The sequence below is a fragment of the Janthinobacterium sp. C22 genome, assembly GCF_057919405.1.
In genome coordinates, this window is the sequence record NZ_CP193659.1 from 6050127 (window position 1) to 6107797 (window position 57671).

Here is a 57671-nt window from a genome sequence, read left to right on the forward strand (position 1 = left end):
GTAAAATGTCGGGCATACCAAAAATTGGTATTTACTCCCCCAGGAAACCCCACATGATCGACCACCTACCACCGTCATCCAAACATACCAAGCTGCACCCGCTGTCCTCCTTCATCTTCATGTCGCGCTGGCTGCAGTTGCCGCTATACCTGGGCCTGATCCTCGCACAATGCGTGTATGTCTTCCATTTCTGGGTGGAATTGTCCGACCTGATCGGTGCCGTGTTCGGCAATGACGCGGCCCTGCAGCACGTGCTGACGGCCGTCGCCGTACCGGGTAGCGCCCTGCCGACCAAGCTCAATGAAGCCACCATCATGCTGGTGGTATTAGGCCTGATCGACGTGGTCATGATTTCGAACCTGCTGATCATGGTCATTATTGGCGGCTACGAAACCTTCGTTTCGCGCATGCACCTCGATGACCACCCAGACCAGCCGGAATGGTTGTCGCATGTGAATGCTTCCGTGCTGAAGACGAAATTGGCGATGGCCATCATCGGCATCTCGTCGATCCACCTGTTGAAGACGTTTATCAATGCCAATTCCTACAAGATGGAAGTGATCATTGCGCAAACGGTGATCCACATGGTCTTCATCATTTCGGCCATGGCCATTGCGTACACCGACCGCATCATGACCGTGACCCAGAATCAAGCAAGAGCGCCACACTAAAGAAAGAAGCCCATGACTGCCAGCGGCGGCCATGGGCTTTGTCATTTTCGATGCCGCAACCAGTAACTATTAATTAGTAAAAGTCTTACCCTTCTTATCCACCGCGAGAACACCATGACTGTCATAAAGCAAGAAGACCTGATCGAATCCGTCGCCGCAGCGTTGCAGTACATTAGCTACTACCACCCTGCTGATTACATCGAGCACCTGGCGCGCGCCTACGCGGCCGAGCAAAGCCCGGCGGCAAAAGATGCGATCGCGCAAATCCTGACCAACTCGCGCATGTGCGCGGAAGGCAAGCGTCCTATCTGCCAGGACACGGGTATCGTCAACGTCTTCCTGAAAATCGGCATGGGCGTGCGCTTCGAAGGTTTCAGCGGCACCGTCACCGACGCCGTCAATGAAGGCGTGCGCCGCGCCTACAACTTCGACGACAACAAGCTGCGCGCCTCCATCGTGGCCGATCCGCATTTCGACCGCAAGAACACCAAGGACAACACGCCAGCCGTGGTGCACATGGAACTGGTCGAAGGCAATACCGTCGACGTGAAAGTGGCAGCCAAGGGCGGCGGCTCGGAAAACAAATCGAAGATGATCATGATGAACCCGTCCGATTCGCTGGTGGACTGGGTCATGAAGACGGTGCCGACCATGGGCGCCGGCTGGTGCCCGCCTGGCATGCTGGGCATCGGCATCGGCGGCACGGCCGAAAAAGCCATGCTGATGGCCAAGGAAGTGTTGATGGAAGACATCGACATGTTTGAGCTGAAACAACGCGGCCCGCAAAATAAACTGGAAGAATTGCGCATCGAGCTGTGCGACAAGATCAACTCGCTGGGTATCGGCGCGCAAGGCCTGGGTGGCCTGACGACCGTGCTCGACGTGAAAATCATGATGCACCCGACGCACGCCGCGTCGAAGCCGGTCGCCATGATCCCGAACTGCGCCGCCACGCGCCACGGCCACTTCGTGCTGGATGGCTCCGGCCCGGCCTACATGACGCCGCCATCGCTGTCGTCGTGGCCGGAAGTGCACTGGACGCCGGACACGGAAAAATCCAAGCGCGTCGACCTGAACACCCTGACGAAGGAAGAAGTCGCTTCGTGGACGCCGGGCCAGACCTTGCTGTTGAATGGCAAGATGCTGACGGGCCGCGACGCCGCGCACAAGCGCATCCAGGACATGCTGGCCAAGGGCGAAGAATTGCCGGTCGATTTCAAGAACCGCGTGATCTACTATGTGGGTCCCGTCGACCCGGTGCGCGACGAAGCCGTCGGCCCGGCCGGTCCGACGACCGCCACGCGCATGGACAAGTTCACCGACATGATGCTGGAAAAGACGGGCCTGATCGCCATGATCGGCAAGGCCGAACGTGGCCCGGTCGCCATCGAATCGATCCAGAAGCACCAGTCGGCCTATTTGATGGCCGTGGGCGGCGCCGCCTACCTGGTGTCGAAAGCCATCAAGCACGCCAAGGTGCTGGGCTTTGCCGACATGGGCATGGAAGCGATCTACGAATTCGACGTGGTCGACATGCCGGTGACGGTGGCCGTCGATGCGAAGGGTACATCGGTGCACAACACGGGCCCGAAAGAATGGCAGGCGAAGATCGAGCAACTCAATAGCGTCAGCAAGATTCCCGTGACGGTTGCTTAAACAAGCTCTACCATAGACGCCGCGCGGCAACACCAGCGCGGCGTTTTTTTATCTTCTTCGGCTTTATATGACTTCTATTGCAAGCACTGCCCGTCCAGACGCGCCCATCGGCATTTTTGACTCCGGCGTGGGCGGCCTGTCGGTGCTGCGCCATATCCGCGCGCAGCTGCCGCAGGAAGATTTGATTTACTTTGCCGATTCCGCCTACGCCCCGTATGGCGACAAGACGGAACAGCAGGTGGTCGACCGTTCGCTGGCGATCACCGCCTTTCTATTGCAGCAAGGCGCCAAGGCACTGGTGGTGGCGTGCAACACGGCCACCATCGCCGCCATCAAGGCCCTGCGCGCGCGCTATCCCGACCTGCCCATCGTCGGCGTCGAACCAGGCTTGAAACCGGCGGCCAGCATCAGCCGCAACGGCAAGATCGCCGTGCTGGCAACGGAACGCGCCTTGCGCGGCGACAAGCTGCTGGCCCTGCGCGAGCAGGTGAGCGCCGCCACGGGCGCCACGTTCATCTTGCAGCCCTGCATAGGCCTGGCCGACCGCATCGAGCAGTGCGAACTGGGCCACGGCCCGTTGGATGCCACCAGCGCCATGCTGGAACGCTACATCGCCCCCATGCTGGAACAAGGTGTCGACACCCTGGTGCTCGGCTGCACGCACTACCCCTTCGTGCAGGACGCCATCGTGCGCACGGTACGCGCGCACACGCAGGAAACGATCACCCTGGTCGACACGGGCGACGCCGTGGCGCGCCAGCTGGCCCGTTTGCTCGACGCGGCCAGCCTGCGCCGCACCGGCAACGATGCGCCCCAGCTGCAAGGTTACACGACGGCCAAGGTCGAGTCCCTGGCGCAAGCCTTCTCCGGTTTGCTGGACTTGCAGCCGCCCGTCGCGCACCTGTCCGTGTGAGCGAAAACAGGCGTTTTCATGCAATCTTTCGATTCTATAAAAAAGACTGCATTTAGATTTGCCACTTTGCCGAGTTCTTTGTATAATTCGGCACCTGTTCAGCAAAACAGCTAAACAGGCAAGTAAGACAGTGGTGGCTGTAGCTCAGTTGGTAGAGTCCAGGATTGTGATTCCTGTTGTCGTGGGTTCGAGCCCCATCAGCCACCCCACAGAATAAGTAGGAAAATCAAAGGGTTACACGCTTCGGCTTGTAACCCTTTTTTCTTTCCGACCCACTTCGCCTTCACTTGTAACCTACTTGTAAGCCGATTCCCGGAATAATTCCGCGTCACCCCTCCAAACCCTGAGCAAAGCACATAAAATAATGCAGCCTTGACACCATGGCCTCGCCAAGTGCCTGCCGACCAATTGTTCAGGGCTGTTAACTGCCCTACTAAAATACTGCCGCCATGACCGACAAACTTACCCTTGACACCCTTGAATCCTGGCTGTGGGAGTCCGCCAACATCTTGCGCGGCTCTATCGACTCATCCGATTTCAAGAACTACATCTTCGGCCTGCTGTTCCTGAAGCGATTCAACGACGTGTTCGACGAGCGTGTGAGCCAGTTGATGGAAGCCGAAGGTTTGAACGGGCGCGAGGCCGAGGAAGAAATCGACGACAAGTACGGCCGCTTTTCGACCAATGCCCGCTGGGGCCATCTGGTGAGTCAAACCGAGAACATCGGCGAAGCGCTGGACAAGGCCTTCGCCAGCATCGAAGCGAGCAATACCGAGCTGCAATACGTGCTGACCGCCACCCAGTATGGCGACAAGCAAAAACTCAGCGATGCGGTATTGCAGCGCCTGCTGCGCCATTTCAACCAGTACAAACTGGGCAATGCCGACCTGTACAAGGCCGACATGCTGGGCGATGCCTACGAATACCTAATTAAGCAATTTGCCGACGATGCTGGCAAAAAGGGGGCGAGTTCTACACTCCCAAGGCCGTGGTGCAACTCGTGGTCGAACTGATAGACCCGCACCCTGGCCACAGCGTGTACGACCCGACCTGCGGCAGCGGCGGCATGCTGGTCGAGAGCGCGCACCACGTCGCCAGAATGCCCAACGGCACCCTGTTGGGCGGAAAACCCGATGTGCTGCTGTACGGCCAGGAAAAGAATCTCGGCACTTGGGCCATCGCCAAGTTGAATCTCTACCTGCACAATATGCGCGCCGACATTGCCCGTGGCGACACTCTGGTGGAGCCCAAGCACCGCGAAGGTGATTATCTTAAAACCTTCGACCGCGTGATTGCCAATCCACCATTCTCCGCCAAATCATGGTGGACGCCGCTAGAACTGGCCAACGAAAATGAAAACCAGAACGACGCGAAGCATGCCAAGGCCCCAAATTATAAACAAGTCAGCGACCCGTTTGGCCGCTTCGTCTACGGCATTCCGCCACGGGGCTATGCCGACCTCGCTTTTGCACAACACATGCTGGCCAGCCTAAAAGCCGATGGCCGTATGGGCATCATACTGCCGCACGGCGTGCTGTTCCGTAGCGGCGAAGAAGGCAAAATACGCGAAGGCCTGCTGTTCGGCACCGACGCCGCCAACGGCAACCAGCCGGGTGACCTGATTGAGGCGATTGTCGGCCTGCCCTCGGCGCTGTTCTACAACACCGGTATCCCGGCTTGCGTACTGATACTCAACAAGCAAAAACCGGCAGGCCTCAAGGGCAAGGTCATCATAATCGGCGCCAGCGCCGATTATGCCGAAGGCAAGGCGCAGAACAGCCTGCGACCAGAAGATGTCGAGCGCATCGTCAGCACCCACAAAGCCGCAGTCGACCATCAGGCAGAAGTGGACAACTACTGTCGCGTGGTAGGCCTGGACGAAATCCGCAGCAACGACGGCAACCTGAATATAGTTCGCTACATCGATAATGGCGAAATCGAAGATGTCGTGGATGTGGCCGCCACCCTGGGGCAACTGGCAGCGCTGGCCGACGAAGAGGGTGAGATTGATGCTCGCTTGAGCGGATATCTGGCCGAGTTGGGTTTGCTGGAGGTTGGACAATGAGCGTAGTGGGAAAACAGAGGCATCAGAGTACAGATAGTGACTGGATTCCTAGTCAATGGAAAGCTTCTTCAATCGGTGAGGAAGTTGAATCTATAGTTGGTGGCGGAACTCCGTCGAAGGATGAGCCTAGCTATTGGGGCGGGGAAATTCCGTGGGCCAGCGTCAAAGATTTCGTCGGTAGTCGGTTGAGCAAAACAGCGGACCACATTACTCCCATTGCTATACGAGAAAGTTCGACCAGACTTATTCCAGCAGGGACATTAATTACACCGACACGTATGGCGCTTGGAAAAGTAGCGTTTTTTAGCTGCGACGTGGCCATCAATCAAGACTTAAAAGCGATATTCCCTAAACCGTGCCTTCATAAAACATTTCTTTTTTACTGGTTTCAATTAAACTCAGAGCGAATTGAAGCAGCAGGAACCGGCTCCACGGTTAAAGGAATACGGCTGGATGTGCTTCGTAATTTCAGCTTGGCACTCCCACCACTTCCAGAACAACAAAAAATTGCCGCCATCCTCACGGCAGTGGATGATAAGCTCGACGTCATTGCCAGCCAGATTGCCGCCACCAAGACTCTCAAGAAGGGGCTAATGCAGGGGCTGTTCAATCGACATTTGGACACGCAGGACGCATCTGAATGGGCTACGGTTTCTTTACATGAAGTTGCTGCTGTTCAAACCGGCGTGGCCAAGGGAAAGAAAGGACTGAAGGAGCCAGTACAGTTACCCTATCTCCGGGTAGCGAATGTGCAAGATGGCCATATTGACTTGCGTGAAGTAAAAACCATCGAAGTCGAGCCATCCCAAATTCAACGCTATGCCCTGCAAACAGGCGATGTACTCATGACTGAAGGCGGAGACTTCGACAAATTGGGGCGTGGCGATGTTTGGGGAGGACAGATTTCTCCGTGTTTGCATCAGAACCATGTTTTTGCCGTACGGCCGAATCCAGAAAAGCTTGATTCGTACTATCTGGCCGCACTGGCAGCCAGTGACTACGGACGCCAATACTTCCTATCCTGCGCCAAGCGCACCACCAACTTGGCAAGTATCAACTCCACGCAGCTAAAGGCGTTTCCGGTATTACTTCCACCACTGCCTGAGCAGAAGCGCATAGCGGAGATTATTGATGCTGTAAATAACAGAATCGCTGTTCTAGAAACCAAGAAAAAACACTACCAGACCTTAAAACGCGGCCTAATGCAAAAGTTGCTGACAGGCGAGTGGCGGGTCAAGCTCGATGACGTTGCCCTTACAGACTGAACCTGCTCCATGCCAGCTACGCCCCCTTCCATAGAGGATGCCCTGCCCACTTTGCAGCGCGAAGTACAGCGTAAGCTGGGCCGTTGCATGATTCGCCTTCAGCAATACGAACGGTCGATGAAAACTATGGTGGCGAACATGACAGTGGAAGGCCCGCCCGAACAGCTGCGCGCTATATATGAGCAGCAAGTGGCCTGCGCCCGCACCAAAACCCTCGGCACCTTGTTAGGTATGTTCACCGGCAGCTACCTAAGCGTGGCCGCATCACCAGAGCAGCCCGTGCCAGAGGATTCTGAAGCAGACGCCAAGTCACCCAATCAGGCATGGGTCCGTATGAATTTTAGTATGGCCATGTCGCCCGAGCGCCACGCACAAACCAAGCAGGCACTGGCGGAGTTGGTAGATATGCGCAATGACCTGGTGCACTGTCTGCTGGAGCGTTTTGACCTATGGCAAGAATCCGGCTGTCTTGCCGCCGATGCCCATCTGGATGCCTGCTTCGAGCAGATTGACGGCCACTTTCAGGACATGATGGCCTGGGTCGCCAGCCTGGAGCAGGCCCGAGCTATGATGGCGTCATCCATGCAGTCACAGCAGTTTGAAGATGCTTTTGTGCACGGCATCGGCCCGGACGGGGTGGTACATTGGCCCATCAGCACAATTGTCGAATGCCTGCGCAGTGCTGAACAGGTTTGTGCCGTTGATGGCTGGACGCTGCTCGATGGCGCTATTACTTTTGTTCGCCTCCGCCACGCAGACCAAACGCCAAGCAAGTATGGATGCAAGAACTGGCGACAGATTTTAAAGAAGTCGAATCAATTTGACGTCCGCACAGATACAAACCCGTTAAATGGCAGAGGCCAGACGTGGTATCGAAGCCAAAAGGAAGCCGCAATGACTCCAGAAAAAACAGCATGAGCCTGTCATCCGAAAAGACCGGCGTCGAACTCCCCGCCATCGCCTGGCTGGTCAAGCTGGGCTATACCCATTTGCCCGGCAGCAGCGTCAAGGTAGAACTGCGGCACCGCGCGCCGGTGCTGGAAGAGGTGCTGCAAGCCCGCTTGCTGGCCTTGAATCCCTGGCTGGCAACAGTACCAGGCGGCATGGAGTCGCCGCTGCTGGAGCTGCGCAAGCGGGTCAATGACGAACTACTGCCTGCCAACAAGGTCTTTTGGGAGCAGGTGGTGCACCGCTCGGAAATTCAGGTCAAGGATATCGAGGGCCGCTTGCGCAGCGTGCGCTTCTTCGATGCAAGCAACGCCGCCAACAACGTTTTCCATGTGGTCGACCAGTTTGCCGGCGCGAACGCCGATGGCAAGGTATTCCGGCCGGACCTGCTGCTGTTCGTCAACGGCCTGCCGCTGGCCATCATCGAATGCAAGGCCAGCCACCACCGGCTGGACGAAGCGCTGTCGCAACTCGATGGTTATCAGCGCAGCTTTGCGCAGCAGTTTGTATTCAACCAGGTCTGTGTCGGTCTGAACCGGCGCGAAGGCTTGTACGGCGCGATATGCACCAAGCCTGCGGCATATACCCGCTACCGCCTGCAAGCAGAGGAACGCGCGGCAGTGGCCGCCCTGCGCGGCGTAGAGCCGTCCGAGCAAGACCAACTGTTATGGGCGCTGTTTGAACCCAGCCGCTTCCTGCAACTGATTACCCATTTCATCCTGTTCGAGACCCGCGACGGCAAGACGGTAAAAAAACTGCCGCGTTACCAGCAGTGGCGCGCCGTGCGCAAAGCGGTCGCCAAGCTGTCCGGGCCAAAGCCGATTGGCGGCGTGGTCTGGCATACCCAGGGCAGTGGAAAGTCGCTGACGATGGCACTGCTGGCGCGTATGCTGCGTGCCGACAGCACTGGCTTGAACAACCCGACGGTGTTGGTACTGACCGACCGCAAGGACCTGGACAAGCAAATCTTCGACACCTTCCATGCCGTCGGCATCAAGGCGATACAGGCGGTGTCGGTCGATGGCCTGGTCAAGATGCTGTCCAATGACTACGGCAGCGTTTTTACCAGCACTGTGCAAAAATTCCAGGAAAACGATGAAGCGCTTGACCTGTCTGATATGGCGCCAGATGCTGAAATTGAGGAGTCAGGCCACAGCCGCCATAAACGTGTGCGCGATGGCAAGGATTTTTATATGGTCGAGGAACGCAATCTACACCTCGGCCAGCATAGCGACGATGGACTACCCCTGATAGCCAAGTGGGAAGAGACCCGCCGCGAGAAGGTCAACTTCCGTGTGCTGAGCAGCAAGCCCAATTTTTACGTGCTGGTCGACGAAGCCCACCGCAGCCAGTACGACTTTCTGGCGGCCTTCATGCGTGCCAGCCTGCCCAATGCCAAGTTCATCGCTTTCACTGGCACGCCGCTACTACAAGACGACAAGCACACGCTGGGCGAGTTTGGCGGCGGCGAGTACATCGATGAGTATCGTTTGCACGAAGCGGTGGCCGATGGCGCAACCCTGCCCATCAAATATCAGGATGCCTGGGTGGCACTGGCGACTTCGGCCAAGCTGGATGACGCCTTCAACGACCAGTTCGGGCAAGAATCCGAAGTGCGCCAGCTTGCGCTGAAGCGCGAACTGCTGTCGATGTGGCGCCAAGCCGGCGACCGCATGGAAAAGGTGGCTGCGCATCTGGTCGAGCATTTCATCAGCAGCGTGCAGGCCAAGGGCTTGAAGGCCATGTTGGTCTGTAACGGGCGCGACATGGCCGTGCGCTACAAAGACTTGCTCGACGCCAGCATGGCTGACCGGGCCAAAATTGGATTGCCGACCTTCGAAAGCCGGGTCGTGGTGTCCTTGAACAGCATGACGGCTGCACGCACCGGCCTCTCGGTGCAACAAGAGGCAGCCGAGTATGGTATGGACATCGACAAGCTGGAAACCATCGAGGAACGAGTAAGGGCTGAAATCAAGGCCGGCAAGCAGCCGGTGGCGCTGCCGTCCGAGCAAATCGGTAATTTTGTCGGCAAACTGTTCCCGCTGCCGTATGGCGATGAAGCCAGGGGCCGGGATGGGCAGCCGCATGCCAACAACGTCGGCCTGATTATCGTCTCGGACATGCTGCTGACGGGCTGGGATGCGCCAATAGTGGGCACCATGTATCTGGACAAGCCGTTGAAAGAGCACACGCTGTTGCAAGCGATTGCGCGGGTGAACCGTACTTTGCCGGGAAAGAATGCCGGCTACATCGTCGATTATCACGGCGTGGTGGAGCACCTCGACCATGCCCTGAAAATTTACGGCGGCGATGTCCAGCCCTCGCACGTATGGGAAGGTGTCGAGACCGAACTGCCCAAGCTGCAAGCCAACCTTGGTCGCATCCTGAAACTACTACCGAAGAAGCACGACCCGGTAACGCAGCGCGAGGACTACAAGGATGATGCAGAGCGCTTCCTCGACCCTGCCAGCCGGCTCGATGCAGTGGAAGACTTCTTGGAACTGGTGAAGCAATTCAACCGCTCCATCGACATCATCCTGCCCGACGTGCGCGGCGTGCCATTCAAACCGTATTTCACCCTGCTGGCCGAAATCCGCCTGATGCTGCGCGACAAGTTGCCCGGCGCGACTTACCGCGAACGCATCACCAAGCTGGAATCGGCTCTGTTACAACAACTGCTGGACGAGCATATCGCCGCCAGCCCTGCCAGGAGCCTGCTGGGGCGCGAAGTGTCGATTCTGGATGCCAGCGACATGGCCCGGTTGAAAAAGCTGGCCAGCGGCAGCAGCCAGGCCCTGGTAATGAAGAACCAGCTCAAGCACACCATCGTTACCGGCCGAGATAAAGACCCGGCCTTCTTCGACAAACTGGCAGAGGAACTGGATAAGCTGCTGGCAGAAGAAAAAGCCGGCCGCATTAGCCAGGCCCAGTTCCTGGAGCAGTTGGAATTGTTCGGCCAGAAAATCCGGGACAAGGACAAAACAGGCTTTGCCCATCCGGCACATTCAGCGGTGTATCACTATCTGGCGGCATTGCTGGCCGAGGATACCGCAAGGGTCGCCACCACCAAACTGTTCGAGGACGACGCCCTCAGCAAGACCATGGCGGCCGATAACTGGAAGCGTATGCTTGACCTGCATCCCGACCTGAAAGACCTGCTGCGTAAGTTGCTGATGCCTTTGGCCGGTTGGGAGCGCTCGGTGGCACGCGACCACGCGACGCGGATTCTGGATATCCTGTTGAAAAACTAGGGCATACATATCATGCCGCAATTTCATTATGGCCAGACCACATTCGAGTGGCAATTCCAGGTCGATGGCCGGCTCAAACGCCACTATGTGACGGTGGAGCGCGGGCGCCCGGTGCTCCTGCGTGGGCCGCTCGTCGATGCCAACGAGCAAGAAGCGCTGATACGGCGCCGGGCAAGATGGATACGCGACAAGCTGGCGCAGGTGGACATGCCTTTGAGCAGTGACGCCATCGTCACCGGCAGCCGCCTGCGCTACGCCGGGCGTAGCTACTTTACCGAGGTGCGGCACACCCCCGCTGCCAGCAAGCCCAGCTTGAGATTCACGGCGTCCCGCTTCATCATCGACCACCCTGGCGGCACCAGCATGCAGCCCGATACGCTGATGCCGCTGCTGGAGCGCTTCTACCGCGAACGTGCCAACGACAAGCTGCTGAGCCGGGTACGCCATTGGGAACGCCAGACCGGACTAAAAGCCACTGGTGCGCGCATCCGCCTCTTCCAGAGCCGATGGGCCAGTTGCGATGCAAATAACGTGCTGGAGTTTCATCCTCGGGTGATAGAGCTAGCTGCCAGCGTGCAGGACTACGTCATCGTGCATGAGCTGTGCCATACCGTACAGAAAAGCCACACCAAGGCATTCTGGAATCTGGTAGCCCAGCACATGCCAGATTGGCAGGCGCGCCATGCAGTGCTGGGACAAGCCGCTTTCGGGGATGCGATTTAAAAAGCGCCTGGGGCATGCTTAGTAAATGGCTACACTTCAGATGCCCTATCCTGCTGCCACCGGATGCGTTATTTCCCCTTTGCTGGCGGCGCATTAGACCTATTGCCGCCGGATACTTGGCCGGTATGGGTACTTGGCCAGCCACCTGCATTACCTTGGCCTGCGCCTCTGCCAGTGCCGCCAGCCCCCTTGCCGCTACCAGCACCGTTATTTCCAGTGCCACCGTTACCGCTACCTCCGCTCTTAGCCATCACAACCTCCGTCGCCGGGGAATACCGGCGTAATACAAGGTTACGCCTAACCCGCAACTACGAGCGCACGCCTTCGCCTCACTGACGGGGTACAGAACTGTACAGCCACTCGATATCGTGCTTCACTCTTGGGTGATAAATCTTGCGGCTAGTGTTCAGTACAATAATGTAAAAAATAGAATTTTTCACAAGCGTCTTTTTAAGTGGCCTATATTGGCGAGCGATACTCTTTCACATAGTAGGCGCGCAATATGGCAGGCATCCCTTCATGCTGCTCACCCGTCAAGATTGCTAAGAAACTCCTTGCACTCGACCAGTATTCTCCGCACTTTCTGCATTTGTGTGATGGTGTCTGCTGACCTCCCGCCATGTTTTAAGGCATTGCGGGCCACTGCGGCCTTACCCGCGTTCGATTTTGGCCCTGTGGATTTTTTCCACGGCTGCCATAGTTGGATTGCCGCTGATTGGCGTGCACGGTGCTCGGGTGTCCTGACGTAGCTCATGAGTCTGTCCTGATAGTTTGTTTGTCGAATTTTGTTTTTCTTCATGCCTTTGCTCAACAGCCACACCATTGTTAACTTGTTGCGGCCCGTGGGCAATATTGGCCTGCGTCACAAACGTCGCTTGTCTTGGGAATTTGAGGTCAACCAGCGCTGATATGGTCGCCCGGCTTTGTGTCTGCGCCTTCAAGGCCAGCCTCAAAACGCATTCAAGGCCCCGATAATCCTTTTGCGACGAGGCTTCGCGTGCCAGGCTGGTAAAAATAGTTTGCAACGCCATCGCCTGACTTACCAGCATCGCTTCTAAGTCGAGCAAATCGCCATTTTCTATTTCGGTAAATGTGTCTGCTAACTGATTGGCTAGAACGGTCATGTCGACATCTTTGCCTATCACATTACCTTGATAGGCATGAATCACAGCTGCGCCGTTCACCGAAGACATTAGCGCCATATGCGCATTCTTTTCGCCTTCGGTCATAGGGGGTTGCATCGTTGCTGATTTTTGGAGATTTTTAGTTGTTGCCATATTGGTCTTTCTAAGTTATGCCACCACTTGTCCTGTTAGGCGCGTTGATTGGCCCGCCGTGGCGTTTTTTGCGCTTGCCTGTGACAATTGGCAAGGCAGCAGCCGTCTAAAAACGCACTACACAGCGTACAGACCGTCACTATGGCGGTCGTGGCGGCGCCGGCCCAATATCCGCGAGTACCATGCGTACTGATGCCGCAGCAATCGCCTTGTGTATCGTCCCACTCGTTGGCTGAATGGCGACGAACTCGCCGGTGCCGGGATTCCACTCGTCCGCGCGGAGGTCGCTGTTACGCTCATGGGTGATTCGGTCGACTGGCTCGTCGGTATCATCGGCGGCGGCTGGATGGTCGGCATGTAGCGGTTCGGTATCGGCTGCGCTGGCTGCCGTGACGCATGTGCTCGCGGTCGTAGTGGCTGGCTCTGGTGGTGATGTGCTGGCGCTGGTCTGCGGCTCGTTTGGCGGTGGAAATGAAGGCGGTGAATTGACGAACCCTACACAGGATAGGGTTTGCTCATTTCCGGGCGCTGCGGAACCATCGAACCCTATAGGCTTCCTCTCGCCAAACCCTATAGGCTTTTCCTGCTTGCATGGTTTTGTCATCATGGCGACGAAGCTGCCTTTAGCTGGCGGTGTCGGCATGGTTAGGCCCAGCGCCAACAACAACGGTGCAGGGTCGTCAGCGTGCGGCGCAAGCAGCGCCAGCAGCACGGAAGCAGAAAGTCCGCTATTCGCTTCCAGCACATCAAACGAGGAATCTATCGCTTGCTTCCTTGTCGCGGCGCTGGGGCGCTTCTGTGCCGTTTGGCGGGCCAGTCCGTACCGTTGCCCTATCTGTGCGTAAAAGTCGGCTTGCATAGCTTGCAGCTTAGCGCGGCCTCCCATCAGGTCGCTGCCAACCATCCGGCCATTAACCAGCGGCAGCAGCAGGACATGGCAATGTGGCGTGGCTTCGTCGTTGTGAACGATGGCGCTGATAACCGGCGCGGCGAAGTATTGCCCCGCCCACTGGACCGACTCACTAAAAAAGCGGTCGCAGTCGATGGACGACTCAGGCGGCAGGCTAAAGATAATTTCCAGCGCCCTCACGGCATCCTTGCGCAACGTCTTTACTCCGGCTGCATCCATCAACGCTTTCGCCTCACTTGCCACAGCGGCGGCTGTGCTGTGTCCACGCAAGACGCGATTTAATTCGACTCGGGCTGGGTCAATACGACTACCTGGTGCGGCTCCAATTTCGGCCAGTATCTCGCGGCAGTTGTGACGTGCGGCCACCTCGATGATGGCCTTGCCGGTCAGCTTCTTGATTCCCAGGAATTGGGCATGCGTCATACGTGCCGCCAGGTTGTCAGTGCCAGCATTGCGACTAGCCTCACAGCATCAGCGGGCATGGTGGCAGCGATGCGCGCCAGTCGGAATAAGGCGCGCCTCATAATTTGCCCCCGGCATAACGTGTGCGCAGCCAAACATTGACGGCGCGACGAGCAGTACTCGTCAGCGAACAATCTGTGCCAGAAAATTTGAGTAACTTAGTAGAATGTGGAGTATTCTCAGCCCTCTCGAAAAGGTCCGGGTCTGCTTGATGGCGGACGGATTTTTTCATGATTCCACCCCGGCCAGGAGGGCAGCAATTGACGCCACAGGCCACAAAAGTTTATTGCCGAATTTGATCGGGCGGATGCCGAAGCAATGGCCGGTGAGGCAGTAGTTCTTGCGGATTGTTTGAACTGCCCGATTTACGGCACGGGCATATTCAGCAGTCTGAACGTAGTCCCTGCCTTCTGCAATTTCGGCAAGAGCGGGCGGGATGATAACTTTGGCTGGCATATCGCTATCCTTTTCAAGGTTCGCGCCTCTGCGTGGATTAGCAGTGCAGCACGTAGCGATTCCTATTCTTTGCCATAAAAAAACCCGCAAATCCTAGCGGGTCTACTGTATGCCTAACCGTGCTAATGTCTGCCTAATCTCGCCTTAACGTCGGCTCTTATGCCACATTTCAAGCGTTTTTTTTAATGCTTGAAGTGAATAAGTTGTCGGAGCCCCTTTATCTGTTATCCACACCACGCTACGTCCATCCTTACCCGATTCCTTCAAGAGTTCTGGCTTTTTACCGTTGTCCGCCATCTCCTTAAGACTGTTCATGATTTCCTTGGCCTCAGCACGTCGTTGGAGCACCACTTCAAGCTGCCATGCCACTTCGATAGCAACTTTACCCATTGCCCTTCTCGGCAGCTGACCCGGAATAGACCTGGTGCTTTGCATCAAATCACCAAGCGGCGCGGCCGAAGGAAATAGCAGCGAAGTTGAGCTTGCAATCGACCGAAACTTAGAATGGACCCAAGGCCGCATATCAGGGTGCTGGTCAGCCCATTGCAACAAAGCACCTGCGGTCCAGTCGTCCCGCCGCTCCGATTCGACTTGGTCGATTAACTTTTGCACTTCTGCAAAAAAAGCAATTGCATTTGTATCGATCAGAACACTTGGCCGCGTAATATGAATTCCAACCTCCGCGCCGCTCTTATGTACTGCGGGGTTCAATCCACACATGTAAAGCACACCATCGCGGGGGTTCAGGTAGGTCAACCTAGCGAAATGATCCCAATCTACAGTGTTTGAATTGTTGAAGTGGATTTCCCACACAGGCCTCTCAGTAGGCAAACCTATCCACTCAGCATCTTCGGAAATACCCTCCCACGCTGCCCCCGGCGTTACCGTAGCTGGATAATCGCACACTGGCTGCGAGTCGGTTTCATTTGGCAATCGCTGTTTCATCTGCGGTCTTTCAATACGCCTTCAAATCGACTGCCAAACCGAGCAGCTGGAAATTCCCCCTCTTTTCACTTCGTCGGGCGAGCCTGTCACTTTAATCAGGCGGCATGTACTCGATACATCTTCAGCTCCAAACCCGCTGCCTATTGTGGACTATACGTTACAGATTGAGATATTCAAGGTGCATTAGCTCACGACGTGCAAAGCCATCTGCACCGGCTCAAAGTGGATTTTCGCTTGCTCCAATATCCATGCCTCAATCTTGACGTGCCACATGCGCAGCAGGTCAAGCGGGCGGCGGCGGTAGTGCTTTTCAGCGATGGCGCTCGGTTTATGCCCCATGATTTGCGCCACCACGCCAGCCGGTGTTTCGGTCCATTCTGCCAGCGAACCAAACGAACGGCGCAAGCCATGCAATGTAAGGTCCGGCAAACCGGCGGCAACCAATGCCCGCTTATGCCCAGGTGTTGGCTCCGCAAGCTGTCCATTGGCGGAAGCAGGACTTGAGAAAACCCATTCGTTACGCCTAGGCAGTGCGGCCAGCAGGTGCGCCACGTAAGGCGTTAGCGGTATTGTGCGCTCCCCTTCCACCTTGTCGCGAATAGTCATGCTTAACCACTGAAAATCCACGTCTTCCCAGCGCAGTGCTCCAAGCTCACGGCGGCGGGCTCCAGTAAGCAAAAGCGCTTGCAGGTAAGCGGATTGCACCGGATTCCCCATTTCACGAACTGCTTTAAACCATAGCGCAAGCTGTTCACGTTGTAGGCTATCACCCTCCTTGGCGTTCTTACTTGGCAGCTCATCACGCACCTGTTGCGCCTTACATGCACCAGCAGGCACCAGTCCCGCATATTCAGACTGGGAATCGCACCAATTCACGAAAACGGACAACAAGCGAAAGGACAAAGCTGCTTGTGTGGGGCGAATTCCAGCTTCCTTGGCGAGCCATTCACCTATGCGCTTGCCCGTCAAGTCAGACAATCGAACGTCCAACAATGATGCCAGCGGCCCCGGCTTGGTTTCCCCCTTACCACGGACCTTTTGCACCCCACCAACACGCACGACATTTTCATGGTCCCTTATGTGCCACTCGCTCCACCGCTTGCGGCGTGACTCGACATATAGCGGCCAGACCATGCCAAGGGTAAGTGTTTCATGCTTGTCTTGAATTTGCTTTGCCTCGGCTTTGGCATTCTTGACATCACGCTCGTCTTGCTCTGCGGCCAGTTTATCGGCTCGCACCTGACGCGGGTCTTGGCCGTTGTCGATAATGGTTTGCAAACGACGCGCCTCAGCTTGAGCCGCGTCGATAGTCCACGTGTCTGGTGAGCCAATTGTTATGCGCATCGACTTTCCATTCAACTTTGACTGGAAGAAATAGGACTTGTCACCCCTCGGGGTTGCACGAAGCCCGAGGCCGGCCGCAGCTAAACTCCACATGAATGCCTGACGCTTACCAGCATCGCACTGAAAGTTAGCCACTCGGCCAACTGTGAATTTAATCTTTGCCATAACGTCACCCTGGTCCACCAACTAGTACTTGTAAGCCACTTGTAACCCTTTTCGGAGTATATCAAGCAATACCAATCAACACAACGCAAGAGAGAAATTCTCGTAAGCCATTGTTTCTTATTGATTAATTACGTTTTCCGTAAGTTAATCAACTGAAATAAACAGCTATTATTCAGGATTGTGATTCCTGTTGTCGTGGGTTCGAGCCCCATCAGCCACCCCATAGAATTAGCGGTAAATAAAAGGGTTACATGCTTCGGCTTGTAACCCTTTTTTCATTTCCGCGCTCGTGCATGAGGCAGCTGCAGCCCTCGCCTGCGCAGCAGGCCAGGCAAACGCATCGGCTAACAAAGCCAGCCTGCGCGCGGCAGTCAAACTTGATGCATACGCTTGATTTTCCGTATCCCAAAGAATACACTGGTATATGTGAAAAGCATCCATACCACCGCCACGTTCGATGACTGGTTCAGCAAGCTGAAGGATCGGAAAGTTTTTTTCCGCATTCAGGCACGTATTGATCGTGCCGAAGATGGCAACTTCGGTGATTGCAAGCCTGTCGGTGGCGGTGTTTCGGAAATGCGAATTGACTGTGGTCCCGGCTATCGCGTTTATTTTACTCAGTGCGGCATGGAAATCATTATCCTGCTCGCTGGCGGCGACAAGTCAACGCAGGCGAAAGATATCAAAACGGCGCAGCAGCTCGCGCAAGCACTCCAGGAGGTCTGATGGTACAAAAACTCAACAAATGGGATAGCGCACAGCACCTCAAAACCGAAGAGGATATCGTCGCCTACTTTGAAGCTTGCCTGGAAGAAGCTGGCGACGATGCATCCTTCATCGCCAAAGCGCTAGGCAATATTGCCAAGGCACGCGGCATGACACAACTTGCCAAAGACACGGGACTGGGACGGGAAAGTTTGTACAAGGCGCTGTCCGGCGAAGGCAACCCGAGCTTCGACACCATTTTGAAGGTGACGCATGCACTCGGCTTGCAATTTCGCGCCGCGGCGCTGAACACTTGAGCAGCCATCAGCCGGGGTAGCGGAAAGGCTACCCCGCCAGCACCGACTGCACCGTCGTCGCCAGGTCGTCCAGGCGCACGGGCTTGACGAGGAAGTGGCGGAAGCCCACGGCCAGCGCGTCGTCCATGTACATGGGCAGGCTGTGGCCCGTGACGGCGATCAGCACGGCGTTGGCCGTTTCGGGATTGTGGTGCAGGCGGCGGCCGATTTCGATGCCGCTGATGCCGGGCATCTCGATGTCGAGGTAGACGGCGTCGGGCACGCACAGCTTGACTTGCTCGACGGCCATCTGCCAGTTGCGCACCACCACCGCGTGGTGGCCCAGCGCTTCAAGCAGCATGGCCAGCGATTCGCCCACTTCCTGGTTGTCGTCGACCACCAGCAGATTCAATTTGCGCGCAGCACTTGCCGGCTGGTCGCCCTGGCGGCGTTCCACGGAGGAACTGCCTGGTGTCGTTTCAGTTGTCTGGCTCATTGTACGTTCACGTCTGACGGCTGCAAAAGCGGCAGTATACAAGAAGCACGCAGAATGCCGCCGCACCCGAGCAATGGTGCCATGCGGCAATCCAGAAGCTTCGCTGTACCGCGCCAGCAACACTTCCCGCTTTTCTCCGGGCAAAGCCTATCCTACGCAGTTTGCCCAATTGACGGATAAAATGAGAATCATTATCATTCTTATCCCCTTGCGCCGGATATCCACGCCACGATGTTGTCGCGCCGCCCGATTGCCCGCGCAACCATTGTCATTACGGAGATCCATGCATGGCTGCCACACCTGTCACACTGCCCTTTTCGCTGCGCCCGTGCGCGCTGGCCATCGCCCTCGCCTGCCTGGGCGCACCGCTTGCCGCGCAGGCGCAGGACGCCAACAGCGCCGAGAATGCCGGTCCCATCCTGGAATCGATCCAGGTCAGCAGCAACCTGCTGGGCACCAGCATGGCGGCCAGCACGAAGAATTTCGCGGGCGCGCGCACCGTGGTGCAGAAGGATGACATCGAGAACTCGGGCGCGACCAGCCTGAGCGACGTGATGCGCCGCATTCCCGGCGTGCAGATCAGCGACAACTCGGGCAGCGCCGGCAGCGCCATCTCGCTCAATATCGGCGTGCGCGGACTGGCCGGGCGCTATTCGCCGCGCAGCACGGTATTGCTCGACGGCATTCCGATGTCGGTGGCGCCCTACGGCCAGCCGCAGCTGTCGTTCGCGCCCGTCAGCCTGGCCAATGTCGAGACGGTCGACGTGGTGCGCGGCGGCGGTGCCGTGCGCTTCGGCCCGCAAAACGTGGGCGGCATCATCAATTTCAAGACGCGCCGCGTACCCACCACACAAGGCATCACGGGCGACGCCAGCGTGCGCTACAACGCGTACAGCGAAGTGGGCCACAACACGCAGGCCAGCGTGTTTGCCGGCACCCAGCTCGACAGCGGCCTGGGCCTGGCGGTGCTGTATTCCGGCATCCGCGGCAGCGACTGGCGCGTGGGCAGCGATGAGAAGGTCAACGATTTCGCCCTGAAGTTCCGCTACGATCTGAGCCCGACGGCCGAGGTGTACGGCAAGCTGTCCTACTACGACGTGACGTCGCGCACGCCGGGCGGCCTGACCGCCGCGCAATACAAGCAGGACCCGTTCCAGAACACGCGCCCGACCGATTTCTGGAGCGGCGAGCGCAAGGCCTTCGACATCGGCTACCTGAATGCCCTGTCCGACACGCAGGAATTCGAGGTGCGCGCCTATTACAACAAGAGCTCGCGCGAAAGCACCTTGATCAACGCCGGTCGCACGGGCCTGGGCCACCAGCCGCGCAACTATGAAACGACGGCCATCGAGCCGCGCTACACGCAGCGCTTTATTACCGGCAAGGTCACACAGGACGTCACCGTCGGCTACCGCTACCTGGCCGAGCGGGCCGACGAGGCCATCTACAACGTCGTCATCGCCAGCGGCGTGCGGCAGGCGCCGACGCGCTTCGCCGACAATGCCACCGATGCGCAAGCCGTGTATATCGACGACAAGATCGCCATCGACGCCTGGCGCATCACGCCGGGCGTGCGCTATGAACACATCAAGACGGAACGCTTCAACCACTTGCCGGTCGACCAGAAGATCGAGTTGCTCAACAACAAGGCCCTGCCCTCGCTGAACGTGGCCTACTTGCTCAATAACAACGTGACCCTGTTCGGCAACTACAACAGCTCGTTTGGCGCCGTGCAAAATACGCAGCTCAATGCGCAGTCGAGCAAGAACCCGCTGCAACCGGAACTGGCGAAAACAGCCGAGCTGGGCGCGCGCTGGAAGAGCGGCCAGCTGTCGGCCGAAGCGACCTTGTTCAACATCAAGTTCGACAACCAGATCCAGTCCGTGGGCAGCGGCGAGAACGTCGTCTTCTACAACGTGGGCGCCACGCATCACCGTGGCCTGGAATCGGCCATCGACTACCGCTTCGACAAGTCCGGCCCGCTGGCCGGCTTGAACGCCTACGCCACCTACACCTATACCAAAGCGACCTTGCAGGATGGCGCGAATGCGGGCAACGACGTGCCCTTCTACTCGCGCAACACGGATACCGTCGGCGCCCACTACCAGCTGGGCGCCTGGGGTGTTGATTTGTCGAGCAGCCACCAGAGCCGCCAGTTCGCCGACGAAGCCAATACCGTGACGGAAAACGCGGCCGGCAGCCTGGGCGTGATACCCGGCTTCCGTACCTGGAATACGCAAGTGAAATGGACAGTGCCGGGCCAGAAGGGCCTGGAACTGGTCGCCGGCGTCAACAACCTCGCCGACAAGCGCTACTTCACGCGCACCTCGGACGGCAACCTGGGCAAGTTGGTGGGCGCGCCGCGCATGCTCTACCTGCAGGGCCGCCTGGCGTTCTGATGCCTGCGCGCGCGGGTGCCTATCGAATCGATATGCCGCTGCGCACGGCAGCTACCTGAAAAAACCTGCATCGTTGTTGTTACGATGCAGGTTTTTTTACGTCCCGATGTCACAAAAATACCGTGACGCAAGTAACTTCAAGTTCGCGTTCGCCTTGGAGCTTCACAGCAATTCATTCACCATGGAAATTAGTTTCTATATAGACATAAATGATTTCACAATTGCAAATATTTTTAGCGCGCGCTTGTTCTGCGTGTGAGTTTTGGTGATATTCTTTAAATGTCATTTAAGAAATCAAATTATCTTTTAACCAACCAAACGAGAACCCATGAAAACGCCAGCCACCCTCCTGAAGATCGCCGCACTGGCCACCCTGGTCACCGCTGGCGCCGCCAACGCCGCGACCGAACTGGTGGTCAACGGCAGTTTCGAAAACAATGTCATCGCCTCGGCCTGGGCCCCGCTCAGCAGCGTCACCGGCTGGACTTCCTCGGCCGGCGGCAATTCGGCCTTTGAAATCCAGAAAGGCGCCACGCAAGGCGGCCAGGGCGGATTCAATCCCGTCGCCGCCAGCGGCACGCAATACCTGGAACTCAATACCGACCGGCTGACCTCCGTATCGCAAGCCATCGCCACCACGGCTGGCAGCACCTATGCACTGTCGTTCGCCTACTCGGGCCGTCCCGACACGGCTGGCGGCGCGAACAGCCTGATGAATGTCTACTGGGGTTCGACCCTGCTGACGCCAACGGCACTGGTCGGCAATACGAGCGGCGTGTGGCAAACCTACAGCCAGAACGTGACCGCGCTCGGCTCGTCGAGCCTGCTGCGCTTCGAATCGATCGGTCCCGTCTCCGTACCGACCTATGGTTCCTACCTGGACAACGTCTCGGTGATGGCTGCCGTACCGGAGCCGGAAACCTACACCATGCTGCTGCTGGGCCTGGGCTTGCTGGGTTTCATGGCACGCCGTAAGACAGCCGCCTGAGCCCGGATAGTCGCCGCGCAACAGCCGCCCCGCCATCTGGCCGGGCGGCTTTTTCATGGAAAAACTGTTGCATTATCCTAGCAAATGTTGCCAAGGAGAATTAAATTAGCGCTACAATAGCGGGGTATCAAGCAATGCCAAGCATCGCTCCGCCAGGGCCCCTACCCCGCCCTGATCATCAGCACGCATTTTTTGAACAGGATGACTGGCGCTGCCGGGCCCGATTACGCTCCCGGCACGGCCACCACACACGCACCATGTCCGCAGAAAAAACCATTACTGAAACCAGTTCCTACGGCAAGGAAACGCCCGTGGGACGTCCCGACATCGATGGCCGCGCCGGCATTTTCGTGCCCACGGCGGAATTTGACATCGAGAACACCACCACCATCCGCAAGGGCGCCGGCATTGTCGGCTTCGGCAACCTCGATGGCACCCTGACCGTATATTTTGAAGCGAACCGCTTCGACGAAAGCAATCTGCACAAATGGGAACACAAGGCGCGCAAGGCGTATGACCGCATGGTCATGGGCGCGCCCACGGTGTCGAAGGCGAAGATCGACGCACGCATGCTGGAACAGGTGGGCATCATCGACGGCATGGGCATCAATCTCAAGCATCCGGAACGCCTGACGCACTGGCTGGCGATCTCGAACGTGCCGGACACGGCGCCGGAAGAGCCGGTGCTGCGCTGGAAAAACCGCTAAGTAATCCTCAGGAAATTATTGTGAAGTTATGACGAACAGAACCGGATGCTATGCAAGGCGCCCACTGCGACGCAGTGCGAGCACTGCTAGCAGTGGGCAACGCCGCAGAGCGCCGGTTATGGAAGTCAGAAATCGCAATAATTTATTGAGGGTTACTCCGGCGGCCGGAGAGCGAGGCAGGGCGCCAGGCACGAGGTGTTGTCCTACATCGCGGCGGACATTCATCCGATGCCCAAAAGCATCAACTCAACCTATGATGAAAGCCTGACCACCCACCTCACACCACTCAGGAGTACGACATGTCCCGCCTCATCCCGATCAGCTTTGGCGCCTTGCAAATAGGTCTGGCAGCGGCGGCGATGTATATCCTGTGCTCGGCGGACGTGCTGCACCAGAGTTCGGTATATTTCCACTGATTCCGCTGCGCGGCGCTGCTTGTCATCGCCAATGAGAAAGCGCGCCAGAAAGACTACGCCCCGCGTCTAGCGGCGGCCGTGGTAACGTCCATGCCCGCCCCAGCCGCCGCGGTGTCCACCGTAGCGTCCAAAGCCAAACACGAAATCGAGCCCGATCGATACGGGCGGATTATAGTAATACGGTTGCGGTGCGTAGACGGGCGCCGGCACATACACGGGCTGCTGCACGTACACCGGCTGCTGCTGCACGTAGACGGGTTCATTCGTGTATTCCACGCGCGGCGCGCTCATCACGCGGCCCGGCTGCACCGGCTCGGACGAGACCGTATGCCATTCATAGGGATTGTAGGCCCCCTGTGGCGCGCGCGAACCGTAATACGCGGGCCCGGGCGGCGCCACGGCGCAGCCACCCAGGGCGGCCAGCGAGATTACTGCCAACAGGGTTTTCATCGCAATTCTCCTAATGTGTACTACCTTAATTAAGTACTATAAGAAATTACGCCGTGCTTTGCTGCGCTTTTACCGATTGTTACACCCCGACGCACGCCGCAACATGAAACGTGGCAATGGCGCCACAAGCAGCCCGCGCGGCATATTTCCTCAGATAAATGGAATGTCGCAGCTGTCGATGGCCTTGCCGGCCACATCGTAGCGCTGCACGCACACCTGGTAGCGCACGCCATAATCGAGCTCGACCTGCTCGACCTTGCCATACTTCAATTTCCAGCTGGGCTGCACGCGCTGCTTGCCCGCCAGTGCCGCCACGTCCTGCGGTATCGCCATCGCCGTCTGCGTCTCGCCCTGGCGCGCATCCTGGCGCCGCGCCACGTCGATGGCCACGCTCACGGCCAGGTCCACGCCGCCGTCCGCATAGCTCAGCGTCGGCGCGCCGCGCTGCGCACGCATCACGCCCCAGGCGCAAGGTTTGCCGCCGGCCTCGCATTGCTTCAATTGCGCCAGCGGGAAATATTCAGGGGCAATCTTGCCATCCTTGATAGGCCAGCTGGTGCGCACGCCGTCGCGCTTGCCCGTCAGCGGATTGTCCCAGCTCAAGCTGTTGACGACGGCGACGGTCTGCCCCGCCTGCAAGCCCACAGGCGTGCCCAGTGTAGCGCAGGCGGAAAGCAGCAAGCCGGTGGCCGCCAGGGAGGAAAGTGTCAGGATGCGCTGCATGATAAGCCTCTTGTGGTGAGAGATCCCGAAGGTATGTTTCGAGGGTAACAGAATCGGGGGCGACAGCGCCGTTGGCTGGCGCACATAACAATACGGGCGGCACCCTCGCAGGCGCCGCCCGTAGCGGACAGGCGATTGCGGGAGCCAGGCTCCCGGCAATGCGTGGATCAGTCCAGCTTCCAGGCGTAATCGACCTTGGTCCAGGTTTGCGCAGCGGCGCCATCCTTGGTGCCCGGCTTGAACTTGCATGCAGACAAAGCCTTGATGGCGGCCTTGTCCAGGTTCTTGAAGCCGCTGCTCTTCTCGATTTTCGAATCGGCAACGCTACCGTCGGCATTGACCAGGAAGGACATCGAGACGGTGCCCTGCTCTTCGTTCATCAGCGAGGCTTTCGGATAGTCGGCCTTGCAGTTCTTGGCATCGAACGACGCCGGCACCTCAGCCGCGAAGGCGGCGGAAGAAACGGACACCAGCAAGGCTGCTGCAACACTCATCAAACGTTTATTCTCAAACATGTGCTTCCCCATGATTATCAGATACGGTAATTACAATTTCCTGTGCGCTGTTGACCGCGCTTAAAACTCTTCCCATTCGTCATTGCTGCTCGCTGCCGCCGCCTTGCGCGGTGCCGCGGCGGCCGCGGGTGCGGCCGCTTCCACCTTGCGGGTCAGCGACTTGACCGGGCGCAATGCGGGCGCCGGCTTGCGTACGGCAACGGGGGCGGTGGCGACGGGGGCCGGCACATATGCCGCCGGCTTCTCTTCGCCCTCGACCAGTTTGAAGATGCTGACGACGTGGGCCAGTTCGGCCGCCTGGTCCTGCAGGCTTTGCGCCGCGGCGGCCGCCTGCTCCACCAGGGCCGCATTTTGCTGCGTCATGCCATCCATCTCGATGATCGACAGGTTGACCTGTTCGATGCCGGCGCTCTGTTCCTGGCTGGCGCTGGCGATCTCGCTCATGATGTCGGTAACGCGGCGCACGCTGTCGACCACTTCGCCCATCGTCACGCCGGCCTGGCCCACCAGGCGCGTGCCGCGTTCCGTCTTCTCGGCCGAATCGTCGATGAGGATCTTGATTTCCTTCGCGGCGCCAGCGGAGCGCTGGGCCAGGTTGCGCACTTCGGACGCCACCACGGCAAAGCCGCGGCCTTGTTCGCCGGCACGCGCCGCTTCCACGGCCGCGTTCAGCGCCAGGATATTCGTCTGGAAGGCGATGCCGTCGATCACGCCGATGATGTCGACGATTTTCTTGGCCGACTCGTTGATCGAGCTCATGGTGTCAACCACTTGCGACACCACGGAGCCGCCCTTCAGGGCCACGTCCGACGCGGTGGCGGCCAGCTTGTTGGCTTCGCGCGCATTGTCCGCATTCTGTTTCACGGTCGACGTCAGCTCTTCCATCGCGGACGCCGTTTTTTCCAGCGCGCTGGCCTGCATTTCCGTGCGCGACGACAGGTCGATATTGCCGTCGGCAATTTCACGCGATGCCGTGCCGATGGTTTCCGTACCGACGCGCACCTGGCCGACGATGCCCACCAGGCTGTTGCGCATTTCCTTCATTTCCGCCAGCAGGCTGGAATTGTCCGATGGCTGGGTGTGGATGCCGATCGACAGGTCGCCATTGGCGATGCTGCCGGCGATCGATGCCGTGTAGTCCGGCTCGCCGCCCAGCTGTTTCAGCAGGCCGCGCGTGATCACCAGTGCCGCCGCCACGCCCATCGCCACGGCCAGCACGCCGAGGATGATCATGAACAGGCGCGCGCTGTCGAAGGCCTTGCGGGCATCCGATTGCATCTGCTCATTGAGCTTGTCTTCCAGCACGGCCAGTTGCTCCAGCGCTTCCATCCATTTTTTCTGTACCGGGCGGATTTCCTTGATCATCACGCGCGTGGCGCCTTCCGCATCGTTGGCCATCCACAGTGCGGATGCCTTGGCGATGGCCGGCATGGCGGCCGCTTCGTATTCCTTGATCGAAGCGAGCAGGGTCTTTTCTTCGGCAGTCGACTCGATGGCGAATTTCTCCTCGAGCTTCTTCTGCGTTTCCTGATAAGTGCTGGTCTGCGTCTTGATACGCGCCATTTCCGGCTCCATATCGCCCGCGTCAGTCATCAGGGTGAGGATGCGCAGCGAGGTGATGCGGTCGCTGACGTTGCCACGCATATCGATCACCAGGCGGGTGACGACGTTGTTGACATTGATCACGTGATCGAGACGCTCCTGGATTTGCGCCATGCGCGCGATGCCGAGGACGGTCACGGCCACCAGCAGAACCAGTACCAGGGCGAAACCCAGGCCCAGGCGGGTACCAACCTTCATTTTTGCTAAATTCATTTCGGCTCTTCGTAAATGAAACTATTGATAAGGATTTTTGCCCGGCACGACAAGACGAAGGCTGCGGTACACCGGTATCCGCCCTTACCCATTGGTATGCTGGCGGTATCCGGCCGCACGCAGCCTGGGGTACTTCCTGGTCCTTCGCCAGTCCTGAAACTGCCAGTGACTGCGAATGCAAACTTGCTCCACACGCTGAATTTTTGACACTGATGATATGAGATCAACATCAAACATTCATATGAGAAATATTTGTCTATAATCAATTATAGGTGTAAATTTTGCCTCAAAGCAAGCAATAAGTACCTGAATAAATGGCAGATTAACTTTCTTCGGGGAAATGGCAACAACGCCGATTCTTGCCTCTTAGAAATGCCCCATCGCAGTGCGGGCGTGCGCCGAAACAGCGCATTTACAACACATGGCGTAGCCATATTGCATCGTTTTGGAGGAGGTGCTCAGAGGAAGGGGGAGGACGGACAATACCAGTACGCAGGGGCACCGGTATAGACAAGTTGGATCAGCTGTCCCAGCTGCAATGCATCACATAGGCGTGGCACTCTGTGCCGAAGACAAAGACGCTCCAGATGGCGCCCAATTGTCCGCCCAGGCTGCGCTGGCTGGACAATACCAGTTGATACCAGCGGGGCTCGCCGCCCAGCAGTTCGGCCAGTTCGCGCTCGAAACCGTCATATAAACGCACATCGAGCGGCTGGCGGTCGGCCTCGCTCATGGGACGAAACCGTTCCAGCAACCACTGGCGTGGCGTGCAGGCGATGCCGCGGCACACCACGCTCTCGAGCGGCTGCAAGGACAAGCCCTCCGGCGCGATCAGCAGCACGCGGCACAGCGCGTCGAGCGAGGCCTGCGGCGCGACGGGTCCCAGGTACTCGCAAAGAAACAAGCTGCCGTCATCCTTCAGGGCGCCGACGGCCAGCAAGTAGCCTTCGATCACGCGCGCAAGGCCGTGGCAGTCGCCGCTCATCAGGCAGGCAGCGACAGGCGCGCCGCCGCTTCCAGCAGCAAGCGGGGGTCGCCCGACGCCAGCTTCTTCGAGTCGGACAGGGTCTGGCGGAAGCCGCGCGCGCCGGGCAGGTTTTGCATCAGGCCCAGCATGTGGCGCGTGACGCTGTTCAGTTTCAAGCGCCCCGCTTCCTTCTCCAGCTGCGCGCTGATGTACGGAATCATCGCCTCGAGCACCTGCTCGCGCGTTTTCACGGGCGCGTCATCGCCGTAGTAGCGCTGGTCGAACTGCGCCATCACGTAGGGGTTGTGGTAGGCCTCGCGGCCCAGCATCACGCCGTCCAGATGCTGCAAATGCAGGTCGATCTCGTCCAGGGTCTTGATGCCGCCATTGATGATGAACTCGAACTGGGGAAAATCACGCTTCAGACGATAGGCGTAATCGTATTTCAGGGGCGGCACTTCGCGGTTTTCCTTCGGGCTCAGGCCTTTCAGGATGGCGTTACGCGCATGCACGATAAACGTCTTGCAGCCGGCATCGGCCACGGTACCGACGAAGTCGCGCACGAAGTCGTACGATTCGCTGTCGTCGATGCCGATGCGGTGCTTGACCGTGACGTCGATGTCGACCACGTCGCGCATGGCTTTCACGCAGTCGGCCACCAGTTGCGGTTCGGCCATCAGGCAGGCGCCGAACGCGCCTTTCTGCACGCGCTCGGACGGGCAGCCGCAGTTCAGGTTGACCTCGTCGTAGCCCCACTGCTGGCCCAATTTCGCGCTGGTGGCCAGGTCTGCCGGATCGCTGCCGCCCAGCTGCAGGGCCACCGGGTGCTCTTCCTCGTTGAAGCGCAGATGGCGCTCCACGTCGCCGTAGACGAGCGCGCCCGTCGTCACCATCTCTGTGTAGAGCCAGGTGTGACGCGTGATTTCGCGGTGGAACTTGCGGCAATGGCGGTCGGTCCAGTCCATCATCGGGGCGACGGACAGGCGGCGGGAAGGCAAAGAAGAGGAAGTCATGGTGTCTACAAAAAAACAGGAGCTGCAAATGACAAACCCGCTGCGCGCCTCACCGGTGACGGAAAGGCGGAGCAACGGGCTTGAGCGCGGCATGGCCCGCAGGCCATGCTCTACAACAGATTACGATTCACGCGACGCTTTTTTACGCTCGTGCTCTTTCAGGAAGCGCTTGCGCAGACGGATCGATTTCGGCGTGATTTCCACCAGTTCATCGTCCTCGATGAATTCGACCGCGTATTCCAGCGACATCTGAATTGGCGGCACCAGGCGCACCGCTTCGTCGGTACCCGACGAACGCACGTTGGTCAGCTGCTTGCCCTTGATCGGGTTGACGACCAGGTCGTTGTCGCGCGAGTGGATACCGATGACCATGCCTTCGTAGACCGGGTCATTGTGCGACACGAACATGCGGCCGCGGTCTTGCAGTTTCCAGATCGCGTAGGCAACGGCGGCGCCGTCATCTTGCGAGATCAGCACGCCGTTACGACGGCCGGCCATTTCGCCACGGGTGTTGTCGACCGGTGCGTATTCATGGAACACGTGGCTCATCAGGCCGGTACCGCGGGTCAGGGTCATGAATTCGCCCTGGAAGCCGATCAGGCCACGCGCAGGGATCAAATACTCGAGACGCACGCGGCCCTTGCCATCCGATTCCATGTTTTGCAGGTCGCCGCGACGACGGCCCAGTTCTTCCATGACGCCGCCCTGGTTGGCTTCTTCCACGTCGACCGACAGGTTTTCAAACGGCTCGTGGCGCACACCATCGACCATCTTGAACACCACGCGTGGACGCGATACGGCCAGCTCGAAGCCTTCGCGACGCATGTTTTCGATCAGGATCGTCAGGTGCAGCTCACCGCGGCCCGACACTTCGAAGATCGTGTCGTCGTCGGTCGGCGCCACGCGCAGAGCAACGTTGGCTTTCAATTCTTTTTCCAGACGGTCACGCAGTTGGCGCGAGGTCACGAACTTGCCTTCGCGGCCAGCCAGTGGCGAGTTGTTGACCATGAAGTTCATGGTCAGGGTCGGCTCGTCGACGGTCAGCATCGGCAGCGCTTCAGGCGTATCCACGGCGCACAGGGTCGAACCGATGCCGATTTCGTCGATACCGTTGATCAGGCAGATGTCGCCGGCAACGGCTTCGTCCACCAGCACGCGCTCCAGGCCCTTGAAGTTCAGCACCTGGTTGATGCGGCCCTTGATCGGGGTTGCGCCTGGGCCATTGATGACCAGCACGTCTTGACCAACTTTAACGGTACCGCGGTTGACGCGGCCAATGCCGATCTTGCCCACGTACGACGAGTAGTCCAGCGAGGTGATCTGCATTTGCAGCGGGCCTTCCGGATTGTCGTCACGTACTGGAACGTGTTCCAGGATGGCGTCGAACATCGGCTTCATGTCGCCGCCGCGCACGTCTTCGGTCAGGCCGGCATAGCCGTTCAGGCCCGAAGCGTAAACGATAGGGAAATCCAGTTGCTCGTCGGTTGCGCCCAGCTTGTCGAACAGTTCGAACGTCTGGTTGATGGCCCAGTCCGGGCGCGCGCCTGGACGGTCGATCTTGTTGACGATAACGATAGGCTTCAGACCCAGTGCCAGCGCCTTGCGCGTGACGAAACGGGTTTGCGGCATCGGGCCTTCCTGTGCATCGATCAGCAGCAGAACCGAGTCCACCATCGACAGAACACGTTCCACTTCGCCGCCGAAGTCGGCGTGGCCTGGGGTGTCGACGATATTGATGTGGGTGCCTTCGTACTCAACAGCGCAGTTCTTCGACAGAATCGTAATGCCGCGCTCCTTTTCCAGGTCGTTCGAGTCCATGACTCGGGTGTCGACCGCTTGGTTTTCACGGAAGGTGCCGGACTGGCGCAGCAGCTGATCCACCAGCGTGGTTTTGCCGTGGTCAACGTGGGCGATAATGGCGATATTACGAATTGCGCGTTTTGTATTTGACATGGTCGTAGTAGTTACTGAAAAACTGCGGAGTGCGTACAAGATGTACGAGATACCCGAATGCTAATCTATTTCCGGAACCGCGTAGTATAGCATGTTGCGTTGCAACGCTATCTAAAAATGCTGGCGGCTCCCGCAGTCGGGGACGGATTGTTTAAAAAAGCGACACTGTTTGAAGAGTGTCGCTGGGTAATATGACGTTGCTGTGACTTATTGGTGTGCAGTCGCGATCAGGCGTTCCGGCGCCAGGATGCTGTACTCCTGCAACTGGCCCGTGCCCAGCAGCTTGCTGTCGTGATACACGCGCACCCTGCCCGGTTCGGCCGGCACGATGACGTCTTCCTTGCCCAGCGCGATGCGCTGGCCGTGCAGGAAACGCTTGGCCAATTCTTCCGTCAGCTGGACGGCGGGGAAGCTCGACAACAGAGCATCGACGGGCGCCAGCAGACTCAGCGGCGCGGCATGCGCCGTCAGCTCGTCCAAGGTGACGACGCCGTCCAAGGTCAGGCTGCCCACCTGCGTGCGGCGCAAGGCGTTCAGATGACCGCCGCAGCCGAGGGCATGGCCGATGTCTTCGCCCAGCACGCGGATATACGTGCCCTTGCTGCACATCACGGACAATTTCAGGAACGGGGCTTCGTAGCCGAGGAACTCGAGCTTGTGGATGGTCACCGGGCGCGCTTCGCGCTCCAGGGTGATGCCCGCCCTTGCATACTCATATAAGGGCTTGCCGTCCCTTTTCAAGGCCGAGTACATGGGCGGCGTCTGCAGGATCGGCCCGCGGAACCGCGCCAGCACGGCTTCGATCTGCTCCGGCGTCACATTCACGTCGCGCGTTTCCAGCACTGCACCTTCCGTGTCGCCCGTATCCGTCGTCTGCCCCAGGTGCACCAGGGTTTCGTAGGTCTTGTCGGCTTCCAGCAAGTCCTGCGAGAACTTCGTCGCCTCGCCAAAGCACAGCGGCAGCAAGCCCGTGGCGAACGGATCCAGGGTGCCCGTATGGCCCGCTTTTTTCGCGTTCAGGACGCGCTTGGCCTTGATCAGGGCATCATTGCTGGACCAGCCCACAGGCTTATCGAGCAGCAAGACGCCGTCGACCAGGTCGCGCACCCGCTTGATGCCGGGCGGTTTCTTCGGACCCGCCACTGTTATTGCTCGTCCGCTTCTGGTTTGACATCCGGCTCGGCGTCGGCCGCGCGCGTGGCGTTGGCCTTGTCGATCAGGAGCGACATTTCCATGCCGCGCGAGGTCGAGCTGTCGTGCACGAAATGCAGCATCGGCAGGGTGTGGATGTGCAGGCGCTTGCCCAGCAAGCCACGGATGAAGCCGGCCGCGGCCATCAGGCCTTCGGTGGTGTTCTTGATGGCTTCCTTGCTGTCTTTCAACATCGTGAAAAACACCTTGGCATGCGCATAATCGGGGGTGATCTGTACTTCGGTGATGGTGATCATCGTACCCACGCGCGGGTCCTTCAATTCGTAGGCGATGATTTCGGCCAGATCGCGCTGGATCTGGTCAGCCACGCGCAAGCCGCGCGCCGGCATGGTTTTGCTATGTTTAGCCATGATATAAGTGCTGTCCTAAGTGCCGCAGGGCGCATGGGTCAAACGGTTGCCCGTTGACCAATGCGCCCCACGTGTTTGCGCGGAAAACGATATGTCCGCGCCATTACTTCTGTGATTACAGGGTACGAGCGATTTCCTGGACTTCGAACACTTCCAGGGTGTCGCCAACCTGGATGTCGTTGTAGTTCTTCAGCGACAGGCCGCACTCCAGACCGGCGCGAACTTCTTTCGCATCGTCCTTGAAGCGTTTCAGGGAGTCGATCTCGCCGCTCCACACCACGATGTTGTTGCGCAACAGGCGAACGGAGGAAGCACGCTTGACCACGCCATCGGTGACCAGACAGCCGGCAATCGCGCCAACCTTCGAGACCAGGATAACCTGGCGGATCTCGACCTGGCCGATGACGGTTTCGCGTTTCTCTGGTGCCAACATGCCCGACAACGCCGATTTGATCTCGTCGATCGCATCGTAAATGATGTTGTAGTAGCGAATGTCCACGCCATTCGACTCGGCCAGCTTGCGTGCCTGGGCATCAGCACGGGCGTTAAAGCCGATGATGACCGCTTTCGAGGCGACTGCCAGGTTGACGTCCGATTCCGTGATGCCGCCGACAGCGGCATGAACCACTTGTACGCGCACTTCGGAGGTCGACAGTTTCTGCAGCGAGCCAACCAGCGCTTCCTGCGAACCTTGCACGTCGGTCTTGATGATCAATGGCAAGTTTTTCACTTCGCCTTCGGCCATCTGGTCGAACATGTTTTCCAGTTTCGCGGCTTGCTGTTTCGCCAGCTTCACGTCGCGGAACTTGCCTTGACGGAACAGACCGATTTCACGCGCCTTGCGCTCGTCAGCCATGACGACGACTTCTTCACCGGCGACCGGCACTTCCGTCAGACCCTGGATTTCGACCGGAATCGAAGGACCCGCTTCAGCGATGGCTTTGCCGTTCTCGTCCAGCATGGCGCGAACACGACCATACGAAGAGCCCGCCAAGATCACGTCGCCGCGGCGCAAGGTACCCGACTGCACCAGGATCGTCGCGACAGGACCACGGCCCTTGTCCAGACGCGCCTCGACCACCAGGCCGCGCGCTGGCGCATCGACCGGTGCCGTCAGTTCCAGCACTTCGGCTTGCAGCAGCACTTGCTCCAGCAAGTCGTCGATACCCTGGCCCGTTTTGGCCGAGACCGGCACGAATGGCGATTCGCCACCGTATTCTTCCGGCACGACTTGTTCGGCGACCAGTTCCTGCGTCACGCGGTCAACGTTGCCGCCTGGTTTGTCGACCTTGTTGATCGCCACCACCAGCGGTACGCCAGCTGCTTTCGCATGGGCAATCGCTTCTTTCGTTTGCGGCATCACGCCATCGTCGGCGGCCACCACCAGAATCACGATGTCGGTTGCCTTGGCGCCACGGGCACGCATCGCGGTAAACGCTTCGTGGCCCGGGGTGTCGAGGAAGGTGATCATGCCGCGTGGCGTATCGACGTGGTAAGCGCCGATGTGCTGCGTAATGCCGCCCGCTTCGCCGGATGCCACCTTGGCGCGACGGATGTAATCAAGCAGCGAGGTCTTGCCGTGGTCGACGTGACCCATGACGGTGACCACCGGCGCGCGTGGCTTGGTTTCGAAGTGCGCGTGTTCGCCCACGTCGGCCAGCAGCGCTTCCGGATCGTCCAGTTCGGCGGCGAACGCCTTGTGGCCCATTTCTTCCACCAGAATCATGGCGGTTTCCTGGTCCAGCACCTGGTTGATCGTGCACATCTGGCCCAGTTTCATCAAATGCTTGATGACTTCGGATGCCTTGACGGACATTTTGTGTGCCAGTTCGGCCACGGTGATCGTTTCCGGTACGTGCACGTCCTTGACGACGGCTTCCGTCGGTGCCTGGAAGTTCGATTCACGGTCGTCATGGTGCGTCGGGCGACGGCCCTTCGCGCCACCGCGCCAGCTGTCACGGCCGCCTGGGCCGCTGTTGCCGCGTGGCTTAGGACCACCGGTGGTGCCGCGTTTTTTCGCGTCATCGGACCAGGTGGACGACACATTCGCCGACTTGATGGATTTCTTGTCTGCGACAGCAGGCTTCTTGTCGCCCGGCTTGTCGCCAGGTTTCTTGTCAGCAGGCTTATGCAGGGTGCCTTCCGGCGCCTTCGGCTTGACGGGAACCGGTACGGGTTCCGGTGCCTTGATGGCGCGGCGTGGCGCGTTCATCATGGCCTTGATCTGGGCGACTTCGTCGGCAACGGCCTTGCGTGCGCGCTCGGTGGCTTCCGCTTTATCGGCGGCTTCCTTGGCGGCAACAGCAGCGGCGGCGGCTTTCTTCTTCGCTTCTTCGGCGGCGGCGGCTTTTTCGCTTCGGCGGCGGCGTCGTCAACGACAGGCGCAGCAGCGCTGACAGCAGGCGCGGCGGCAGCCTTGGCGGCCGCTTTCTTCGCTTCCGCTTCAGCTTCTTTCTTCGCAGCCAATTCAGCCTGTTGCGTGGCTTTCGCCTGGGCTTCTTTTTCCGCGTCGAGTTTGGCCAGACGTTCCTGCTTTTCGCGCAGATCGGCTTCCTGGCGGGCGATCAGTTCAGCCTGTTTACGGGCTTCTTCTTCACGGCGCGCCACGTCGGCGGGATCGATCACCGGTGCGGCAGGCGCGGCCGGTTCTGCCGCGACCGGCGCAGCTTCGTCACGCTGGACGAAAGTGCGTTTCTTGCGCACTTCCACCTGGATCGTGCGCGATTTGCCGGTGGCGTCTGCTTGCTTGATCTCAGTCGTTTCCTTGCGGGTCACGGTGATTTTTTCTTTTCTGTGTCAGCCGCTGCGCCGTGTGTGCGGCGCAGATGATCCAAAAGCTTGTCCTTATCATCTTTCGACAATGGATCTGACGTCGAACTTTTCTCGACGCCGGCAGAACGCAGCTGCGTCAGCAGCAAATCTGCAGGCATCTTCAGTTCGGTGGCAAATTGGGCTACGTTGTTACTCGCCATTCAGTCCTCTTTTCTATGTGTCGCGGAGATGATAAAGATACTCAAATTAAGCCTTTGCGGATTCGGCCAGACTCCATGCCTTGGCTTGCAACGCCTTGGCACGATCGTCGTATTTCGAGTCAACCAACTTCATCTCATCGTCGGTCACATCTTTAAATTCACTTGTAATCAGTTCACGCGCACGGTCCGCAGACAAGGCCAGGATTGCGCCAAATTCGTCGTATGCCAGTGCTGCAAATGCTTCAACGGTCTTGATACCAGCCAGACCCAGCTTGCCGGCGGTGATGCGATCCATGCCTTCCAGATTCACCAACGCCTCGTCCATGCCTTCCAGACCCTCTTCCGAAGCAATCGCTTCGGTCACGAGCGCATCACGCGCACGGGTACGGAGTTCATTGACGGTATCTTCGTCAAACGATTCGATTTCCAGCATTTCGGAAATTGGCACGTAAGCGATTTCTTCCAGACTGGCGAAACCTTCTTCCACCAGAATATCGGCCACTTCCTGGTCGACATCGAGCTTTTCCATGAACAGGATGCGCACGGCAGCCGTTTCCTGGGCAGCTTTGTCAGCCGATTCTTCGGCCGTCATGATGTTGATCTTCCAGCCGGTCAGGTCCGAGGCCAGGCGCACGTTCTGGCCGGAACGGCCGATCGCGATTGCCAGGTTTTCTTCATCGACGACGACATCCATCGCGTGTTTCTCTTCGTCAACCATGATCGACGACACGTTCGCCGGCGCCAGGGCGCCGATGACGAACTGCGCCGGATCTTCCGACCACAGCACGATGTCGACGCGTTCGCCGCCCAACTCGCCGGTGACGGCCTGCACGCGCGAACCGCGCATGCCGACGCAGGTACCGATCGGGTCGATGCGCTTGTCGGCCGTGTAGACGGCGATCTTGGCGCGCACGCCGGCATCGCGGGCTGCGGATTTGATTTCCAGCATGCCTTGCTCAATTTCCGGCACTTCCAGCTCGAACAGCTTCATGATGAATTCCGGCGCGGTGCGCGACAGGATCACCTGCGGGCCGCGCATGTTGCGGTCGATGCGCAAGATGTAGGCACGCACACGGTCGCCGATACGCAGATTCTCTTTCGGGATCATCTGGTCGCGTGGCAAACGTGCTTCGATCTTGCCCGATTCGACGATGGCGTCGCCGCGTTCCATGCGCTTGATGGTGCCGGTGACGAGCGAATCGCCGCGTTCCAGGAAGTCGACCAGGATCTGTTCGCGTTCGGCGTCACGCACGCGCTGCAGGACCACCTGTTTGGTATCCTGGGCGAAACGGCGGCCGAATTCGACGGATTCGATCGGTTCTTCGATGTGGTCATCGACTTCGATATCGGGAATCTGTTCTTTTGCCTCGAAATGCAGGATCTCCTGATCCGGCAATTGCAGGCCCGCTTCATCGGGCACCACGTGCCAGCGGCGGAACGATTCGAATTCGCCCGTTTCGCGGTCGATCGAAACGCGGATGTCTACTTCACCCTCATACCGTTTCTTCGTGGCTTGCGCCAACGCGAATTCGAGGGCGCCGAAGACGACATCTTTATCGACGTTTTTTCGCGCGCCAGCGCGTCAACCAATAATAAAACTTCGCGGCTCATGCTTTGCGTCCCTTAAAAACCACCTGCGGCACCAAGCGTGCCTTATCCACATCGGCGAGCGTAAACTCCAACATCGCCGGACCATCCTTACCTTCAAATTCCAACGACAATTTATCGCCCACGGGTTCTTGCAAGATTCCCTGGAACGATTTCCGGTTGTTCGTACCCGGCATCGCCACCATCAGCTTGACGATGATTTCCTGGCCTGCGAAACGGACAAAGTCTTCCAGCTTGCGCACCGGACGATCGAGACCCGGGGAAGAAATCTCGAGGCGCTCGTAAGGAACGTTCTCTACCGTCAACACATGCGATAACTGGTGACTCACCGTGGCACAGTCTTCGACCGTGATCGGACCTTTTTCAGCGGCATCGGCGGCGCTGAAATCAATAAAGACGCGCAGCAGCCCGCGCTCGGCACGTTCGACATCAACGAGCTCATAGCCCAGACCAGTGACTGTCTTTTCAATTAATCCCAACTGCTGCAAGAAATTCTCCAGAAAAAGGCCTGTTTTCGGCATCGCGGCACTGAAACAGGGCCGGCGGCATGCAAAAAAACACGCACAAGTCATATATGGCGCCTTGCCGGCGCCATCACAAACGGTTCAACAAAAAAAATGGGCATCTGCCCATCTTCTTGTATTTCCCCAACCAGATGAAAGCACTCCCCACCAAACAACCCTGCGGAGAACTTTTATTAGGCTGCAGATTATAACCTCTTATTAACTTCGCCGCAATGCCGCACACGAGGAGCGGCCCGGCTTACAACAGTTACAAGAGCGCGCACCCGCCGCAGATCGGCGGGCGCGCAAGAAGAAACTCTTCCCGATTAACCTTTGCTGCGGCGGCGCGGCATGCCGTCCATGCCGCCACGATCCATGCCCCCACGCGGCTGGCCGCCGGAACGCGCTTGCCCACCGGCACCACCGCCGGCATTGCGGCGCGGCCCCGTGTTGGCGAAGCCGAATGCCGTTTGCAGCGGATCGGGCTGGCGCGGACCGCGCTGCGGCGCGCGGCCTTCGCCACCCGGACGGCCCTGGCCCTGGCCTGCCGCACGCGGCGGACGGCCCTGGCCTTGGCCTTGCGCGCCTTCGAACGATGCCGACGAGCGCGGCTGGCCGCCCTGGAACGGACCTTGCGGCTGGCCGCGGCCCGGACCACGCGCGTCGCCTGGACGGCCGGCGCCGCCTGGGCGGCCCTGGCCTTGCGGACGGGCAAACTGGCCGGCAGGCTGGCCACGGCGCGGCGCGACGGGGAACGGATCGGCGTTGCGGTTGCTCACATCGATGCGGTTGCCATTCGGCTCGTCATCGCGGCTGGCCTTGCGCGCTTCGCGGCCCTTGGCGGCGCCAGCGGCACGGGGATCGCCCGAAGGCGGCATTTTCTTTTCGATGCCGTAGGCGGCCAGCAGGTCGCGCACGGTGTTTTCATCCATCTCTTCCCAGCGGCCGCGCTTCAGGCCGCTCGGCAGGGTCATGGCGCCGTAGCGGGTACGGATCAGGCGCGACACGGTCAGGCCGATGGCTTCGAACATGCGGCGCACTTCGCGGTTGCGGCCTTCGCCGATCACCACGCGGTACCACTTGTTGATGCCTTCGCCGCCGCCATCGGCGATCTTCGAGAACTGCGCCATGCCGTCTTCCAGCTCGACGCCGGCCAGCAGCTTCTGGCGCATGCCCTCTTCCAGCTCGCCCAAGGTACGCACGGCGTACTCGCGGTCGATGCCGTAGCGCGGGTGCATCAGGCGGTTGGCCAGATCACCGGAGGTGGTAAACAGCAGCAGGCCTTCCGTGTTGAAGTCGAGGCGGCCAACGGCCAGCCACTTGCCGGCCTTCATGGTCGGCAGGCGGTCGAAGACGGATGGACGGCCGTCCGGGTCATTGTGGCTGACGATCTCGCCGGCCGGCTTGTGGTACACGAGCACACGCGGCGGCTTCTTGCTGACGCGGCGCTGGATCAGCTTGCCGTTGATGCGCACATGATCGCTCGGCAAGATGCGCTGGCCGATGTGGGCCGGTTCGCCATTCACGGACACGCGGCCCGAAATGATCAGATCTTCCATGTCGCGGCGCGAACCGAGACCAGCTTCGGCCAGCACCTTGTGCAGCTTCGGCGCATCGTCGTCGGACGTCAGGTCGCGGCGCACGACCGCTTTCTGCATGCGGCCCGTGCCGCCCTCTTCGCTGTCGAACGCGTCGGAGGTGACGAACGAGAAGACGGCATCAGCGTCGCTGAGCTTGCCCGGCGCAGCTTGGCGGCCCTTGCCCTTTTTACGGCTCTTGCCCGCATTCTTGCCGGCGCCCGGCACGTCGTTGCGCGGACCGCGCGGTGCGCGTGGTGCGGAAACGAGGTTGCCTTCGGCATCGAACACGTCGGCGACAGGCGCGGCAGCCGGCGCTGCGGCAGGTGCGGCATCGGCGGCCTGCGGCGCTTCGGCGCGCGGCGGCTGGCGCAGTGCGCGTTCGGCCTGCACGCCGCGCATCTGGCGCGGACCGCGGGTCGGGCGTGCTTCGGCCGGCTTGTCGGCGACGGCTTCCGGTGCTACCTCAGCGACAGCGGCAGCGGCCTTGGCGGCGGCGCGGGCGCGCGGCGGACGCGGTGCCGGGGCGGCAACCGCCTCGGCAGCCGCTTCGGCGGCGTCGGCAACGGCCTTCAGGGCCGGCTTGGCGCGGGTTTTCTTGGCCGCTGGCGCAGCTTCAGTTTCAGCAGCGACGACGACGGAGGATTCAGCAACTGAGTCGGCGGCCACGTCGGCTTTCGCGCGGCGCTTCGGCTTGGCGGCGGCGCTGTCGCCGGCAACGGCAGCAGCAGCCGCATCGGCTTCGATCTGGGCCTTGGTGCGGCGCTTGGGCTTGGCAACGATGGCTTCGTCGCTGGCGGTGACTGTCTCGGGTGTGTTCGGATTATTCATTCTTCGTTTCTTGGCTGTGCTGACCTGGCGCAGCGTCAACCGTTAGTTCTGGCGCAGGGTCGTGAGTATAGGCTTCGTCCGTGGGCGAAGCATCGGGGCCGGCATCAAGGCTTGCTGTCACATCTACATCTGTCACAGCCGTATTGCTACCTGCACCAAGCTGGGGGACAAGCTCATTGCTTGCCTTGTCAAAATTTTCCTGCAGGGCCGCTTCCAGGGCTTCAAGCCCGTTGCCCTGCATCTCGCTGATTTGCTGCAAAGGCGGCAGCTGGGACAGCGATTGCAAACCCAGATCATCCAAAAACTGCTTGGTGGTGGCCAGCAAGGCCGGCCGTCCCACCACGTCGCGGTAACCGATGGCATCGACCCAGCCACGGTCTTCCAGCATCTTGATCGTCTGCGAATTGACGGCAACGCCGCGAATCTCCTCGATATCGCCGCGCGTCACCGGCTGGCGGTAGGCGATGATGGCGAGGGTTTCCAGGGTCGCCCGCGAATACTTGGGCGGCCGCTCGGGCGTCAAACGGTCCAGATACATCTTCATTTCCGGGCGGCTTTGAAAGCGCCAGCCTGAAGCCAGACTGACGATCTCGATGCCGCGCCCTTCCCACTCCTGCCGCAACTCCTCCAGCAACTGCTTGATCGTGTCGGCACCGACGCCGACGCCGCGCACGCGACCGTTCTCGTCCGCATCGACGAACAGCTTCTTCAAGCTGTGGATCGTCAGCGATTCACGAGCGCACAGCAACGCGGTTTCGAGGACTTTTTTAGCCTCAATTGTATTCATAGCAATTCTGTGCGGATGTGTGTTGCAATTCGTATGCAGAGAAAGAAATCAAAAACGTTCATTTCAACGTAACAGAGGGCAGACATCGATGATGACGCCGTGCTGGGTTACTAGTTGAGGCTGTTTTTCCGACGCCTTGGCCGATGCGCGCAAAGCGGGATTAAAGCGGATGCAGTGAAAGTCCTGCCATCCATGGTGCTGGCCTTAATTAACCTTCACTAAGTAACCAGCAATGAAACGATCTCCGGAGCAGCTGCTTTCCTGTGGCGGCGAACCAGCCAGACGGGAAAGCGACAGTCGTCGTTTCATCCAACGATGCCAATTGTACCTGATAAAAAGCGGAAAAGCGCAAAACCGGGCAAAACACGCGTTTTACCCGGTCCTGGCACGACACATCGCCCGCTGCCCGCATCACAGGGAGGCGAGTTTCTCCGAGAGAATGGCCGATGCACCCAGGAAAGCTGGGTACTGCGCCGTGATGACGAAGGTCGGCACTTGCGACACGTAGTTGGCGAAGCGGCCCTTGCGCTCGAAGCGGGCGCGGAAACCGGAGCGGTCGAAACGCGCCCCCAGGCGCGGCACGATGCCGCCGCCGATATAGATGCCGCCCAACGCGCCCAGAGTGACGGCGACGTTGCCCGCCACGGTGCCCAGCATGCAGCAGAACGCTTCGATGACGTCGTCGCACAACTGGGATTCGCCGGCCAGCGCGCGGCGCGTGATTTCCGCCGCCGGCAAGGCTTCGGCCGGCACGCCGGCGCGGTCGGCCAGGGCGCGGTAGATCAGTTCCAGGCCGTCGCCGGAAATCAGGCGCTCGGCCGAGACGTGCTCGTATTCACGCCAGGCAAATTGCAGGATGCTCACTTCCGTTTCATTGAACGGCGCAAAGCTGACGTGGCCGCCTTCGCTTTGCAGGGCGATCCAGCCGCCGTGCGAAGGAATCAGGCCCGACACGCCCAGGCCCGTGCCGGCGCCGATCAGGCCGATGGCCGTGTTCGGTCGGGCCGTACCCGCGCCCACCTGGTGCTTCTGTTCGCTCGACAGCTGCGGCAAGGAACGCGCCAGGGCCGTGAAATCGTTGACCACGTCCAGGGTCGTGAAACCGCACTCTTCGCGCATGGCGCGGATCGAGAACGACCAATGGTGGTTCGTCATGCTGAGGAAGTCGCCGTCGACGGGGTTGGCAATGGCGATCACGGCATGGCGCACGGCTTGCCCGCCTGCTGCGGCGATGTGCGGCAGGGCCAGGTAGGCTTGCAGGGCGGCGGACAGGCTCGGGTAATCGGCACAGGGCAGCACTTCCACCAGGGTGATGTGGCCGGCGGCCACTTCCAGGGCGAAACGGGCATTGGTGCCGCCCACGTCGGCCAGCAGGCGCGGTCCATCGGCAAAGGCGGAAGTCGGCAATACGGGGGAAGACGAAGCGCTCATGATTTTAAATGATGAAGTGGGACGCATGGGACGCCAAGCTTAAAGGATGAATGCGCCCGGAGGCAAGCAAAGTTTGTAGTTTAAGTACATCAAAACAAGCCTTTATTGGTAGTTCCACTCCAAATGCAACAGGCAAGGCTAAAGTTGCTCGCAAACAATGATTTATAGTAAGTACTTGCACTCGGCGGGCGCACGAAAATTATGTTGCACAGCAGCAGGAATCGCCTGAAAACAAGAGTATGCCGCAGTTTGCGCAAAGCCGCTTTGTATGGGGCGGCGCAGGCGTGGCGCTGCCGTCCCGGTGGCCCGGCGACGGTGTTTTCGTATTATTACTACCGGTTTTTACTGATCAGGAAGGCAAGCCTTCGCCCAGCAGGCTGGCGGGCGCCGGCTGGTCCGAGCGGTAGGCCGCGTTCCACGCATCGAGGCCGCCATGCAGGGGCTTGGCCCGGTGAAAGCCGTGCTGGTGCAGCAGCTTGGCCACTTGCGCGGCCGTCACGTCGTTGGGACAGCTGCAATACACGATGATGTGGCGGTCCTTGTCCATGGCGATCATGGCGGGCACGGGCTCCTTGCCATTGAAGAACAAGGCGCCCGGCACGGCCGGTTCCAGCGCCTGCGCCGTGGCGCTGCGCGCGTCGACCATCAGCGGCTCCTCGCCCTGCTCTATGAGTTCCAGCAATTCATCGATGCCGATGCGCTCGATCTGCAAGGCCTGGCGGAAACGCCGGCGCTCCAGGTATTTATACAGCAGGAACAGGCCCAGCAAGGTGGCCATCATCAGCAAGGCCGTGCTGCCCATGGTGCTGAGCAAATCGAGCACCTGCTGCACGCTGGCGTGGAAGATCACGCCGACGACAATGCCCGTGCCGCTCCACAGCAAGGCGCCCAGACCCGCGTACAGGAAGAACAGGCGCGGCGGCGTGCCCAGCGCGCCCGACATCGGCGCGGCCACGGTATTGAATCCCGGCACGAACTTGGAGACGATCAGGGCTTTCGGGCCCCAGCGCTTGAATTTGTCTTCCGTCTGGCTGACGCAATAATCGGGCGACAGCGAGATGCGGCACAGCAGGCGCAGGATGCGCTTGCCGAAATGGCGGCCCGCGCGGAACCACGTGAAGTCGCTGATCAGGCAGGCGCCCAGCGCGGCGGCCAGCACCAAGCCTCCATTCATGTCGCCATCGACGGCCAGCGCGCCCGCCACCACAAGGATGGGAAAGGCGGGAATCGGCAGGCCGAGCTGCTCCACCAGCACGATGCCAAAGACAATCAGGACACCGTAATGTTCGAGCAGATAAATGAGGTTGGGCATGGCCGCTATCTTACCGTAAAAAGCCCCTTACAACTGCACGCCCTTCGGTATGGCGCTGAGCAGGGTGCGCGTGTACGGATGCACAGGATTGCGGTACAGCTCGTCCGAATCGGCCAGCTCCACCACTTGCCCCTTGTGCATCACCATCACCTGGTCGGCGATGTATTTCACCACCGATAAGTCGTGCGAGATGAAGATGTAGGACAGGCCGAATTCATCCTGCAAGTCCTGCAGCAGATTGAGTACCTGCGCCTGCACGGACACGTCCAGCGCCGAGACGGATTCGTCGCACACCAGAATTTCCGGCTGCATGGTCAGGCAGCGGGCAATGGCGATGCGCTGGCGCTGGCCGCCCGAGAACTCGTGCGGATAGCGGTGGAAGGCCTGCTCCGGCAGGCCGACTTTATCGAGCAGCCAATAGGCCTTGGCGATGCGTTCCTTGTCATCGGCGCCGATCTTGTGGATGCGCATGGGTTCCAGCAAGATCTGCCCCACCGTGAAGCGGGGATTGAGCGAGGCATACGGATTCTGGAAGATGATCTGGATGCGGCGTTTATAGGGCAAATACTCCTTGTTCGGCATGGCAATCATATCCTTGCCATGGAACATGGCCGTGCCGCCCGTCGCCTGGTGCAGGCGCAGCAAGGTCAAGCCCACCGTCGTCTTGCCGGAACCGGATTCGCCCACCACGCCCAGGGTTTTTCCACGCGGCAAAGTGAACGACACGTCCTTGACGGCCTGGAATTCGCGCTTGCCGAACAGGCCCTCGCGCGTATAAAAGCTTTTACTGAGATTATTCACCACCAGCACCGGCTCGTCGCCCGGCGTGTAGCCGCGCGTGCGCTGTTTCACCTCGACGCCGGGGCCGGCCTTGCCTTCCATGTAATCGGCAATGACGGGCAGGCGCCACGGGCGCTCGTCCAGCGAGGGGCGGCAATGCAGCAGGGCTTTCGTATAACTGTCTTGCGGCGCCTCGAATACCTGGCGTACCTCGCCCGTCTCGCGCACTTCGCCGTGGCGCATGACGATCACCTGGTCGGCGATCTCCCCCACCAGGCCCAGGTCGTGGGTAATGAAGAGCACGGACATCTGGTGTTTCTTTTGCAGCGCCGCGATCAGGTCCATGATCTGCTTCTGGATCGTCACGTCCAGCGCCGTCGTCGGTTCGTCCGCGATCAGCAGTTTCGGTTCGCAGGCGATCGCCATGGCGATCATCACGCGCTGCTGCTGGCCGCCCGACATCTGGCTCGGGTAGGCGTCGATCTTCGTGGCGGGGTCGGGTATGCCCACTTCCTCCAGCAATGCCAGCGTGCGCGCACGCGCCTGCCTGCGGTTCATGCCCATGTGCTGGCGCAATACCTCAGCGATCTGGAAGCCGACGGTGAAGACGGGGTTCAGCGACGACATCGGCTCCTGGAAGATCATCGAGATATCCTTGCCGCACATGGTGCGCCGCTCGGCGATCGACAGTTGCAGCAGGTCGCGCCCGCCGAAGTGGATGCGCGATTGCGGATCGATGATGGTGCTGTCAGGCGGCAGCAGGCCCATCACGGCCAGGGAGCTGACGGACTTGCCGCTGCCCGACTCGCCCACCAGGGCCACGGTGCTGTTGCGCGGCACGTTGAACGAGATGCCCTTGACGGCTTCGAACGTGGTCTTCTTGTCCAGGCGGAAGGTGACGCGCAGGTCGCGCACTTCCAACAGGTTATTCTGGTCCATGAGCAACTCCTATTTCACTTTGGGGTCGAGCGCATCGCGCAAGGCATCGGTAAACAGCGAGAACGCCGTCACCAGCACGGCCATCGCCGTGGCGGCGGCCGTCAGCTGCCACCATTTGCCCAGGATCAGTTCATTTTGTGCCTCGTTGAGCATGCTGCCCCACGAGACGGTGCCCACCGGCACGCCAAAGCCGAGGAAACTCAAGATCACTTCCGCCTTGATGAAGCCCACCACGAGAATGGACATTTGCACCAGCGCCACGTGACTCACGTTCGGGAAGATGTGCGAGAACATCTTGCGCCAGTGCGAGGCGCCGATGGCGTCGGCCGCCATCACGTATTCGCGCGCCTTGTGCTTGATGTATTCGGCGCGGATCAGGCGGTATGGCCCCGTCCAGCCCGTCAAACCGAGGATCAGCACGATGGTCAGCACGCCCTTCTGCTGCAGCACGGCCGCCACCGTCAAGATCATCAGGATCGACGGAATCGAGGTGAAGATGCTGTAGAACCAGTTGAAAAAGTCATCGACGATGCCGCCGAAGTAGCCGGACACGGCGCCAAAGATCGTCCCCAGCACGACGGCCAGCAAGGCCGCCACCAGGCCAACGACGATCGACGTCTCGCCGCCCTTGATGGTTTTCTGCAGGATGTCGTGGCCCCACTTGTCGGCGCCGAACGGCAAGGTTGCCGCCTTGTGCGCGATCAGCTTTTTCGTCTTGCCCATGCCGGCGCGCAAGGCCGTCAAGTCGTCGGCCAGCGGGTCCGTCACGCCGTACATCTCGACGCCGGCCGATGGGTTGCTGCCCATCTGGGCGCGCAGTTCGGCGATGTCGTCGGCCAGCGGGTCGAGCACGTTGACGGGTGTCGGCGCGCTGCGCTCGTCGGCATGGGGAATGGCGCCGTCGGCGGCGCCGGCCACATCCTTGTCGGCACCGACAAACGTGGGCGGCGCATAGCTGACGGCCACTTCGTCTTCCCAGTTCGCCGCCACCAGGCCGCTGGCGGAGGCCAGCACCAGCAGGAAAAATGCGCCGACCACGGCCAGCGATACCATTGCAATCTTGTCGCCGCGCAAACGGCGCCACGCCAGGGCCCACAGGCCGGGCGATGTATGAGGTTTCGACATCGTCTCTTTCTACTTCAGTTGTACGCGAGGATCGACCGCCTGGTACAGCAGGTCGGTGAGCAGGTTGAAGAGCATGGTGGCGGCGGCAACGTACACGGTGATCGCCTTGATCACCGGAAAGTCGCTGCGCTCAACGGCCAGGATCACTTCACGCCCGATGCCGGGGATGCCGAAGAAGCGCTCGAGCAGGAAAGCGCCGATCAGCAGGGCCGGCAAGTTCGACATCACATAGGTAATGATGGGAATGCCGGCGTTGCGCAGCACGTGGACCCACATGATGCGGCCTTCCTTGAGGCCCTTGGCGCGCGCCGTGCGCACGTAATCCTGGTTGGCCTCGTCCAGCACGAAGGTGCGGAACAGGCGCAGCGTCGGCGCGATGGACACGGCCAGGCCGATCAGGATCGGCAGGGTCGAATAGCGCAAGAGGTTTTCCCAGAAGCTGTCGCCCCAGCCCTGCACGGGGAACAGGCCCAGTTTATACGCGAAGCCGTACTGGAAGACGATGATGTAGACGAGGATGGAAATCGACATGCCCACCGTGCAGGCGATCATGACGGCGCGGTCCGTCAGCGAACCGCGCACGAAAGCGATGGCCAGCGCCAGCGCCACGCCGAAAAACGTTTCCAGCACGGTCAGCGGGATCAAGACCATCATCGACGGGCCCAGGCGCGAAGTGATGATGTGCGACACGGTTTCGCCCGTGGCCCAGCTTTGACCGAAATCAAAGGTGACGATCTGCTTGATGAAGATCCACAGTTGCACGTAATACGGCTGGTCGACGCCCAGCTGGCGGCGGATGTTGGCGATGCTTTCCGCACTAGACATCTTGCCGGCCAGGATGTAGGCGGGATCGCCGCCCACCCAGTTAAACAGGATAAACACCAGCAGGACCACGCCCAGCATGGTGGGCAGCATCTGCCACAAGCGGCGCAGGATATAAGCAAACATAATGATTCCTTGTTGTTATAAGCGTCGCTTATTTATTGGCCGAGGCCGCAGGAGCTGGCGCCACTGGCGCGCCCGTGCTGTCGATATCCATGTACGCCCATTCCTGGAACAGGATCGGGTGCTTCTTGTAGCCAAGCACCGACTTTTGCGCCAGCATGTTGCGGTAACGCGCATAGCCGATCAGGGCGCCCGCATTGACTTCCAGGCGGCGCGCCATCTTGTGGAACAGCTCGTCGCGCTCGGGGCTGGCCGGCATGGCCTGGCTGGCCGCGTACCATTTATCGTACTCGGGATCCTGGTAGCAGCCATTGTTGTTCTGGTGCGTGTTGGGGCCGTAGAACAGCTGCATGAAGTTGTCGCCATCCGGATAGTCGGCCAACCATGGCGCCGTGCGCGTCTGCATCTTGCACTGCTTTTCCGTTTTTAGAATGTCGGAAAAGATCATGCGGTCGTTTTCCATGCGGATGCCCAGCGAGTTATACGTCTTGCGCCACATTTCCGCCTGCAGCACGCCATTGGCTTCGTTGCGCGAAGCGTAGCGGATCAAGAGTGGTTTGCCGTCCGGCAAGGTGCGCCAGCCGTCGGCGCCCTTCTTGTAGCCGAATTTATCCAGCAGCTTATTCGCCAGCACGGGATCGTATTGCAGCAGGGATTTATAGTGCGGATCGTAGCCGACGACACCGGGCGGTATCGGATAGTCGAGGCGCTTGGCCTGGCCATTCCAGATGATGCGGATTTCCTCGTCGATATTGTGTGCCATGGCAATGGCGCGGCGCAGGGCGATCTTTTCCTTGCTGAAGCCGCCGAGGGTCGGGTCTTCCATGTTCCAGTAGTAATAGCTGATTTCCGGGTCCAGCAAACGTGACAGTTGCACGCCCTTCTCCGCCAGCTCGGGACGCAGCTTGCCGTTCAGCAATGCCTTCGGCGCCAGCGGGCCGTCGAGCCAGAACACGTCCGTGCCGCCGCTCTGGAACGACAGCCAGCGCGACTGGTCTTCGATCATCACGGAAATTTCGATGCGGTCGATGGCGGGAATCCGTTTACCTTGCATCTGGCGCACGATGCGCTGGTCGTCCGGGTCGTCGCCGGCCATGAAATTCCACGTTTCCGGCAAGTGCTGCGGGTTGCGGTTGAGGACAATGCGGTTGCCGCGCGTCCATTCACCGAGCGTGTAATAGCCGGTGCCGACGGGATTCGAACCCACTTCGCCCTTCACGTCGCCGTATTTTTCCACCACTTCGCGCGCCACGGCGGCCGTCGGCACGTAGGCTAGGATCATGGGGAAATTGAAATCGGTCTTGGTCAGCGAGATGCGCAAGGTGTACGGGTCGAGGATTTCCAGTCCCGCCACCTTCTTGCCGTAATCGAGCTTGTTCGACTTGGCCGCGTCCTTCGCCAGGTCGTCCAGGCCCACCACCTTGCCTTCGAACAGCCAGCTGTGCGGCGACGCCAGGCGCGGGTCGAACAGGCGCTTCCACGAATACACGTAGTCGGCCATCGTCAGTTCGCGGCGCTTGCCGCCGAACGCGGCGTCGGGTGTGTACAGGATGCCTTTTTTCAGGCGGATGGTGTAGGTCTTGCCATCAGCGGACACTTCCGGCATGGCGGCCGCCGCGCCGGGCACCACCTTGACGGGGCGCGCCAGGTAGTCATAGGTGTACAGGGTGTCGAAGACGGCCTGCGTGATGTGGTTCGAATACAGGTCGCGCGCGGTGGCCGGATCGAAGCCCGTCTCGGCGGCCGGCAGGATATAGCGCAAGGTTTTCACCGGCGCGGCCGCGGCGGCAGGGGTGGCATCCGCAGCAACGGCGGCCAGCGGCAGGGTGGCCAAGCAGGCGAGCAGCGCCACGCGCCGCATCCATGGTGACTTCATGTAATACCCTTCATCTCGATTATCTGTCGCACCGTATTGGTGCGCTTGTACTGGCTTCCCCTGGGATACAGGATTCCACCGCCAAAACCAGTCCATCCTCGCAAGATCTATGCCTTGTTCATCCCCAGCCGCGCCCGCAGGCAGGCGAGCTGGAAAAAGGCGTAACGATAACGCATATTCCGTTCGCCGGGCGAAAAGCCGCAGCAGGGGCGTGGCGCGCCGCCATGGCCACCCGCCTTGCGGAGCGAATCTTCCGCAGCGCAACAAAGACAAGGCGCCACCATGAAAAACCGGCCTGGCAGTAACCCTTACGGCCTCGAATGACAACCGTTTTTATCGCAGTACGGAAAATACGCATCGCAATGCAACATCAAGATAATTGCAAATATTGAAACACGTCAACATTATAAAAAACACTGTTGTTTCCATGATGAAAGTACATGCGTGCGCGTTGACAAGGTTTCTCGGCAAATGGTCTTATCACTCACGGCAACTGACAGTATGCCGTTTTGACCCACAGCGATTGCCGACGCAGCAATCTTTATCACCCTGGCAAAGCTGTGCCTTACAAGGGCCGGCCGAGCACACTTTCGGAGTTCTGAGAATGATGATGGAAACAGTGATGTCCCGCTCCGTACGCCTGATTTTTTCGGGCAGCGTAGCAGCGTTCAGCCTGGGCATGATGGCTGCGCCGGCAATGGCGCAAGACGCCAATGTACAACGTGTGGAAATTACGGGATCGAGCATCAAACGGGCCACGGCCGAGACCGCATCGCCGGTGCAGGTCATCACCCGCGACGACTTGATGAAATCGGGCAAGGCCACCGTCGCCGAATACCTGCAAACCCTGACCGCCGATGGCGCCGGCTCCCTGCCGACGGGCTTCGGCAACGGCTTTGCCGCCGGTTCCACGGCCATCTCGCTGCGCGGCCTGGGCGCCACCTCGACCCTCGTCTTGCTGAATGGCCGCCGCATGGCGCCGTTCGCGCGCGCCGATGACGGCCAGAAGAGCTTTACCGACCTGTCCACCGTGCCGATGCAGATCGTCGAGCGCATCGAAATCCTCAAGGATGGCGCATCGTCGACCTACGGCGCGGACGCCATCGCCGGCGTGGTCAACATCATCCTGCGCAAGGACTTCGAAGGCCTGACCCTGAAAGGCGACACGGGCATCTCCGGCGACAGCGACGCCAAGCAGCACCGCGCCTCGCTGACCTTCGGCAAGGGCAACCTGGATACGGACAAATTCAACTTCGTCCTCAATGCCGAGTACAGCAAATCGGACATGCTGATGAACAATGACCGCGCGGGACGCAAATGGATAGGCAAGGCCGACCTGCGCCCATACGGCTATGCGATCAACACCCAGTTCGCCGGCGGCTACATCAATGGCAACAACGATGCGAATGCCGCGCCGACGGGCCTGATCCGCGATCCCGTCACCAACAATTACGTGTCCCTGCCCGGCTGCTCCAGCTTGTCCGTTTCCTCGCCGCAAGATCCGAAGGGCGGCTGCCTGTGGCACCACGACCAGTTCCGCTCGATGCAGCCGAAGATCGAATCGATCAACCTGTACACGCGCGGCACCTGGCAAGTCAATGCCGATACCCAGGTGTATGCGGAAGCGGGCTACTCGAAGCGCGATACGGCCTTCACCCTGATCCCGCCATCGATCACGCCGACCATCGCCTTCCCGCCGAACGCCACCAGCCCGACTGGCGTCGTCAACTACGGTTCCGGCGCCGGCACCACCATTGTGCTGGCCGCCAACCATCCGCAGAATCCGTATGGCGTGCCCGTGCGCGTGCGCTACCAGGCCTTCGACGTGGGCGCCAGCACGCGCCAGGCGAACAACGAATTCAACCGCATCGTGCTCGGCGTCAAGGGCAACGCCATGGGCTGGGACTACGATGCCGGCTACACGCATTCGGAATCGAAGCTGCACCTCGATTACAGCAATATGCTGAACATGGCCGTCGTCAAGGATGCGTTGGGCAATCCGAACAGCAAGTATTTCCCCTACTACATCGGCGCGCAGGCGAACAAGAATCCCGCCTCGCTGTACGCGGCCATGGTGACGAACGCCACTTCCGATTCCACCACCAAGCTCGACATCATCGACTTCAAGGCATCGCGCGAACTGATGCAGTTGCCGGGCGGCGCCATGGGCCTGGCCGTGGGCGCGGAACACCGCCGCGACAAGCTCGACAATCCATCGCTGTCCGGCACGCAGGACGGTTCCATCAACTCCAGCTATGTGGCGGCCAAGGGCGACAGCAAGGTCTCGGCCGTGTTCCTCGAAGTGCTGGCGCCCGTCATCAAGACGGTGGAACTGTCGGGCGCCTTGCGTTACGACAAATATGACCGTTTCTCGTCGACCACGCCGAAACTGGGCGCCAAGTGGACGCCGCTGAAGACCTTCGCCGTGCGCGGCACGTATTCGGAAGGCTTCCGCGCGCCGGGCCCGGCGGAAAGCAATGCCAACTCGCAATCGACGGGCACCTCGACCGTCAGCGATCCCGTGCGCTGCCCGGGCGGCACCCGTTTGCCGGGCGCCAATGCCAGCGATTGCGAACTGCAGGTGGCGGCCGTCAAGATTGGCGACCCCAGCCTGAAGCCGGAAAAGTCCAAGGGCTACACCCTGGGCCTCGTGTGGGATCCGTTCAACGATACCAGCCTGTCGCTCGATGCCTGGAAGATCAAGCGCGAAAACGAGATCAACCCGCTGCCGTACAACGAAGCGGCCGCCCTGCCGACGGCCGTCCGCGCCGACAACAACCTGACCATCAATGGCGTGGTGGTGCCGAACACGGGCACCTTGCTGATCACCAAGGCGCCGTACCGCAACTCCAGCTTCACGGAGATCAAGGGGATCGACCTGGACGTCAAGCAGCGCGTGCGTCTGGGCGACTACGGCCGCGCCACGTTCGGCCTGACCTGGACCCACATCGCCTCATGGGTGCGGGCCGAGTCGGCCACCGTGCGCTACCAGTTCGCCGGCACGCATGGCAATTGCGACACGTCCAACTGCGCCGGCACGCCGAAGGACAAGATCAATCTGACCGGCTCGTGGGACCTGGGCAACTGGAACGTCAGCGGCGTGCTGAACTACCGTTCGGACATGAAGAATATCTTGTTTGAAGGCAAGCCATGCGCGTCCAAGCTGGCCGACGGCACGTCCGCGCCGAACGGTTGCAAGCTCGCCTCGTTCACCACGCTCGACCTGTCGAGCCGCTGGAACGTCAACAAACAGCTGCAACTGTTTGCCTCGATCAACAACGTGACCGACAAGATCGCCCCGCTCGACCCGTTGACCTATGGCGGCATGAGCTACAACCCGATGGATGCGAGCGGCGCCATCGGCCGCTACTTCAAACTGGGCGCCAGCTACAAGTTCTTCTAAGCTGACACAAGGCCCCCTGACGCGAGGCGGTGAGCAATCACCGCCTTTTTTCGTCCGCGGCTGTGGCGCCAGTTCACTCATCCACATGCCTATTGCGCCAGCGCAAACCTTACCTGCTGCGCGCCTGTAAAACTCCCGTGCAGGCCACTTGGCCCATGACCAAGCCACAGGAGTGTCAGATGACGCAAACCCGCAGTCCCTCCCCTACCTTGCGCCTGCTGTGCGCAGCCTTGATCGGCGCGTATGGCCATGCGGCCATGGCGCAGGACACCGGCGCCGCCGGCGAGCCGCCCGCCATGCAGCGCGTCGAAGTCACCGGTTCCTCCATCAAGCGCCTCGTTTCGGAAACGGCCACGCCGCTGTCCATCTTCAAGGCCGAGGATTTCGCCAAACAGGGCTTGACGACGGCCCAGGAAGTGCTCAGCAAGATACCCTCGAATTCCTCCAGCATGGGCAGCGGCAATGCCGTCGGCGGCAATACCAGCGGCTTGCCCACGGGCGGCCAGGCCAGCGCCGACTTGCGCGGCCTGGGCGGCGACAAGACCCTGGTCCTGCTCAACGGCAGGCGCATCGCCAACCATCCGTATGACGGCGCCAGCGTCGACCTGAACATCATCCCCATCGCGGCCCTGGAAAGAGTCGAAGTGCTGCGCGACGGCGCCTCGGCCATCTACGGCACGGACGCCATCGGCGGCGTGATCAACTTCATCACCAAGCGCTCCGTCAACGTCACGAATATCACCGCCGAAGTCGTCTCGCCCGAACACAAGGGCGGCGGCGAGCACCGCATCAACCTGTCGACGGGTTTCGGCAAGCTCGACACCGACGGCTACAATATCTTCGGCGTGCTCGACTACCACAAGCAAAATGTGCTCACCTCGCAAGACCGCGATTTTTCCAGGACGGGCATCATTCCCGAGCGGGGCCTGTCGCTGACCAGCGGCACCACCTTCCCCGGCAACTACTTCGATGCGGCGGCCAACGGCGGCGCGGGCCTGGCCGGCAATCCCTACGCGGCCACGGGCTGCAACCCGCCCCTGTCGGTGGCGGCCGCCAACGGCACCTGCCGCCAGGACTACACGCGGCAGATCGACGACTTGCCGGCGCAGGAGCAAGTGGCCTTCTTCGGCAAGGGCGCCTTCAAACTGGGCGGCGGCCATCTGGCCACCGTGGAATACCTGCATTCGGAAAACAAGGTGAAGGCACGCACGGCGCCGCCGCCGCAAACGGGCTTGATCTTGCCCAATACCAGCAAATACTATCCGGGCAATGCGGGCGGCGTGCCGGCCCAGCCGGGCTTGTCGGGTCAGCCGCTGAGCGTCAACTGGCGTCCCGTGGAAGCGGGCCAGCGGCAGATCGATTCGGACGGCAAGGCGGACCGCCTGGTGCTGGCCCTCGAAGGCGAGCTGGCCGGCTGGGACTACAAGACGGGCCTGAGCCACGCCATCAGCAAGTCGTCCGAGAAATTCACGAACGGCTATGTGCAGGATGCGGGCTTTGCCGCTGGCGTGCTGAACGGCATCCTCAATCCCTTCGGCGTGCAGGATGCGGCCGGCAAGGCTTACCTGGACAGCACCGCCCTGCACGGCGAGGTGCAGAATGCCAAGGTCACCACCACTGGCTTCGACATCAAGGGCAGCCGCGAACTGATGCAGCTGGCCGGCGGTCCGCTGGCCATCGCGCTGGGCGGCGAGGTGCGGCGCGAAAAGGCCGACTTCAACGTCAACCGCGATATCGCCGGTCAGGCCGCCAGTTCCGGTCTGTCGGGCTCGCTGTCGAAGAGCGGCTCGCGTACCATCGAAGCTGTCTTCGGCGAAGTCAACTTGCCGCTGATCAAGGACCTGGAAGTGCAGCTGGCCGCCCGCTTCGACCATTACAGCGACGTGGGCAGCACCACCAATCCAAAGCTGGCCCTGCGCTACCAGGCCAGCAGTGCGCTGGTGCTGCGCGGCTCGGCCAGCACGGGTTTCCGCGCGCCCACCCTGTTTGAAAAGAATGCGCCGCCGTCGAAGAACGATACCAACGATTCCTACGACGACCCTATCCTTTGCCCGGGCGGCGTGCCGCAGCCGGGCGCCAATCCCCTGCGCGATTGCGACTTGCAACAATTCAAGCTGCAAGGCGGGAATGAAAAGCTGAAACCGGAGAAATCCACCACCTTCGCCTTCGGCCTCGTGCTCGAACCCGTCAAGGAAGTCACGCTTGCCATCGATTACTGGAACATCCACCTGAAGGACAAGATTTCGTCCTTGCCCGAGCAATCGATCTTCGGCAACTACGAAAAATACAAGGCCTTGTTCCTGCGCAATCCCGATGGTTCGCCCTTCGCCATCCTGGACTTGAACGACAACCTCGGCGAAGTGAAAACCGACGGCATCGACGTCAGCCTGAATGCACGCCTGGGCCGTGGCGCGTATGGCGATTTCAGCGTGTCGGTCGATGGCACGTGGACCCACAAGTACGACTATCAGAACGAGCGCGGCGGGGCCTTCATCGCCAACGTGGGCCGCTATGCGGACAACAATCCCGTGTTCCGCTGGAAACATACGGCGGCCCTGAACTGGCGCATGGGCAACTGGGGCGCCACCGTGTCGCAATCGTTCAAGTCCGGCTACACGGACCAGAACCAGGTGGATCCGCAGTTCCGCCACGATGTGCCGTCGTACAGCCTGCTGAACGTGTCGGGCAGCTACGCGTGGAAAGGCTTGCTGCTGACGGCCGGCGTGAAAAACCTGTTCGACAAGGAACCACCGTTCTCGAACCAGGGCACCCTGTTCCAGAAAGGCTACGATCCGCGCTACACGGACCCGCTCGGACGCGCCTGGTACTTGCGCGGCAGCTATACGTTTTAAGGGAAATTTTCAGATCAAGTGATAAAACAGGCAGCGCTGGCAACAGCGTGCCAGCAACAGAAAAGCGGCGCCATCAGCGATGATGTGCGCCGTTTTATTTTACGCATCTGAGCAAGGCTGACAAGGGCTCACGATACTTTATTGCTGAAGGATTACAAAAAAACAGGGAAATGTTGCATTTCGTCCAAAAACTCCGCGCGAAATTGACAATCTGAATCGTGAATGTTTTGATGAGGGCCCAGAAAATTTACAGAATTTTCATTGGTGGATTTTCAAAAAGGCAAATAAATTGTTGGTGAGCAACAAGTTATTTCAAAATAATTGCCGCCTTTATCACAATAACAAGGAATTTCAGATGATGATAGAAAATGTAATATCGCGGTCGCTGCGCCTGATGTTTGCAGGCGGCATGGCCCTGAGCATGCACGCCGCGTACGCACAAGAAACAACAGATGGCGCCATGCAACGCGTGGAAGTCACGGGTTCGAGCATCAAGCGCCTGGCATCGGAGACAGCGTTGCCGATCACCTCGATCAAGGCTGACGATTTCGCCAAGCAAGGCTTGACGACGGCGCAGGAAGTCCTGTCCACCATTTCCATGAATCAGAGCTCGCAAAGCAGCTCGCAATCCGTCGGTTCCGGCACGGGCGGCCAGTCCGTCGCCGACCTGCGCGGCATCGGCGGCGACAAGACCCTGGTCCTGCTGAACGGCCGCCGTATCGCCAGCCACCCGTTCAACGGTTCGTCCGTCGACCTGAACATCATCCCTATTTCTGCCCTGGAACGTGTCGAAGTGCTGCGTGACGGCGCCTCCGCGATCTACGGTACCGACGCCATCGGCGGCGTGATCAACTTCATCACCAAACGCTCCGTCAAAGGCGGCTCCGTCACGGTCGAACATTACGAGCCACAGAAAGCGGGCGGCGGCGACGAGTCGCGCCTGAACCTGTCCGGCGGCTATGGCGACCTGAACAAGGATGGCTTCAACGTCTTCGGCGTTGTCGACGTGCATCGCCAGTCGGCGCTGAGCACGGCCGACCGTTCCTTCTCGAAGAGCGGCTACATCCCGAGCAAGGGCGTGGATAACCTGAGCGGCACCACCTTCCCCGCCAACTTCTACGATACGGGCAATGGCCTGATCGGCAACCCGGCCTTCGCCGGCGGTTGCGTAGGTGAGAACCTGTACAAGAATACCTCGGGCAAGAGCACGTGCGCCATGGATGTCACGCCATTCATCCAGGCCATTCCGAAAACCCAGCAGGAATCCTTCCTGGGCAAGGCCAGCTTCAAGCTGAACCAGGATCACCTGGCCACCATCGAATACCTGCACTCGCGCAGCACCAACGAAGCACGCATCTCGCCGCCGCCGATGTCGAACATCGGCATCCTCATGTCGTCCAGCTCGCCGTACTACCCAGGCGGCAGCGGCGGCGTGCCAGCCGTGGCTGGCCTGTCGGGCGAGCCGCTGGACATCAGCTGGCGTCCAGTGGCATCGGGCCAGCGCAGCGGCTTCGACACCAGCACCTCGGACCGCCTGGTACTGGCTTCCGAAGGGGTTCTGGGCGCGTGGGACTACAACGTCGGCCTGAGCTACTCCGTCAGCAAGGCCACCAGTGCCTTCACGGGCGGCTACCTGAATGACCAGCGCATCATCGACGGCATCGGCAATGGCATCCTGAATCCGTTCGGCGAGCAGAGCGCCGCTGGCACCGCGTACCTGAAGGATTCCGTCCTGAAAGGCGAATACCTGAGCGCGAAGATGACCAGCACCGCGGTCGATGCGAAGATCAGCCGCGAGCTGTTCAACTTGCCGGCTGGCGCAGTCGGTTTCGCCGTCGGTACGGAATTCCGCAACGACAAGGCCGAATACAATGTGAACCGCGACCTGGCCGGCCAGGCATCGAGTTCCGGCTACGCCGAAGCGCAGAACCAGTCGGGCAGCCGCAACATCTCCGCCATCTTCTCGGAACTGAGCATTCCTGTCGTGAAAGACCTGGAACTGTCGCTGGCAGCCCGTTATGACCACTACAACGACGTCGGCGGCAGCTTCAACCCGAAAGTCGGCGTACGCTGGCAGCCAACGAGCCAGGTGCTGCTGCGCAGCTCCTACAACACAGGTTTCCGCGCGCCAACACTGTATGACCTGCATGGTCCGCAAACCAAGACCTTCACGGCCAACAAGTACGACGATCCACGCCTGTGCCCAGGCGGCGTACCGATCCCTGGCGCCAACAGCAATGTGGCCTGCGGCGCGCAGCAGTACATCCGTTCGGGCGGCAATCCGGACGTCGGCCCGGAAAAATCGAAGACCTTCAGCGCCGGTATCGTCATCGAGCCGACCAAGTCGCTGACCGTCTCGCTCGATTACTTCCAGATCAAGCTGCGCGACAAGATCGGCACCGTGGCCGAACAGACCCTGTTCGACAACTACGCCAAGTATCAAAGCAACTTCATCTATACCGCTGACGGCAAGCTCGACTACGTGCTGGCCACCCTGGGCAACCTGGGCGAAATGCACACCTCGGGCATCGACCTGGGCCTGAACTGGAAATTGCCACGCAGCCAGTATGGCAACTTCACGTTCAACTTCGACGGCACCTGGGTGCAGAAGTATGAATACCAGAACGAACGCGGCGGCGAATTCGTGCAAAACGTGGGCGTGTATGGCGACAAT

General features: G+C 59.8%; 41 protein-coding genes, 1 tRNA gene and 2 pseudogenes (1 of these 44 only partly in view). 18 read left to right on the plus strand and 26 right to left on the minus strand.

The genetic code is table 11. The annotated features are described in order from the left end of the window. Nucleotides 1-53 precede the first annotated feature (53 nt). The 10 genes from ACRHIG_RS28510 (at nt 54) to ACRHIG_RS28555 (ending at nt 11492) form a co-directional block, all read left to right on the plus strand. Entirely contained in the window at nt 54-671 is a 618-nt protein-coding gene (locus ACRHIG_RS28510) for a YqhA family protein (RefSeq protein WP_035825234.1), read from the plus strand. Between the two features lie 114 nt (nt 672-785). Beyond that, nucleotides 786-2327, plus strand: a complete 1542-nt coding sequence (locus ACRHIG_RS28515; protein WP_086144995.1) for a fumarate hydratase — start codon at nt 786-788, stop codon at nt 2325-2327. Between the two features lie 67 nt (nt 2328-2394). Continuing rightward, nucleotides 2395-3240 (plus strand): glutamate racemase, encoded by an 846-nt coding sequence (gene murI / locus ACRHIG_RS28520; protein ID WP_489628693.1) that lies wholly within the window; start codon nt 2395-2397, stop codon nt 3238-3240. A gap of 133 nt (nt 3241-3373) precedes the next feature. Next, nucleotides 3374-3449, plus strand: a tRNA-His gene (locus ACRHIG_RS28525). A 240-nt stretch (nt 3450-3689) separates the two neighbouring features. Beyond that, entirely contained in the window at nt 3690-4253 is a 564-nt protein-coding gene (locus ACRHIG_RS28530; RefSeq protein ID WP_489628694.1) for a type I restriction-modification system subunit M N-terminal domain-containing protein, read from the plus strand. Next, nucleotides 4241-5305 carry an N-6 DNA methylase gene (locus ACRHIG_RS28535; protein ID WP_489630889.1) on the plus strand — a complete coding sequence of 355 codons (1065 nt, stop codon included), beginning with the start codon at nt 4241-4243 and terminating at the stop codon, nt 5303-5305. The genes ACRHIG_RS28530 and ACRHIG_RS28535 overlap by 13 nt, the downstream gene beginning before the upstream one ends. Then, nucleotides 5302-6570, plus strand: coding sequence for a restriction endonuclease subunit S (locus tag ACRHIG_RS28540; protein ID WP_489628695.1), 1269 nt, complete (start codon nt 5302-5304; stop codon nt 6568-6570). Before ACRHIG_RS28535 ends, ACRHIG_RS28540 begins: the two co-directional genes overlap by 4 nt. A gap of 117 nt (nt 6571-6687) precedes the next feature. After that, nucleotides 6688-7488 carry an OST-HTH/LOTUS domain-containing protein gene (locus ACRHIG_RS28545; RefSeq protein WP_489628697.1) on the plus strand — a complete coding sequence of 267 codons (801 nt, stop codon included), beginning with the start codon at nt 6688-6690 and terminating at the stop codon, nt 7486-7488. Continuing rightward, on the plus strand, nt 7485-10769 hold the full coding sequence (locus ACRHIG_RS28550; RefSeq protein ID WP_489628698.1) for a type I restriction endonuclease subunit R: 3285 nt from the start codon (nt 7485-7487) through the stop codon (nt 10767-10769). The genes ACRHIG_RS28545 and ACRHIG_RS28550 overlap by 4 nt, the downstream gene beginning before the upstream one ends. A 12-nt stretch (nt 10770-10781) precedes the next feature. Next, nucleotides 10782-11492, plus strand: coding sequence for a YgjP family zinc-dependent metalloprotease (locus tag ACRHIG_RS28555; protein WP_489628699.1), 711 nt, complete (start codon nt 10782-10784; stop codon nt 11490-11492). 650 nt (nt 11493-12142) lie between these two features. Here ACRHIG_RS28555 and ACRHIG_RS28560 read toward each other — a convergent pair. From ACRHIG_RS28560 to ACRHIG_RS28580, 5 genes are all read right to left on the minus strand, one after another. Further along, nucleotides 12143-12769 (minus strand): hypothetical protein, encoded by a 627-nt coding sequence (locus ACRHIG_RS28560; RefSeq protein ID WP_489628700.1) that lies wholly within the window; start codon nt 12767-12769, stop codon nt 12143-12145. Nucleotides 12770-12908: 139 nt separating this feature from the next. Next, nucleotides 12909-14102: a plasmid recombination protein gene (locus ACRHIG_RS28565; RefSeq protein WP_489628701.1), complete on the minus strand. Its 1194-nt coding sequence runs from the start codon at nt 14100-14102 to the stop codon at nt 12909-12911. A gap of 267 nt (nt 14103-14369) precedes the next feature. Next, nucleotides 14370-14597, minus strand: a complete 228-nt coding sequence (locus ACRHIG_RS28570) for a hypothetical protein (protein WP_489628702.1) — start codon at nt 14595-14597, stop codon at nt 14370-14372. Between the two features lie 144 nt (nt 14598-14741). Continuing rightward, the gene (locus ACRHIG_RS28575; protein ID WP_489628703.1) at nt 14742-15542 is read right to left on the minus strand and encodes a hypothetical protein; all 801 of its coding nucleotides are present in this window, start codon (nt 15540-15542) and stop codon (nt 14742-14744) included. Between the two features lie 183 nt (nt 15543-15725). After that, the gene (locus ACRHIG_RS28580) at nt 15726-17051 is read right to left on the minus strand and encodes a tyrosine-type recombinase/integrase (protein ID WP_489628704.1); all 1326 of its coding nucleotides are present in this window, start codon (nt 17049-17051) and stop codon (nt 15726-15728) included. A 426-nt stretch (nt 17052-17477) separates the two neighbouring features. On the opposite strand from ACRHIG_RS28580, the gene ACRHIG_RS28585 reads away from it, so the two are divergent. Both ACRHIG_RS28585 and ACRHIG_RS28590 read left to right on the plus strand, forming a co-directional pair. Beyond that, complete coding sequence (locus ACRHIG_RS28585) at nt 17478-17777, plus strand: type II toxin-antitoxin system RelE/ParE family toxin (protein WP_489628705.1); 300 nt, start codon at nt 17478-17480, stop codon at nt 17775-17777. Continuing rightward, nucleotides 17777-18073: an addiction module antidote protein gene (locus ACRHIG_RS28590; RefSeq protein ID WP_116743337.1), complete on the plus strand. Its 297-nt coding sequence runs from the start codon at nt 17777-17779 to the stop codon at nt 18071-18073. The genes ACRHIG_RS28585 and ACRHIG_RS28590 overlap by 1 nt, the downstream gene beginning before the upstream one ends. Nucleotides 18074-18101: 28 nt before the next feature. Here ACRHIG_RS28590 and ACRHIG_RS28595 read toward each other — a convergent pair whose 3' ends face one another. After that, nucleotides 18102-18548 (minus strand): response regulator, encoded by a 447-nt coding sequence (locus ACRHIG_RS28595; RefSeq protein ID WP_219133084.1) that lies wholly within the window; start codon nt 18546-18548, stop codon nt 18102-18104. Nucleotides 18549-18835: 287 nt separating this feature from the next. On the opposite strand from ACRHIG_RS28595, the gene ACRHIG_RS28600 reads away from it, so the two are divergent. From ACRHIG_RS28600 to ACRHIG_RS28610, 3 genes are all read left to right on the plus strand, one after another. After that, nucleotides 18836-20947 (plus strand): TonB-dependent receptor family protein, encoded by a 2112-nt coding sequence (locus ACRHIG_RS28600; RefSeq protein ID WP_489628706.1) that lies wholly within the window; start codon nt 18836-18838, stop codon nt 20945-20947. A gap of 328 nt (nt 20948-21275) precedes the next feature. Beyond that, nucleotides 21276-21935 (plus strand): PEP-CTERM sorting domain-containing protein, encoded by a 660-nt coding sequence (locus ACRHIG_RS28605; RefSeq protein WP_475416394.1) that lies wholly within the window; start codon nt 21276-21278, stop codon nt 21933-21935. A 257-nt stretch (nt 21936-22192) separates the two neighbouring features. Then, complete coding sequence (locus ACRHIG_RS28610; RefSeq protein ID WP_489628707.1) at nt 22193-22642, plus strand: hypothetical protein; 450 nt, start codon at nt 22193-22195, stop codon at nt 22640-22642. 482 nt (nt 22643-23124) lie between these two features. On the opposite strand, the gene ACRHIG_RS28615 is transcribed toward ACRHIG_RS28610, so the two are convergent. The 20 genes and pseudogenes from ACRHIG_RS28615 to ACRHIG_RS28710 form a co-directional block, all read right to left on the minus strand. Beyond that, nucleotides 23125-23508 (minus strand): hypothetical protein, encoded by a 384-nt coding sequence (locus ACRHIG_RS28615; protein ID WP_489628708.1) that lies wholly within the window; start codon nt 23506-23508, stop codon nt 23125-23127. A 150-nt stretch (nt 23509-23658) separates the two neighbouring features. Next, a complete protein-coding gene (locus ACRHIG_RS28620; RefSeq protein ID WP_489628709.1) occupies nt 23659-24231 on the minus strand; it encodes a hypothetical protein in 573 nt (190 codons plus the stop codon). A 167-nt stretch (nt 24232-24398) separates the two neighbouring features. Next, entirely contained in the window at nt 24399-24746 is a 348-nt protein-coding gene (locus ACRHIG_RS28625) for an energy transducer TonB (RefSeq protein WP_230538705.1), read from the minus strand. A gap of 60 nt (nt 24747-24806) precedes the next feature. Next, a complete protein-coding gene (locus ACRHIG_RS28630; protein WP_489630890.1) occupies nt 24807-26546 on the minus strand; it encodes a methyl-accepting chemotaxis protein in 1740 nt (579 codons plus the stop codon). 535 nt (nt 26547-27081) lie between these two features. Further along, nucleotides 27082-27546 (minus strand): hypothetical protein, encoded by a 465-nt coding sequence (locus tag ACRHIG_RS28635; protein ID WP_489628710.1) that lies wholly within the window; start codon nt 27544-27546, stop codon nt 27082-27084. Then, complete coding sequence (gene dusA, locus ACRHIG_RS28640; RefSeq protein WP_092798209.1) at nt 27546-28541, minus strand: tRNA dihydrouridine(20/20a) synthase DusA; 996 nt, start codon at nt 28539-28541, stop codon at nt 27546-27548. Before dusA ends, ACRHIG_RS28635 begins: the two co-directional genes overlap by 1 nt. A gap of 120 nt (nt 28542-28661) precedes the next feature. Continuing rightward, nucleotides 28662-30494, minus strand: a complete 1833-nt coding sequence (typA, locus tag ACRHIG_RS28645; protein WP_475416400.1) for a translational GTPase TypA — start codon at nt 30492-30494, stop codon at nt 28662-28664. Nucleotides 30495-30701: 207 nt separating this feature from the next. Next, nucleotides 30702-31637 carry a tRNA pseudouridine(55) synthase TruB gene (gene truB, locus ACRHIG_RS28650; protein WP_489628711.1) on the minus strand — a complete coding sequence of 312 codons (936 nt, stop codon included), beginning with the start codon at nt 31635-31637 and terminating at the stop codon, nt 30702-30704. Between the two features lie 2 nt (nt 31638-31639). Beyond that, nucleotides 31640-32056 carry a 30S ribosome-binding factor RbfA gene (gene rbfA, locus ACRHIG_RS28655; RefSeq protein ID WP_076569135.1) on the minus strand — a complete coding sequence of 139 codons (417 nt, stop codon included), beginning with the start codon at nt 32054-32056 and terminating at the stop codon, nt 31640-31642. Between the two features lie 115 nt (nt 32057-32171). After that, a pseudogene (infB, locus tag ACRHIG_RS28660) lies at nt 32172-35028 on the minus strand (translation initiation factor IF-2). A 46-nt stretch (nt 35029-35074) separates the two neighbouring features. Then, nucleotides 35075-36639: pseudogene (nusA, locus tag ACRHIG_RS28665) on the minus strand (transcription termination factor NusA). Next, nucleotides 36636-37124, minus strand: coding sequence for a ribosome maturation factor RimP (rimP, locus tag ACRHIG_RS28670; RefSeq protein ID WP_035828693.1), 489 nt, complete (start codon nt 37122-37124; stop codon nt 36636-36638). The pseudogene nusA and the gene rimP overlap by 4 nt, the downstream one beginning before the upstream one ends. 341 nt (nt 37125-37465) lie before the next feature. After that, on the minus strand, nt 37466-39547 hold the full coding sequence (gene rluB / locus ACRHIG_RS28675) for a 23S rRNA pseudouridine(2605) synthase RluB (protein ID WP_489628712.1): 2082 nt from the start codon (nt 39545-39547) through the stop codon (nt 37466-37468). Further along, a complete protein-coding gene (scpB, locus tag ACRHIG_RS28680) occupies nt 39540-40334 on the minus strand; it encodes an SMC-Scp complex subunit ScpB (protein WP_489628713.1) in 795 nt (264 codons plus the stop codon). The genes rluB and scpB overlap by 8 nt, the downstream gene beginning before the upstream one ends. 411 nt (nt 40335-40745) lie before the next feature. After that, entirely contained in the window at nt 40746-41765 is a 1020-nt protein-coding gene (locus ACRHIG_RS28685) for a glucokinase (RefSeq protein WP_070219236.1), read from the minus strand. Nucleotides 41766-42114: 349 nt separating this feature from the next. Next, nucleotides 42115-43077, minus strand: a complete 963-nt coding sequence (locus ACRHIG_RS28690) for a VTT domain-containing protein (protein WP_489628714.1) — start codon at nt 43075-43077, stop codon at nt 42115-42117. Nucleotides 43078-43104: 27 nt separating this feature from the next. After that, nucleotides 43105-44796, minus strand: a complete 1692-nt coding sequence (locus ACRHIG_RS28695; RefSeq protein WP_489628715.1) for an ABC transporter ATP-binding protein — start codon at nt 44794-44796, stop codon at nt 43105-43107. Between the two features lie 9 nt (nt 44797-44805). Beyond that, the gene (locus tag ACRHIG_RS28700) at nt 44806-45921 is read right to left on the minus strand and encodes an ABC transporter permease (RefSeq protein ID WP_489628716.1); all 1116 of its coding nucleotides are present in this window, start codon (nt 45919-45921) and stop codon (nt 44806-44808) included. Nucleotides 45922-45930: 9 nt separating this feature from the next. Then, a complete protein-coding gene (locus tag ACRHIG_RS28705; RefSeq protein ID WP_071079183.1) occupies nt 45931-46869 on the minus strand; it encodes an ABC transporter permease in 939 nt (312 codons plus the stop codon). 28 nt (nt 46870-46897) lie between these two features. Continuing rightward, entirely contained in the window at nt 46898-48742 is a 1845-nt protein-coding gene (locus ACRHIG_RS28710; RefSeq protein WP_489628717.1) for an ABC transporter substrate-binding protein, read from the minus strand. 622 nt (nt 48743-49364) lie between these two features. Between ACRHIG_RS28710 and ACRHIG_RS28715 the strand changes: the two genes are divergently transcribed. The 3 genes from ACRHIG_RS28715 to ACRHIG_RS28725 all read left to right on the plus strand — a co-directional run. Next, nucleotides 49365-52145 carry a TonB-dependent receptor gene (locus ACRHIG_RS28715; protein WP_489628718.1) on the plus strand — a complete coding sequence of 927 codons (2781 nt, stop codon included), beginning with the start codon at nt 49365-49367 and terminating at the stop codon, nt 52143-52145. Between the two features lie 179 nt (nt 52146-52324). After that, nucleotides 52325-54997, plus strand: coding sequence for a TonB-dependent receptor (locus ACRHIG_RS28720; RefSeq protein WP_489628719.1), 2673 nt, complete (start codon nt 52325-52327; stop codon nt 54995-54997). 355 nt (nt 54998-55352) lie between these two features. Next, nucleotides 55353-57671 carry the 5' portion of a TonB-dependent receptor gene (locus ACRHIG_RS28725; protein WP_475416409.1) on the plus strand. Its footprint extends 333 nt past the window's final position, so only the first 2319 of its 2652 coding nucleotides appear in the window; the start codon lies at nt 55353-55355; its stop codon lies beyond the right edge, outside the window.

Bases quoted from the DNA above. Each gene is read 5' to 3' on its own strand.
- ACRHIG_RS28510 (WP_035825234.1), top strand. From the start codon at position 54: ATGATCGACCACCTACCACCGTCATCCAAACATACCAAGCTGCACCCG.
- ACRHIG_RS28515 (WP_086144995.1), top strand. From the start codon at position 786: ATGACTGTCATAAAGCAAGAAGACCTGATCGAATCCGTCGCCGCAGCG.
- murI (WP_489628693.1), top strand. From the start codon at position 2,395: ATGACTTCTATTGCAAGCACTGCCCGTCCAGACGCGCCCATCGGCATT.
- ACRHIG_RS28530 (WP_489628694.1), top strand. From the start codon at position 3,690: ATGACCGACAAACTTACCCTTGACACCCTTGAATCCTGGCTGTGGGAG.
- ACRHIG_RS28540 (WP_489628695.1), top strand. From the start codon at position 5,302: ATGAGCGTAGTGGGAAAACAGAGGCATCAGAGTACAGATAGTGACTGG.
- ACRHIG_RS28545 (WP_489628697.1), top strand. From the start codon at position 6,688: ATGAAAACTATGGTGGCGAACATGACAGTGGAAGGCCCGCCCGAACAG.
- ACRHIG_RS28550 (WP_489628698.1), top strand. From the start codon at position 7,485: ATGAGCCTGTCATCCGAAAAGACCGGCGTCGAACTCCCCGCCATCGCC.
- ACRHIG_RS28555 (WP_489628699.1), top strand. From the start codon at position 10,782: ATGCCGCAATTTCATTATGGCCAGACCACATTCGAGTGGCAATTCCAG.
- ACRHIG_RS28560 (WP_489628700.1), bottom strand. From the start codon at position 12,769: ATGGCAACAACTAAAAATCTCCAAAAATCAGCAACGATGCAACCCCCT.
- ACRHIG_RS28565 (WP_489628701.1), bottom strand. From the start codon at position 14,102: ATGACGCATGCCCAATTCCTGGGAATCAAGAAGCTGACCGGCAAGGCC.
- ACRHIG_RS28570 (WP_489628702.1), bottom strand. From the start codon at position 14,597: ATGCCAGCCAAAGTTATCATCCCGCCCGCTCTTGCCGAAATTGCAGAA.
- ACRHIG_RS28575 (WP_489628703.1), bottom strand. From the start codon at position 15,542: ATGAAACAGCGATTGCCAAATGAAACCGACTCGCAGCCAGTGTGCGAT.
- ACRHIG_RS28580 (WP_489628704.1), bottom strand. From the start codon at position 17,051: ATGGCAAAGATTAAATTCACAGTTGGCCGAGTGGCTAACTTTCAGTGC.
- ACRHIG_RS28590 (WP_116743337.1), top strand. From the start codon at position 17,777: ATGGTACAAAAACTCAACAAATGGGATAGCGCACAGCACCTCAAAACC.
- ACRHIG_RS28595 (WP_219133084.1), bottom strand. From the start codon at position 18,548: ATGAGCCAGACAACTGAAACGACACCAGGCAGTTCCTCCGTGGAACGC.
- ACRHIG_RS28600 (WP_489628706.1), top strand. From the start codon at position 18,836: ATGGCTGCCACACCTGTCACACTGCCCTTTTCGCTGCGCCCGTGCGCG.
- ACRHIG_RS28605 (WP_475416394.1), top strand. From the start codon at position 21,276: ATGAAAACGCCAGCCACCCTCCTGAAGATCGCCGCACTGGCCACCCTG.
- ACRHIG_RS28610 (WP_489628707.1), top strand. From the start codon at position 22,193: ATGTCCGCAGAAAAAACCATTACTGAAACCAGTTCCTACGGCAAGGAA.
- ACRHIG_RS28615 (WP_489628708.1), bottom strand. From the start codon at position 23,508: ATGAAAACCCTGTTGGCAGTAATCTCGCTGGCCGCCCTGGGTGGCTGC.
- ACRHIG_RS28620 (WP_489628709.1), bottom strand. From the start codon at position 24,231: ATGCAGCGCATCCTGACACTTTCCTCCCTGGCGGCCACCGGCTTGCTG.
- ACRHIG_RS28625 (WP_230538705.1), bottom strand. From the start codon at position 24,746: ATGTTTGAGAATAAACGTTTGATGAGTGTTGCAGCAGCCTTGCTGGTG.
- ACRHIG_RS28630 (WP_489630890.1), bottom strand. From the start codon at position 26,546: ATGAAGGTTGGTACCCGCCTGGGCCTGGGTTTCGCCCTGGTACTGGTT.
- ACRHIG_RS28635 (WP_489628710.1), bottom strand. From the start codon at position 27,546: ATGAGCGGCGACTGCCACGGCCTTGCGCGCGTGATCGAAGGCTACTTG.
- dusA (WP_092798209.1), bottom strand. From the start codon at position 28,541: ATGACTTCCTCTTCTTTGCCTTCCCGCCGCCTGTCCGTCGCCCCGATG.
- typA (WP_475416400.1), bottom strand. From the start codon at position 30,494: ATGTCAAATACAAAACGCGCAATTCGTAATATCGCCATTATCGCCCAC.
- rbfA (WP_076569135.1), bottom strand. From the start codon at position 32,056: ATGGCTAAACATAGCAAAACCATGCCGGCGCGCGGCTTGCGCGTGGCT.
- rluB (WP_489628712.1), bottom strand. From the start codon at position 39,547: ATGAATAATCCGAACACACCCGAGACAGTCACCGCCAGCGACGAAGCC.
- scpB (WP_489628713.1), bottom strand. From the start codon at position 40,334: ATGAATACAATTGAGGCTAAAAAAGTCCTCGAAACCGCGTTGCTGTGC.
- ACRHIG_RS28685 (WP_070219236.1), bottom strand. From the start codon at position 41,765: ATGAGCGCTTCGTCTTCCCCCGTATTGCCGACTTCCGCCTTTGCCGAT.
- ACRHIG_RS28690 (WP_489628714.1), bottom strand. From the start codon at position 43,077: ATGCCCAACCTCATTTATCTGCTCGAACATTACGGTGTCCTGATTGTC.
- ACRHIG_RS28695 (WP_489628715.1), bottom strand. From the start codon at position 44,796: ATGGACCAGAATAACCTGTTGGAAGTGCGCGACCTGCGCGTCACCTTC.
- ACRHIG_RS28700 (WP_489628716.1), bottom strand. From the start codon at position 45,921: ATGTCGAAACCTCATACATCGCCCGGCCTGTGGGCCCTGGCGTGGCGC.
- ACRHIG_RS28705 (WP_071079183.1), bottom strand. From the start codon at position 46,869: ATGTTTGCTTATATCCTGCGCCGCTTGTGGCAGATGCTGCCCACCATG.
- ACRHIG_RS28710 (WP_489628717.1), bottom strand. From the start codon at position 48,742: ATGAAGTCACCATGGATGCGGCGCGTGGCGCTGCTCGCCTGCTTGGCC.
- ACRHIG_RS28715 (WP_489628718.1), top strand. From the start codon at position 49,365: ATGTCCCGCTCCGTACGCCTGATTTTTTCGGGCAGCGTAGCAGCGTTC.
- ACRHIG_RS28720 (WP_489628719.1), top strand. From the start codon at position 52,325: ATGACGCAAACCCGCAGTCCCTCCCCTACCTTGCGCCTGCTGTGCGCA.